The organism is Gordonia lacunae, assembly GCF_002149015.1.
Taxonomy (GTDB): domain Bacteria; phylum Actinomycetota; class Actinomycetes; order Mycobacteriales; family Mycobacteriaceae; genus Gordonia; species Gordonia lacunae.
In genome coordinates, this window is record NZ_NGFO01000001.1 from 56569 (window position 1) to 114239 (window position 57671).

At 68.7% G+C, this 57671-nt stretch carries 36 protein-coding genes (2 of these 36 only partly in view); 20 read left to right on the plus strand and 16 right to left on the minus strand.

The genetic code is table 11. From position 1 onward, the window contains the following. A protein-coding gene (locus tag CA982_RS00290) for a molybdopterin oxidoreductase family protein (protein ID WP_086533361.1) crosses the window boundary here: on the plus strand, positions 1 to 1393 show its 3' portion. 929 nt of this gene lie to the left of the window's left edge; only the last 1393 of its 2322 coding nucleotides appear in the window; its start codon lies beyond the left edge, outside the window; its stop codon occupies positions 1391 to 1393. Positions 1394 to 1421: 28 nt separating this feature from the next. Here CA982_RS00290 and CA982_RS00295 read toward each other — a convergent pair whose 3' ends face one another. From CA982_RS00295 to CA982_RS00305, 3 genes are all read right to left on the minus strand, one after another. After that, positions 1422 to 2903, minus strand: coding sequence for a lipase family protein (locus CA982_RS00295; RefSeq protein ID WP_086533362.1), 1482 nt, complete (start codon positions 2901 to 2903; stop codon positions 1422 to 1424). Positions 2904 to 3004: 101 nt separating this feature from the next. Next, complete coding sequence (locus CA982_RS00300) at positions 3005 to 3619, minus strand: TetR/AcrR family transcriptional regulator (protein WP_086533363.1); 615 nt, start codon at positions 3617 to 3619, stop codon at positions 3005 to 3007. Positions 3620 to 3635: 16 nt separating this feature from the next. Continuing rightward, the gene (locus CA982_RS00305; protein ID WP_086533603.1) at positions 3636 to 5240 is read right to left on the minus strand and encodes a Rieske 2Fe-2S domain-containing protein; all 1605 of its coding nucleotides are present in this window, start codon (positions 5238 to 5240) and stop codon (positions 3636 to 3638) included. 273 nt (positions 5241 to 5513) lie between these two features. Here CA982_RS00305 and CA982_RS00310 point away from each other — a divergent pair, with 273 nt between their 5' ends. The 4 genes from CA982_RS00310 to CA982_RS00325 all read left to right on the plus strand — a co-directional run bounded on the left by CA982_RS00310 (position 5514) and on the right by CA982_RS00325 (position 8667). Continuing rightward, the gene (locus CA982_RS00310) at positions 5514 to 6152 is read left to right on the plus strand and encodes a TetR/AcrR family transcriptional regulator (protein ID WP_086533364.1); all 639 of its coding nucleotides are present in this window, start codon (positions 5514 to 5516) and stop codon (positions 6150 to 6152) included. Positions 6153 to 6162: 10 nt separating this feature from the next. Then, on the plus strand, positions 6163 to 6933 hold the full coding sequence (locus CA982_RS00315; protein ID WP_086533365.1) for a lysophospholipid acyltransferase family protein: 771 nt from the start codon (positions 6163 to 6165) through the stop codon (positions 6931 to 6933). A gap of 82 nt (positions 6934 to 7015) precedes the next feature. After that, positions 7016 to 7828, plus strand: coding sequence for a lysophospholipid acyltransferase family protein (locus CA982_RS00320; RefSeq protein WP_167383309.1), 813 nt, complete (start codon positions 7016 to 7018; stop codon positions 7826 to 7828). Then, a complete protein-coding gene (locus CA982_RS00325; protein WP_086533367.1) occupies positions 7828 to 8667 on the plus strand; it encodes a Cof-type HAD-IIB family hydrolase in 840 nt (279 codons plus the stop codon). The genes CA982_RS00320 and CA982_RS00325 overlap by 1 nt, the downstream gene beginning before the upstream one ends. A gap of 10 nt (positions 8668 to 8677) precedes the next feature. Here the strand turns inward: CA982_RS00325 and CA982_RS00330 are convergent, their stop codons facing one another. After that, complete coding sequence (locus CA982_RS00330; RefSeq protein WP_086533368.1) at positions 8678 to 10423, minus strand: N-acetylmuramoyl-L-alanine amidase; 1746 nt, start codon at positions 10421 to 10423, stop codon at positions 8678 to 8680. Positions 10424 to 10920: 497 nt separating this feature from the next. Here CA982_RS00330 and CA982_RS00335 point away from each other — a divergent pair, with 497 nt between their 5' ends. After that, positions 10921 to 12504: a SpoIID/LytB domain-containing protein gene (locus CA982_RS00335; protein WP_244176070.1), complete on the plus strand. Its 1584-nt coding sequence runs from the start codon at positions 10921 to 10923 to the stop codon at positions 12502 to 12504. Positions 12505 to 12508: 4 nt separating this feature from the next. Here CA982_RS00335 and CA982_RS00340 read toward each other — a convergent pair whose 3' ends face one another. From CA982_RS00340 to CA982_RS00360, 5 genes are all read right to left on the minus strand, one after another. Next, positions 12509 to 13192 (minus strand): GAF and ANTAR domain-containing protein, encoded by a 684-nt coding sequence (locus CA982_RS00340; RefSeq protein WP_086533370.1) that lies wholly within the window; start codon positions 13190 to 13192, stop codon positions 12509 to 12511. Positions 13193 to 13283: 91 nt separating this feature from the next. Continuing rightward, positions 13284 to 13949 carry a class I SAM-dependent DNA methyltransferase gene (locus CA982_RS00345; RefSeq protein ID WP_086533604.1) on the minus strand — a complete coding sequence of 222 codons (666 nt, stop codon included), beginning with the start codon at positions 13947 to 13949 and terminating at the stop codon, positions 13284 to 13286. 83 nt (positions 13950 to 14032) lie between these two features. Then, the gene (locus tag CA982_RS00350; protein ID WP_086533371.1) at positions 14033 to 14812 is read right to left on the minus strand and encodes a PIG-L deacetylase family protein; all 780 of its coding nucleotides are present in this window, start codon (positions 14810 to 14812) and stop codon (positions 14033 to 14035) included. Beyond that, positions 14809 to 15759 (minus strand): acyl-CoA dehydrogenase family protein, encoded by a 951-nt coding sequence (locus CA982_RS00355; RefSeq protein WP_086533372.1) that lies wholly within the window; start codon positions 15757 to 15759, stop codon positions 14809 to 14811. Before CA982_RS00355 ends, CA982_RS00350 begins: the two co-directional genes overlap by 4 nt. Next, entirely contained in the window at positions 15756 to 16538 is a 783-nt protein-coding gene (locus tag CA982_RS00360; protein WP_086533373.1) for a glycosyltransferase family 2 protein, read from the minus strand. Before CA982_RS00360 ends, CA982_RS00355 begins: the two co-directional genes overlap by 4 nt. Before the next feature lie 135 nt (positions 16539 to 16673). Here CA982_RS00360 and glf point away from each other — a divergent pair, with 135 nt between their 5' ends. The 13 genes from glf (at position 16674) to CA982_RS00425 (ending at position 39066) form a co-directional block, all read left to right on the plus strand. Next, entirely contained in the window at positions 16674 to 17882 is a 1209-nt protein-coding gene (gene glf / locus CA982_RS00365; protein WP_086533374.1) for a UDP-galactopyranose mutase, read from the plus strand. Next, positions 17883 to 19823, plus strand: a complete 1941-nt coding sequence (locus tag CA982_RS00370; RefSeq protein WP_086533375.1) for a glycosyltransferase — start codon at positions 17883 to 17885, stop codon at positions 19821 to 19823. Beyond that, positions 19807 to 20592: a phosphatase PAP2 family protein gene (locus tag CA982_RS00375; protein WP_425269009.1), complete on the plus strand. Its 786-nt coding sequence runs from the start codon at positions 19807 to 19809 to the stop codon at positions 20590 to 20592. The genes CA982_RS00370 and CA982_RS00375 overlap by 17 nt, the downstream gene beginning before the upstream one ends. Continuing rightward, positions 20589 to 21509, plus strand: coding sequence for a decaprenyl-phosphate phosphoribosyltransferase (locus CA982_RS00380; protein ID WP_086533376.1), 921 nt, complete (start codon positions 20589 to 20591; stop codon positions 21507 to 21509). Before CA982_RS00375 ends, CA982_RS00380 begins: the two co-directional genes overlap by 4 nt. Continuing rightward, positions 21496 to 23583 (plus strand): arabinofuranosyltransferase AftB family protein, encoded by a 2088-nt coding sequence (locus CA982_RS00385; protein WP_086533377.1) that lies wholly within the window; start codon positions 21496 to 21498, stop codon positions 23581 to 23583. The genes CA982_RS00380 and CA982_RS00385 overlap by 14 nt, the downstream gene beginning before the upstream one ends. Positions 23584 to 23965: 382 nt before the next feature. Continuing rightward, on the plus strand, positions 23966 to 24955 hold the full coding sequence (locus CA982_RS00390; protein WP_086533378.1) for an alpha/beta hydrolase: 990 nt from the start codon (positions 23966 to 23968) through the stop codon (positions 24953 to 24955). A 292-nt stretch (positions 24956 to 25247) separates the two neighbouring features. Next, a complete protein-coding gene (locus CA982_RS00395; protein ID WP_086533379.1) occupies positions 25248 to 26780 on the plus strand; it encodes an alpha/beta hydrolase-fold protein in 1533 nt (510 codons plus the stop codon). Between the two features lie 293 nt (positions 26781 to 27073). Next, a complete protein-coding gene (locus CA982_RS00400; RefSeq protein WP_086533380.1) occupies positions 27074 to 27610 on the plus strand; it encodes a DUF732 domain-containing protein in 537 nt (178 codons plus the stop codon). Position 27611: 1 nt separating this feature from the next. Continuing rightward, positions 27612 to 28625 carry a cutinase family protein gene (locus CA982_RS00405; RefSeq protein WP_086533381.1) on the plus strand — a complete coding sequence of 338 codons (1014 nt, stop codon included), beginning with the start codon at positions 27612 to 27614 and terminating at the stop codon, positions 28623 to 28625. 227 nt (positions 28626 to 28852) lie between these two features. Continuing rightward, complete coding sequence (locus CA982_RS00410; RefSeq protein ID WP_086533382.1) at positions 28853 to 29863, plus strand: LLM class F420-dependent oxidoreductase; 1011 nt, start codon at positions 28853 to 28855, stop codon at positions 29861 to 29863. A gap of 259 nt (positions 29864 to 30122) precedes the next feature. Next, a complete protein-coding gene (gene fadD32 / locus CA982_RS00415; RefSeq protein ID WP_086533383.1) occupies positions 30123 to 32024 on the plus strand; it encodes a long-chain-fatty-acid--AMP ligase FadD32 in 1902 nt (633 codons plus the stop codon). A 116-nt stretch (positions 32025 to 32140) separates the two neighbouring features. After that, positions 32141 to 37465, plus strand: coding sequence for a polyketide synthase Pks13 (gene pks13, locus CA982_RS00420; protein ID WP_086533384.1), 5325 nt, complete (start codon positions 32141 to 32143; stop codon positions 37463 to 37465). Between the two features lie 50 nt (positions 37466 to 37515). Continuing rightward, a complete protein-coding gene (locus CA982_RS00425; RefSeq protein WP_086533385.1) occupies positions 37516 to 39066 on the plus strand; it encodes an acyl-CoA carboxylase subunit beta in 1551 nt (516 codons plus the stop codon). Positions 39067 to 39384: 318 nt separating this feature from the next. On the opposite strand, the gene CA982_RS00430 is transcribed toward CA982_RS00425, so the two are convergent. From CA982_RS00430 to CA982_RS00455, 6 genes are all read right to left on the minus strand, one after another. Further along, entirely contained in the window at positions 39385 to 42828 is a 3444-nt protein-coding gene (locus tag CA982_RS00430) for an arabinosyltransferase domain-containing protein (RefSeq protein WP_086533386.1), read from the minus strand. Then, positions 42821 to 46186, minus strand: a complete 3366-nt coding sequence (locus CA982_RS00435) for an arabinosyltransferase domain-containing protein (protein WP_086533387.1) — start codon at positions 46184 to 46186, stop codon at positions 42821 to 42823. Before CA982_RS00435 ends, CA982_RS00430 begins: the two co-directional genes overlap by 8 nt. Before the next feature lie 92 nt (positions 46187 to 46278). Continuing rightward, positions 46279 to 47487: a DICT sensory domain-containing protein gene (locus tag CA982_RS00440; RefSeq protein ID WP_086533388.1), complete on the minus strand. Its 1209-nt coding sequence runs from the start codon at positions 47485 to 47487 to the stop codon at positions 46279 to 46281. Between the two features lie 324 nt (positions 47488 to 47811). After that, the gene (locus tag CA982_RS00445; RefSeq protein WP_086533389.1) at positions 47812 to 48351 is read right to left on the minus strand and encodes a Dps family protein; all 540 of its coding nucleotides are present in this window, start codon (positions 48349 to 48351) and stop codon (positions 47812 to 47814) included. 165 nt (positions 48352 to 48516) lie between these two features. Next, on the minus strand, positions 48517 to 51816 hold the full coding sequence (locus tag CA982_RS00450) for an arabinosyltransferase domain-containing protein (protein ID WP_086533390.1): 3300 nt from the start codon (positions 51814 to 51816) through the stop codon (positions 48517 to 48519). Beyond that, entirely contained in the window at positions 51809 to 55174 is a 3366-nt protein-coding gene (locus CA982_RS00455) for an arabinosyltransferase domain-containing protein (RefSeq protein WP_208617842.1), read from the minus strand. Before CA982_RS00455 ends, CA982_RS00450 begins: the two co-directional genes overlap by 8 nt. A gap of 398 nt (positions 55175 to 55572) precedes the next feature. Between CA982_RS00455 and CA982_RS00460 the strand changes: the two genes are divergently transcribed. Further along, positions 55573 to 57234, plus strand: coding sequence for an HNH endonuclease signature motif containing protein (locus CA982_RS00460; protein WP_086533606.1), 1662 nt, complete (start codon positions 55573 to 55575; stop codon positions 57232 to 57234). Between the two features lie 83 nt (positions 57235 to 57317). Here the strand turns inward: CA982_RS00460 and CA982_RS00465 are convergent, their stop codons facing one another. Further along, a protein-coding gene (locus tag CA982_RS00465) for an arabinosyltransferase domain-containing protein (protein WP_086533392.1) crosses the window boundary here: on the minus strand, positions 57318 to 57671 show its final stretch. 3075 nt of this gene lie beyond the right edge of the window; 354 of the gene's 3429 nt are visible here — the last part of the coding sequence; its start codon lies beyond the right edge, outside the window — the gene reads right to left on this strand; the stop codon is at positions 57318 to 57320.

A 57671-nucleotide genomic window follows, 5' to 3' on the forward strand; every position in this document is an offset into this window, starting at 1 on the left:
GGACATCCGTCATGCGGCGCGACTGCTCGGGACCGCGGAGCGATTGATGTCGACGGTGCTCCAGGGGTTCTACCAGTCCAACCAGGCGACGGCCGCCGCCGTCGGAGTCAACAACATCCACCTGGTGCGCGGCATGTTGGGCCGGCCGGGATGCGGCCTGCTGCAGATGAATGGTCAGCCAACCGCCGAGAACACCCGAGAATGCGGTGCCGACGGCGACCTCGCCGGGTTCCGCAACTGGGAGAACGACGCACACGTGAGCGAGCTCGCGGAGCTGTGGAACATCGACAAGGACCGTCTCCCGCACGAGAATCCACCCACGCATGCCATGGAGATCTTTCGTCTGGCCGAGGAGGGGACGGTGCGGATGCTGTGGATCAGCGCCACGAATCCTGCTGTGTCCCTACCGGAACTGGCGCGGATCCGGGCGATCCTGGAGCGGGACGACCTGTTCGTGATCGCCCAGGACATGTTTCCCAACGAGACCACCGAACTCGCCGACGTCGTACTGCCTGCTGCCGGGTGGGGTGAGAAGACGGGCACCTTCACCAACGCCGACCGCACCGTCCACCTGTCCGAGAAGGCGGTCGAGCCACCCGGCGAAGCCAGGCCCGATCTCACCATCTTCCTCGACTACGCGCGGCGGATGAACTTCAGCGACCGAGACGGAAACCCGTTGCCGCCGTGGACCGATGCCGAGGGCGCCTTCGACGCCTGGCGGGACTGCAGCGCGGGTCGGCCGTGCGATTACAGCGGGATGTCCTACGAGCTGCTGCGGACGCGCGGTGGAGTCCAGTGGCCCTGCACCGCGGACTCTCCCGACGGAACCGAGCGTCTGTACGCCGATGGGCGATTCTGGAGTGCGGCGGACTACTGCGAGTCGTTCGGCAAGGACCTCGTCACCGGTGACCCGCTGGATGCCGAGGACTATCGGGCTCTTAATCCGGACTCGCGCGCCCTGATCAAGGCCGTACCCCACCTGCCGCCCCCCGAAGTCCCCAGTGCGGACTACCCGTTCGCGCTGATCACGGGCCGCACGGTCTACCACTTCCACACCCGGACCAAGACCGGACGAGCGCCCGAACTCGAGCAGGCGGCACCTGAGGCGTGGGTGGAGGTCAACGCGACGGATGCCGCCAGGCATGGTGTGCACACCGGCGATGTCGTCGAGATCGCCAGCCCGCGTAGCGCCATCACCGCCACGGTGCGCGTCGGTGGCATCCGTCCCGGCGTCCTGTTCGTGCCCTTCCATTACGGGTACTGGGACGCCGACGAGGATTCCGGGCACCACCGCGCGGCCAACGAGCTGACGATCACCGACTGGGACGCGGCGTCGAAGCAACCGATCTTCAAGATGGGAGCCGCGTCGCTGACGCTCCGCGCACCCGGGTGACCCGGCCGCGTGTGCGAAGCATCGCGAGTCACGGCACCCGCGGCGGATTACCCAACTGCTGGTTGATCGCCAGGGCGAGATTGTTGCCCACCAGGTTCACGAACGCGCGCCAGGTGGCCGGGTCGAGTGCCATCGAACCCTGATCGCTGGTGGTGCAACCGGTCTGCGTCGGCCTGCCGTCCAGGCGATCCCGCAGCCACACGATCGCCGGCGCGAACCCCTCGACGGCGAGGGTGATGTGCTCACTGAAGTGGTCGCGCACGTATCGCACACTCGCGCCGTCGGCGCAGTAGGTGCGGACCAGTTCGTTGACCGGGCCCACGGGGGCGATCCAGTCCGGGTTCGACTGGTAGACGAACATCGGGAACGTCGGAGTCGAGCCGGCCCCGGCGCCCGGATCATCGGGCCCGCTCGCTCCGCTCCCGGCGCCCATCTTGAGCTGTCCCAGCACCTTTCGCGGAGTCGGGTAGTCCAGCGGGTCGCCCGGGACGTTCACCAGGCCCTTGATGTCCACGAAGGGCGCGAGTGCCGCCTGATAGGTGAGGCACAGGGGATTCTTGCTCGCCAGGAGCGCCTTGCCGAGCGGATTCATGTGGCGCTGGAGAAAGCGATCGAGTTCCGGGTACTCGCGGCTCACCCCGATGATCCCGGCCAGGATCAGACCGGACGCGGCGTTCTTGTCGGCGAGGTCGACGAGGGCGCGGATGTTCGCGGGTACACCACCTTCGGCCGCTCCGACGATCGGGAGCTCCGGGGCGTACCGCGAGTGCAACTCCGCTGCCCAACCTGTCGCGATCGCTCCGCCGGAGTAACCCATCAGACCCACGCGCAGGTCGTCCTTGAGCCCCAGCGGCGCGAAGTTCCGGGCGCCCCGGATGCCGTCGAGGGTGATGCGGCCGGCGAGAGGGCCTGCCGCGAAGGCGGATTCAGGACCCTGATGATCGGGGATGACGACCGACCAGCCGGCGCCGACCAGCGAGGTGATCTGCAGAACTTCGAGGCTCGAGTCCGCCGAGCCGGTCAGCTGCCCCGGGATGGAGGCCTGCTGCAACGCATACGACGGTGCGCAGTACATCGCGGTGGAGTCCTCCGCGGACTGCCACGACACCAGTTTGGACGGTCCTGGCTTCGCCCGTCCCTTCGGTTTGAGCAGTGTCGCCACGGCCGGGATCGGCTCGCCCCGGGTGTTGGTCGATCGGTACGAGATCTGCCAGGCGTCGACGTTGATCGGAATCATCGACAGGGCCGCGACATGCACTCGTCGCGCGGCGATGAGTTCACCGGGCTTCTTGGCCGCGACCACCGCCTGCGGTGGCAGGTAGAAGCCCGTGTCGAACTCCGGGATCGCGGGCGGAACCGGAAACGGCAGGACCGGCGCCACCGGCACCGAGGCGGGGGCCGCGGTGGCCACAACCGGCCCGAACGGTCCGCCGGCAATCAGCGCCATCAACCCGACCCCGACCATCAACCGCACGAACACCAGCGACCCGTGGCGTTTCCATCCCCGCATGGCAACCCTTCCGAAAAGTGAGACGTAGGTGTCTCACACTTCGGCAGAACATACACCCGGTGTGTCCGAGGACACAACGTCCGGGGTGGGCGGCGAATGTCTCAGAGCGTGGTGAAGGCGAGCAGGATATCGGCGAGCGCCGCGACGATGTCGTCGAATGTGTCGGGATCGGGCGATTCGCTCCAGCGGTGCACCAAACCGGTGAGCGCCCCCACGAACGCGATCGCGAGGTGACGCTGTCGCGGGGTCGCGGGGCGGTCGGCGAACTCCGACATGGCGGCCACGAAGAACTCGACCCACTCCTCGCGCCCGTCGAGGCGGTGCTGCTCGACGCGCGGGCTCACCCCGACGATCTGGACGAACGACACCGCCGCCCGGCGGGGATCGGTGCCCACCGATTCCATGTAGGCGCGCATCGCCGCCGTGCTCAGGTCGCGGAGGTCGCGAGAACGGCTGGCGGCCAGTGCGTCCGCCACCGCCACGCGGGCGGCGCCCTGCACGGTGTCGTACAGCGCGACCAGCAATTCCTCGCGGTCGGTGAACTCCGCGTAGAACTGCCGGCGAGACAGCCCGGCCACCCGGCAGATCGACGTCACCGACGACTTCGCATAGCCGGTGTCGGTGAACTCGATGAGCGCGGCGTCGAGGAAACGCTGCCGCCGTTCGGCGGCGCGGTCGCTCACCGAACGGCCACCGTATGTGCGTTCGGAGGTCATCGGAGTGGTGATCCGGCTACGAGTCGAGTCTGGACGCGCGGAGGTCGTGTCCCTTCGACGTCAGGCAGCGTCCGGTGGGCAGGTCCCACTGCCATCCGTGCAGATTGCAGGTCAGTTTCTCGCCCTCGATGACCCCGAACTTGCCGAGATCGGCCTTGAGGTGCGGACACCGCCGCTGGATCTCCCAGCCGTCCTTGGTGATCGACGCCGAGTCGTCGTGAGCTTCGGCGAACCACCCGTCGGCGTACGCGATCCGCTCATCGGTCAGGCACTTGAAGAACGTGTACAGGAACTCGTTGTAACCGCCGATCCGCCAGGTGGTGAAGCGCGTCGACAGGAAGATGGTGTTGACCCAGTCGGGCTCGTCGTCGCGTAAAACGGTCCGCACGAGCTCGGTGGCGATGCGGAACCCGTAGCGGTACTTGCCCTCTCCCTCCTTCGGCTCACGCACGATGCGATTCGGGAAGTCGAGGACCACCGTCTCGGTGGCGTCGTTGGCCGCGCCCCCGCCCGGCGTCATGACCAGCCCGACGGGGTATCCGATGCCGTCGCAGATCAGATCCGACTGCGCCATGATCGGCTCGAACAGTTCGCGGAGCGCGCCGATCAGCGGCTCGCCCTCGGCCGGCGCCCAGGTCGCCTTGTCCGCCGCGATGACCGGCGCGAACTTCTCCTTCATGCGCTCGAGGTACGCGCGCTTGTTCTCGCCGAAGACGTCGGCGGGGGCGTACGGGTGCGTGACCTCGTCGAGGACCGGCCCGGAGAACTCGGCGACCGAACCCGACACCATCATCAGACCGCGGTGCTTCTCGCCGTCGTCGGTGCCGTGGATGCGCATCTGCTCCAGGAAGGTCTCCTGGTCGGGGAAGATCGACGTCTCGTCGGCGGTGTCCGCGGACCCGAAGTCGTTGAGATAGAACAGGTCCTCGTCGAGGAACATCGGCGGTCCGGCCGACGGGACCACCCAGGTCGCCCCCACCTGCTCGATGTACGAACGCGCCCGGTCCATTCCGCGCTGGCGCTTCTGAGAAGCGAAGTTGGCCTTGGACTTCCGCGGGATGTCGTAGACCATCGGGTACCAGATCGCGCCCGAGTACTGCAGCAGGTGGACGTCGACGTGTCCGAACGCCTCGTCGATGACGTCGAGGTCGATCGGCCGAGCGTCGTTCATGTTGAAGCACACCGTCTCACCGTCGGAGACGATGAGGCCGCTGTCGCCGATCGGGCCGTCGGCCGGCGCCCGCAGCGCGATGATCATGACGTCGAGCGAACCCTTGTCGTTCGTGACCGTCGTCTTGACCGAGTCGGTGGTCTCGACGAACTTGGTGAAGCCGAGCTTCTCCAGTTCGCGGCGCAGATCCGGCACCGGGTAGTCGGGCAGCAGGACCGTGGCGTCCTTGTTGACGTTCTCGCGCAGGTTGCGCTCGTCGAAGTGATCCCGGTGCAGGTGCGAGACGTAGAGGTAGTCGCAGTCGCCGAGCGACTTCCAGTCGAGTTCGGAGTTGTCCGGGAAGGGCACCCAGGAGGCGAAGTACGTCGGGTTGACCCAGGGGTCGCAGAGGATCGATCCGGCGGTGGTCTGGATGTGGAAACCGGCATGACCGATGCTGGTGATCTGCACGAAGGGGCCTTTCATCGTGTGCGCGGGGCTGCGCGGCAGGGCACTACAGACGTCCAGGGTATCGAGCCGTGCCGAGCGGATGCGTGGGCCATGAGTCCCGTCGGGCATTCGGCGTGAGGAGTCTCACGAGGCAGCCCGAGCGTGACCATGCGTCAGCGGGCCGGGAACCGCCGGCGGTGCTTTCGGGCGGTTTTCGGCGGGAACCGGGCTCCTGAGCGGCGGGATGCCACGATGAACAGGTGATCGGGGAGAACGGGTGAACAGGCGGACCGCATGACGTCGGGGAAACTGTGGCGCGGGCAGACCCTCGCCGACCGGTCCTCCGACCGTCGCGAGCAGATGCTCACCGTCGCCGAGCGGCTGCTGGGCGTCGGCGGCGCGAATGCGGTGACGATGCGTGCCGTGGTGCGCGAGGCCAACCTCAGCCCGCGCTACTTCTACGAGAGCTTCGCCTCGCGTGAGGACCTGGTGACAGCCGTGTACGACCGGGTCACCGAGCAGCTGCTGGCCCAGATCGCCGCCCTCCCGCGCCCGACGGACCGTCGGGAGAGCGTTCGGGAGGTCCTCGACGCGTGTCGGGACTTCTTCGAGGCCGATCCCGGACGGGCGCGGATCCTGCTGCGGGAACCACTCGCCGACGACGTCCTGCGCGCACGCCGGGCGGCCACGGTCCCCGGTTTCGTCGCAGCGGTCCTGGAGATGACCACCGGGGCGCACGCGAGCTCACCCGAGCGTCTCGGCGTCGTCTCGTCGGCGCTGTCGGGCGCGCTGGTCGCGCTGTACCTCGACTACATCGACGGTCGGCTGCTGCTCACCCCCGCGCAACTCGCCGACGCAGCCGTCGACCTCGTGTCGGCCGTGACCCGGATCGCCACCGCCGACGGCGGCGAGGGTTCCGGGGCTAGTGGCTAAGCTCTCTCGCATGGAACCCGTCTACGACACCGTGATCACCGCCGCCCGCCTGCTGTGGCTGGCCGAAGGTCTGAAGTTCAAGGTGTCGGGTGTCGAGCACGTGCCGGCCGACGGTCCCGGCGTCGTCGCGATCAATCACACCGGCTACCTCGACTTCACCTATGCCGGCATCCCGGCCTTCCTGCAGGGGCGTCGCAAGGTCCGCTTCATGGCGAAGAAGGAGGTCTTCGACAACAAGATCTCCGGCCCGATCATGCGCTCACTCAAGCACATTCCCGTCGACCGGGCGCAGGGGGCGGACAGCTACCGCAACGCGGTCGACTACCTCAAGCGGGGGGAACTCGTCGGGGTCTACCCCGAGGCGACGATCAGCCGGAGCTTCGAGCTGAAGGCCTTCAAATCGGGGGCCGCACGGATGGCCATCGAGTCCGGCGCGCCGATCGTCCCCACGGTCATCTGGGGCGCTCAACGTGTCTGGACCAAGGGTCACCCCAAGCAACTGGGCCGGACCGGGTACAAGATCTCGATCGGTGTCTGCGAGCCCCTCGAGGCCACGGGCAGCGCCGACGCCCTCACGGCGAAGCTGCACGAGGTCATGAGTGCGAAACTCCTCGAACTCCAGGACGCCTACGGTGAGCACCCGCAGGGGGAGTTCTGGGTCCCCGCCCGGCTGGGCGGCTCCGCGCCGACGCTCGAGGAGGCCAATCGCATGGATGCCCAGGAGCAGGCCGAACGCGCCGCCAAGCGCGAGCCGCGCGAGGACGACCCCGGAGTGGTCTGACCGGGCAACGCCCCGCCGGTCGGCCCGTCGGGCGTCGGCCTTCGTCGTCGAGGGTGTCGCCGCGCCCCGTTAACCTGGACGCATGAGCGCAGGGAGGCACGGACGCCACGAACCGGTGTATCGCGCCCTGGAACTCATCGCCAACGGGCTCGTCCGGGCCCAGCGCCTCGACCTGCATGTCACCGGCCTCGAGAACATCCCGGACACGGGCGGCGCCGTCCTGTGTGTCAACCACACCGGTTACGTCGACTTCCTCCCCCTCGCGCTCGGCGTCCAGCGCGCCGGCCGCCGCACCCGCTTCCTCATCAAGTCCGAGGTGATGGACATCGGGATCATGCGGTTCCTGGTCAACCACACCAGAACGGTCCCCGTCGACAGGTCGCGCGGCGCGGAGGCCTACCGCGCCGCGCTCGGGCGTCTCCGGGAGGGGTACATCGTCGCCGTCTACCCCGAGGCGACGATCAGCCGCAGCTTCGAGCTCAAGGAGTTCAAGAGCGGGGCGGTCCGGATGGCCGCCGAGGCCGGCGTCCCCATCATCCCGGCGATCGTGTGGGGTGCCCATCGTCAGTGGACGAAAGGGGGAGCGCGGAACATGGGACGCAGCCGGCTCCCCGTGCATGTCCGGTACGGTCTGCCGTTCACCCCCGGGCCGGACGAGTCCCCGGAGCGTGAGACCCTGAGGCTCCGCGAAACCATGAACTCGATGCTCCTCGAGGTGCAGGACTCCTACGGTCCGCACCCACCGGGTGAGTTCTGGGTTCCGTCGCGACTCGGCGGTGCGGCACCGACACCCCAGGAGGCCGCCGTGATCGAAGCCGACGAGGCGCTGCGCAAAGCCGAGGCGCGGGCGAAACGAGCCGCCGACAGAGCTCGGTCGAGAGGAAGCAGACGCTGATGACATTCGGTCCACCCACCCTCATCGCCAGCGACGTGGACGGAACCCTCATCGACGACGAGAACCGGGTCTCCCCGCGCACGTTGTCCGTGCTGGCCGCCGCCCGAGCCGCCGGAGTGGAGTTCGTGCTGGCCACCGGACGGCCTCCGCGATGGATCGCCGAGATCACCGATCAGTTCGCCGGCACCGAGGCGTTCGTCCGGTACGCGGTGTGCGCCAACGGCGCCATCATCTACGACGCCGAGCACGACCGCGTGCTGTGGTCGGCCAACCTCGAGCCCGACGCGCTCGTCAAGCTCGGAGAGATTGCCTACCAACAGATCCCGGGATGTGGCATCGCGGCCGAACGTGCGGGCCGGTCGGCGCACGACGCGGCGACGGCGCCCTTCGTGGCGAGTGCCGGTTACGAGCACGCGTGGCTCAACCCCGACCATGTCGAGGTCGGCGACGACGAGGTGTTCGGTGATCCGGCGGTGAAACTCCTTGTCCGCAAACCGGGTATGGCCTCCGACGAGATGGCCCGCCGGCTGCAACCCGCGGTCGGCGACCTCGCCCAGGTGACCTTCTCCACCGACAACGGACTCATCGAACTGTCCGTGCCGGGAACCCACAAGGCGTCGGGGCTCGCACGCCTCGCCGACCTCACCGGACTCCCGGCCGACGCGGTGATCGCCTTCGGCGACATGCCCAACGACGCCGAGATGCTCACCTGGGCGGGACACGGCGTCGCGATGGGCCACGGTCACCCGGCCGCGCTCGACGCCGCCGACGAGGTCACCGTCGGCAACAACGACGACGGCGTCGCGAAGGTGCTCGAGCGCTGGTTCGCCCAGCGCTGACCACCCGGCCTCAGGCCGCCGGCGGTACCGGGGCGGGTGCTCCCGGATCGGCCGGCGGCGCGCCGGGGTCGGCAGGGGGAGCCGGCGCGGCCGGATCGGCGGGCGGAGTCGGTTCGGGTGCCGGCGCGGCACCTCCGGCGAGCGCGCGGATCGCGGTGAGCGCGGCGTAGCCGTGCACTCCCGGACAGCTGGTGCTGTTGTAGTCGCGGTGCCCGGAGATCACGGGCAGATTCGACTGTGTTCCCGCGGCGAACTTGGTGCCGGCGAACCCTTCTGAGGTCAGTGTCGCCGTGCCGGCGGGGTTGAGTCCGGCCTTGCCGAGACGCCAGCGCAGGAACTTGCCGGTCGCCGACACCATCGCGGCTGTCGGCGGCACCTCTTCGAGATTGCCGATCATCGACACCCCGACGGTCTCCTTGTTGAAGCCGCCCGTGTGCGTGCCCTCGACGTTGCGGTCGAGTCCGCCGAACGCGCCCTCGAAGATCTGCCCGTACTTGTCGATGAGCACGTTGTAGCCGATGTCGCACCAGTTCAGGCTGCGTGCGTGGTAGGCGTAGATACCCCGGACGATCTCGGCGGACTGCTGCGGACTGTAGTCGTTGCTGCCGGCCGTGTGGTGCACGATCGCGCCGCGCATCTGCGGCGAGTACACCGGTTGCGAACAACGGATGGACTCGTCGGCGCCCCACGCCTGGCGGGCCACGACCTGCGGGCCGCCGGTCAGCGGTGTCAGCAGCGACGAGCCCAGACCCAAGAGGCTCTCCGGGCTGATGAGCGTCGCCTTCAGTGCGTTGAGGGCGGTCGTGGCCAGCTGTGTCACCACCTTGCTCGCGGTGCCGACGGCCAGTTGGGCGAGGTCGCCGCCCTGCGTCTCCGCGGCCGGGATCGCGAGTCCGTCCTTGCTCGCGGCGACCTGCACCTCACGCGCGTCGCCGACCCAGACCGGTTCGGTGCCGACCGGGTTCTTCGCGCTGGGCTTCTGTCCGCGCGATATCTGTTCCAAGACGGTCCACGGACCCCACTTGCCGTCGGGGTTCTTGGCGCGCAACTTCAGATCCACGTCGACGGGACGGTCCCAGGTGAACGCCACCATCTTGATGGGCGCCTCGCGCACGATGTGCGTGACCGCGGCCCCGACCTCGCGGCCGTCGCGCATCGTGGGGGTCGCGGGAGTCGTGCTCGACGGCGTTCCGGGTGTTCGCTCACCTCGCGGACCCGGCACCGCGGGGTCGTCCGAGGATTCCCGCGTCGTGGACGGGACCGCGGGCTCGTCGGCCGGCGACCCGGTGGCCGGTGCCTCGGTGGTCGGGTTCGCGGAGGACTCGGGGGTCCCCGACCCGGACGCCGGCGCCGAGGATTCCGACGCCGAACTCTCCGACGCCGGGGATTCCGACGCCGGGGATTCCGACGGCCGGCTTTCTGATGAGGCGGACGGGTCGGTGCTCGTCGATGACCCGCCGGCGGCCGGTACGAGACCCTTCGGCAGCGGGACCGTCAGATCCGGCAGCGGGAACGCGTCCGGATCGATCGGCGGCAGCTCGACGCCCGCCGCGGCGAGACCGGACGACGCGACGTCGATGATGGCGGCGGGCAGCTCCCGCAACGGGACCTGCTCGATCTCGGTGTTGGAGACCGTCTGCTTGTTGTCCACCAACTGCGGCTCGGACTCACTCGCGATCACCACGAAGGGAGTCGCGACGACCGCAGCGGCGATCGCCGCGAGTGCGATCGAGGGTTTCGGTCTGGGGTAACGCACTCAGGTCTCCTCGCAGGTTGGTCGGACCGCGGCACGGGTGGTCTGGGGGGGGGTGTGGTCGGGTCCGGTCAGCCGTCGACATCAGCGCAGCCGAAGGCGCCGAAGCGTCATCGACTGTGCTCGGTACGGCCGTCATCGTCGCCGTCGGCGCGCATCGGCGAGGCCGCCACACGCCGCCGTTCCGTAACTCGTGATGCTCTTGTTATCAATGTGACAGAAGTGATCGATGTGCCGTCGCGATGCGCCAGGGCTCGTTCTCCGTATGACGTCGAGCCCGGAACCCGGACTCGACGTCATACGCATCCGGACGGCTTGTGCAGTCCCGGTCAGAGGTCACGACGGCCCGGGCAACTCGTGATCCGGTTGTGATCCCCTCGGGTTGGAGATCGGCATCTATGTTCACTAGGGTCACTTAAGTCCCAATCGTCACATCAGTCACAGGCGTTACGGAGGTCGCAACGAGCGGCATCCGCGGCTGGTGTCGTCGCGACCGAAGGATGTGTTCTGCAGTGACCAAAGCCCGACCTACACGGCGTCTGCCGCGATGGACGGCGAGCGGCTCGCGGCCCGGACGGGCCCGCAACCGCGCGTTGACCTGGGCCGCGGCGGGGCTGGCGCCCGCACTGCTGGCCGGTGGACTCGCCGTCGCGAGTTCAACGGAATCGGCCGAACAGGTCGAACTCTCGGTCGGGTCGACGGTGACGCTGATCGGGCACGGTCATGGCCACGGCCGCGGAATGGGGCAATGGGGAGCGTACGGCTACGCCCGTAAGGGCTGGACGGCACAGCAGATCCTGCGCCACTACTACGGTGGCACCACCGCGGGGAAGGTGGACAGGCCCGAGATCCTGGTGGCCCTCACGGGTCAGGGCTCGGTGAATGTGCACGCGGACGCCGGCATGCGAGTCGGTGGTCAGACGGTGGCTCCCGGGCAGGCGGTCAGCCTGTCCGGGGGCACGGCCACCATCCTCAGCGGATGCGGTGGTGGGGCGGTGCGATCGGTACCCGCCACGTTCGTCGAACCGCTCAGCATGGCGCCCAGTCGGCCCGCGGGTGAGTTCCTCAAGTTCTGCGGTTCCAACAAGGCCTACCGCGGGGCCATGGGCCTCGAAGGTGGGCGAGTGGTCAACCGCATCCACGTCGACGACTACGTCAAGGGCGTCATCCCGCGCGAGAGTCTGCCCGCGTGGGGCGACTCCGGCGGCGCGGCGGCGTTGCAGGCGCAGGCCGTGGCGGCCCGCACCTACGCGCTCGCGGCGATCGCGGGCGGCAAGAAGATCGACGACACCCAGAATTCGCAGGTCTACGGCGGCGTCGTGGGTGAGGACCGGCGGACCAACGCGGCTGCCGACGCCACCGCAGGCCAGATCCTGTTGCAGAACGGACAGCCGGCCTTCACCGAGTTCTCCGCGTCGACGGGCGGATACACCGCGGGTGGCCGTTTCCCGGCGGTCGTCGACGACGGGGACACGGTCTCGCCCAACCACAACTGGACGGCAACCGTCAGTGCGGGCAGCATCGGATCGGCTTTCGGTGTCGGTGCCCTCCGGAGCTTCGAGGTCATCGAGGCCAACGGCCTGGGTGCCGAGCACGGTCGCGCGATCAAGGTGCGCGCGGTCGGCTCCGGCGGAACCGCGGAGGTGAGCGGGGAAGAAGCGCGTACCAAACTGCAGCTGAAGTCGTCGTGGTTCGCGGTGCAGGGCCAGCCCGCACCGCCCCGCATCGTCAAACCGCCCACCGGTCCCGCATCGCCCGGTGGCGGTGGGATCGACTTCGGCAGTCTCGATCAGCTCGCCGAGCAGATCCTGCCCGGGGCGTCGAAGTTCCTGGACATGGCGACGTCGGCGATGAACGGACGTTTCGCGGACCTCGGTGGGATCACCGGACCCCTGGGTCAGGCGCTCGGCGTGCCGACCCTGACGCCGGACGCCGCGGGCGTCACCCAGCTCTTCGAGAAGGGGATGATGTTCTTCACCCCGGCCACCGGACCGCGGGTTCTGGTCGGCAAGGGGCTCGAGCGTTACCAGGACCGCGGCGGCATCCCGGCGCTGGGCTTCCCCAAACGGGACGCCTTCCGCTGATCCCTCAGGACTCGGGCCCGGCCTCCACGATCTGGACGGCGACGTCGACGAGCTTGGTGTTGGTGTCCTGTGACAACCGCGCGAGCAGCGAGAACGCCTCGCCGGCGTCGAGCTTGTACCGCTCCATGATCATGCCCTTGGCCTGGCCGATGATGTCGCGCGAACCGAGTGCCGCGCGCAGTTGCTGCTTCTCCTGAACGGCCCCGAACGCGGTCGCGGCGTGCGCGGCGAACAGTTCGCCGAGCTGGCGTGCCTCCGGGGTGAACGCCCTCGGCTCGGTGCTGTGCAGATTGAGCGCGGCCGAGTCGTCGCCGTCGATGTAGAGGTAGAAGCAGGCCATCGACCGGATGCCGAGGTCGGCCGCGGCGGCGGCGAAGTTCGGCCAGCGTGTCTCGTCGCGCATGTCGTCGACCCAGACGGTCAGGTCGGCGACCGCGGCCCGAATGCAGGGGCCCTCGCCGAGTTCTCGCTGCAACCGGTCGGCTTCGCCGCCGAGGTCGCCCACCATCACCGGTGTCTCGATCGCGCCGTTGGCGACGAGGGTCACGGTCGCGTACTCGGCGCCCGGGATCGCATCGACCGCGAACTTGGTCATCGAACGAAGCGCCGCCTCGGTGTCGTCACTCTCCTTGCGCATCTCGCTTGCGATCCGCGTCATCCGAGCTCCGAAGTCCGTCAACCCGGTCACCCCTTGCCTCCTCGTGAGACGTCGTTGCGCGCGCCTCAGCTGGACCGACAGCAGAGCGCTGGCTTCGAAACACCCGTTGTCGAAAAGACCATTATGCCGTACCGTGTGCGGGCTCGGCGGAGACCAGTCCCTCTCGTTGCGCAACCGATCCGGTGGATGACGAACTCATCACGTCGATGCAGAAGTCGGTGTCCGAGTACGACGCCGACGGGTGCAGAGGCGAGGAGCGCAACGCGTCGTGCACCTCGTCGCCGGTCCGCGGGTACTCCTCGACTCGCCACCTCCAGTGCACCGCGAGCACCTCGCCGGTCGGTGTCAGCGAATCCGGTAGCCGCGCGATGACCGCGTCGAGGTCCGCGTCGTCGAGGTAGTAGAGGACCTCGCTGAGCACGATCAGGTCGAACCGACCGGACGGCCAGTCGGAGACGATGTCACCGACGCGCACGTCGACCGAGTCGTGGCCGTCGAGTCGCCGGCGGGCGAGCTCCACCGCGCGCGGACTGACATCCGTACACAGCAGATGATCGGTGCGCGTGGCCAACTCGGCGCTCAGCACGCCGATCGAACAACCGGGTTCGAACGCCGACCCGTACCGGGGAGAGCTCAGCGCCGCGAGGGTCAGAGCGTACTTCCGCCGCTCGTACCATCGCGTTGCGAAACCCCACGGGTCGTCGCTGCTGCGGTACATGTCGTGGAAGTAGCTGTCGGGGAGTGATTGTCGCCCGCCGCCGCCGGTGGTGCTGCTGTCGTCGGTCATGCCCTCATCCGTCCTGTCGTCGCCGATCGTGTCCTCGACCGGCCGCGCCACCCTGCTCCACGTCTGACTCGGGTGTCCGGCGTTCACACGAAGACGAACTCTCGGTCGCGGAGCAGCCGGTCGAGAATGTGCGGCCCGAGAACGGCGGCGTCCTCGGGTGCCGGTGACAACGGGCGGATCTGGGTCTCGAAGGCCTGGACCGCCGCACGCTTGGCGACCGCGACGTCGTCGGCGAGGGCGAGGTTGCGCAATCGATTCCACGGGATGTCGGGGTCGTCGGGTTTCGCCCAGTGCCACATCCAGATCGGGTACATCCAGACCGGGACACCGTGCCGATCGCCGACCCGCCGCGCGCACCGCCCGACGGCCTCGTGGTCGGGGTGACCGTCGCGGGCCCACACCGCCAGCAGGGCGGTGGGGAGGTCGGGCTTCTCGGCGATCACCGCGTCGACGATGGCCTCGATCTCGCTGTCGTGGGCCGACAGGGTGCCGTCGCCGAGTCCGCACCACCGGGTCGGTCCGAGGCCCAAGGTCGATGTCGCGGTGTCGACTTCGGCGTGGCGCCGGACGGCCAGCTCGGTCGGGGACAGCGTCGGTGAACCGGGATGGGACGCCGAGCCGTCGGACAGACAGAGCGGAACGACCTCGATCCCTCGTCGGTGGGCGGCCGCCATCGTGCCGCCGACGCCGAGGATCTCGTCATCGGGGTGGGCGGCGAGGACGACGAGACGCCGGACGTCCGGCTCGAAGTCGGGCCACGGCCCCCGCGCCGCGAACCACCGCTGCCACTCCGACTCCGGGGTTCCGTCCGCCGCGGTCGGGGTGGTGCCGAAGCGGTGCGTGGAGGAGCCTTCGCTCGTCACGCCGTCTCCGATCCGGGGCCGGGTATCCGACCCCCGGTCAGTCCGCCCAGCACCGCGAGGTCGCGTTCAGCGTGGGACTGCCGGATGTAGACGGTGAGGTCGGCGACGGCCCGAGCGTGATCGGGATCGGCGGCGAGCGGGCCGGGGCCCAGCGCTCGCCCCACCCGATCGATCACCGCGGTGGCGACCTGTTCGACGGACCAGCGCACCGCGAAGGCGAGTCGTTTCGACGACGCGGTGGGGTCGGCGTCGATCTCACGTGCCGCGGCCTGCAGATGCGCCCATCCGGCGGCGAGTTGGGCGTCGACGGCGCCGGCGTGCATCCGCAGCAGTGGGTCGTCGGAGCCCGCGGCCGCGCGGTAGAGCGGCGCCGCGACCTTGCGGGCCCCGCCGAACCAGCATGCCGCGACCCCGATCCCGCCCTGCCAGAAGCCCGGCCGGTCGAGATAGGCGCCGGGTTCGCCGACCGCGTCGGCCGGGACGGCGTCGAAGCCGACGGACCCTGTGTCGGAGTCCCGCATACCGGCGTTGACCCATCCCGAACTGTCCGCGGAGACCCCGGCGCGGCTCAGATCGACGGCGAAGAGCCGGCTGCCGGCGTCGGTGTGCGCGGTGACCAGCGCATGGGTGCATGACGTCGCCCCCGAGCACCATTCCTTGATGCCGCTCAGTTCCCAACCGTGCGCGACCGCGTGGGCCTGGACGCGGGTGTCGCGGCCCTGGGCGGCCCACACTCCCCAGAACTCGCCCGGGACGGTGCCCCCGCCGCAGATCTCCGCGAGGATGGCGTCGGCGTCGGCATGCGCCTCGACGAGACGGCCCGTGCTGATGTCGTCGGAACAGGCACGGACGAGAGCGGCGAACCGGTCGAGGGTGCGTCCGCCGCCGGGGCGGGGGAGCGCCCACGACGGATCGTCGACGATGGCCCGTGCCCGCGCGGGCGTCACCCGGCCGCCTCCCCGGGCCGGTCGCCGGCGAGGTCGCGCAGGTAGCTCGCGAACCCGTGCCGGGTTCGCCCCGCCCGCCGGGTCGACGTGCGAACCGGGACCTGGGCGCCCCGTTCGATCGCCGCACCCGCGGCGCGCAGCCGATCGACGAGATCGACGTCCTCGTCCGCGTCGAGTTCGGCGAACCCGCCGACGGCGCGATACGTCGAGGCCCGGACACCGAGGTTGGCGCCGTGGACGTGGCCGTGCCCGGGACTCGCGTCGTACTCCCGCCGATATCTCTCGTCGGTCCCCGCCGGCCATCCGTCGAAGCCGTCCGGGGTGACGGTGCCCACATAGGCGTCCGCGCCGGCATCCGCGGCGGCCACATGTCCGACGAGCCAGTCACGCGGGACCGTCGAGTCGGCGTCGGTGGTCGCGAACCACGTGGTGTCGAGCTCCGCGGCGGCCGTGCCGGCGGACGCGAAGCCGGCCCGACGTGCGGCGCCGACGCAGCGGACGTCCACGGCAAGGGCCGACAGGTGAGGTCGGACCAGCAGCGCGGAGTCGTCGTCGCACGCGTCGAGGACCACGATCGTCTCCACGGGTATCGGCACCGCCGTCGCCGCGGCGGCGAGAGCGTCGAGGCAGGCGGGGAGGCGTTCGGCCTCGTTGTGGACCGGGATCACGACGACGACGCGCTCGACCGGCGGGTGCGGTGGTCGTGTCTGCTCCCCGGGGGGCCGTGAGAGGGCTGCCGGCGCCCGGTCGTCGGGCGGTCGAACGAACAGCGGCGTCACGCAAACCCCGAACTACTCACAGGAGAAGGTACGGGCCCGAGGGCTACAGGCCGACGATCGAAACATTACCCGGCTTCCGTGCCAGGCCCCGTGGCTCGGAGATTCCTCAGGGAGGGTCCGTTACCCTGAGGACCCGTGGCAACCAGTAGCGCTTATGACCTGATCGTCGTCGGCTCCGGATTCTTCGGCCTCACCGTCGCCGAACGGGCCGCGACGCAGCTGGGCAAACGGGTCCTCGTGCTCGACCGACGCGACCACCTCGGCGGCAACGCGTACTCCGAACCCGAGCCGACGACCGGTATCGAGATCCACAAGTACGGGGCTCACCTGTTCCACACCTCCAACGAGCGGGTGTGGGAGTACGTCAACCAGTTCACCGATTTCACGAACTACCAGCACCGCGTGTTCGCGCTGCACAACGGGCAGGCCTACCAGTTCCCGATGGGCCTGGGGCTCGTCAGCCAGTTCTTCGGCCGGTACTTCAGCCCCGACGAGGCGCGGAAGCTCATCGCCGAGCAGGCCAGCGAGATCGAGACCGCCGAGGCGCGCAACCTCGAGGAGAAGGCGATCAGCCTGATCGGCCGCCCGCTCTACGAGGCGTTCATCAAGCACTACACCGCCAAGCAGTGGCAGACCGATCCCACGGAGTTGCCCGCGGGCAACATCACCCGGCTGCCGGTCCGCTACACCTTCGACAACCGGTACTTCAACGACACCCACGAGGGTCTGCCGGTCGACGGCTACACCGCATGGCTCCAGAGCATGGCGGCCGACGATCGCATCGAGGTGCGCCTGTCCACCGACTGGTTCGATGTGCGTGAGCAACTGCGCGCCGACAGTCCCGACGCCCCGATCGTGTACACCGGCCCCGTGGACCGCTACTTCGAGTACTCGGCGGGCCGACTCGGCTGGCGCACACTGGATTTCGAGACCGAAGTACTCGACACCGGCGACTTCCAGGGCACCCCGGTGATGAACTACAACGACGCCGACGTCCCGTTCACCCGCATCCACGAGTTCCGGCATTTCCATCCCGAGCGGGACTCCTACCCCGACGACAAGACGGTCATCATGCGGGAGTTCAGCCGCTTCGCCGAGAACGACGACGAGCCGTACTACCCGATCAACACCCCGGAGGACCGGGCGATGCTGACCGCCTACCGCGAGCTCGCTCGTACCGAGACCGCCAGCGCCGGTGTGCTGTTCGGCGGCCGCCTCGGCACCTACCAGTACCTCGACATGCACATGGCGATCGCGAGCGCGCTCACCATGTTCGACAACACCCTGGCACCGCATCTGCGTGATGGTGCGCCGCTGGTGGCCGACCCCGCAGGAGCCGAATAGATGACGGTGACTCCCGTGAACCAATCCGACATCCCCGACGCCGGCGTAGGTCCGTCGAAGGCGACATCCCTTCTGCAGCGCGTGATCTTCCCGCGCGCCGGGGAGCCGCTCGACGTTCGGTCGCTGTATGTCGTGGAGTCCGAGAGCAACAATCGCCGGGCGCACGCCCCGAGCCGGACCTCGGTGCTTCTCGGCGCCGAATCCGAGGTGAGCTTCGAGACCTACTTCAACGCGTTCGCCGCGGCCTACTGGCGGCGCTGGAGCATCCTCGACTCGGTGGTGCTGCGTGTCGAGGTGATCGGCACCTGCCGCGTCGACCTGTACCGCTCCAAGATCGACGGGTCGCGCATCGGCATCGGCGGTGACCTCGTCGACACCGACGAAACCGGACGCGGCGTCGTCGAATTCGAGCTCGACCTGGGCCCGTTCGAGGACGGCGGCTGGATCTGGTTCGACGTCACCACCGACACCGACACCGAGATCGTCTCCGCCGGTTGGTACGCGCCCATCGAGGCACCCACCCCGGACGCGGAGACCAAGCGCGTCACGGTCGGCATCCCGACGTTCAATCGCCCCACCGACGCGGTGAACGCGTTGGCCGCGTTGACCTCCGACCCGATGGTCGACGAGGTGATCGACGCGGTGCTGATGCCCGACCAGGGCACCAAGAAGGTCGTCGACGAACCCGGTTACACCGAGGCCGCCGCGGCTCTCGGCGACCGCCTGCACATCTTCGACCAGGGCAACCTCGGCGGTTCGGGCGGATACGCGCGGATCATGTACGAGGCGCTGCGGCTCACCGACTCGCCCTACGTGCTCTACATGGACGACGACATCGCCATCGAGCCCGACTCGATCCTGCGGGCGCTGGCCATGTCGCGATTCGCCAAGACGCCCATGCTCGTCGGCGGTCAGATGCTCAATCTGCAGGACCGCAGCCACCTGCACTGCATGGGTGAGGTGATCCGCCGCGACACCTTCATGTGGACCGCGGCGCCGTTCGTCGACTACGACCACAACTTCTCGAAGTACCCGCTGCGGGACCGCGAGAACTCGAAGAACCTGCACCGGCGGATCGACGTCGAGGGCAACGGCTGGTGGATGTGCATGATCCCGCGCGAGTGCGCGGAGCAGATCGGTCTGCCGATGCCGCTGTTCATCAAGTGGGACGACTGGGAGTTCGCGCTCCGCGCAGCCAAGGCGGGCTACCCCACGGCCACCGTGCCGGGAATCGCCATCTGGCACATGGCCTGGAGTGACAAGGACGACGCCATCGACTGGCAGGCGTACTTCCACCTGCGCAACCGGCTCGTCGTCGCATCGATCCACCATGACGGTCCGATCAAGGGCATTGTCCGGTCGATGACCAAGGCGACCGCGAAACACCTTCTCTGCCTTGAATACTCCACCGTCGCGATCCAGAACGAGGCAATCCGGGACTTCCTGGCCGGACCCGATCACATCCGCAGCCTGCTGCCGACCGCGCTGCCGAAGGTCGCGCAGATGCGCAAGCAGTACCCGGATGCGGTCGTCCTTCCGTCGGCGACCGAGTTGCCCCGGACCTCCGGCGAGGCAACGCATCTGGGTACCTCGATCCCGCTGAACCCGGTCAGCAAGATCAAGGCGCTGACCGCTGCCGTGGTGAACAACGTCCGCCCGGCCGACCCGCGGCATCACGAGGTGCCGCAGGCCAACTTCCCGCCGATCGAGGCGCGGTGGTTCTCCCTCGGCCGGGTCGACGGTGTCACCGTCACCACCGCCGACGGCCGCGGCGTCGTCTATCGGCAGCGCGACCGCGAGAAGATGATCGAGCTCGCACGTGAACACTTCGCCCTCGTGAAGGAACTGCAGGACAAGTTCCCGGAGATGAAGCAGCAGTACAGGTCTGCGCACCGCGACCTGACGTCGAAGGAGAGCTGGGCGGGTGTCTTCGGAATCTGATGGTCCGGTGGTCGGCAGTGGGGACGACAAGGTGCTGGAGGACCGTGCGGAGACGGGCCGGGTCCCGGCCGACGACATCCCGCGTCCCCTGAACGGCGAGGAGAAGGCCCTCGTGGCCATCCAGGCCGGGATCGGTGGCCGCCCCGGTGTCCGGCCGGCCGCGCGCGGACTGTCGCACGTGGGCGAGCACGCGCTGGGCTGGCTCGCGATCTCGGGGACCGGCTGGGCCCTGGCCCGCCGCCGCGGTGACGTGCGCGCGCAGCAGCTCTGGTTCGAGGCCGGAGTGGGTGCCTTCGGTGCGCACGCCGCGTCGGTGATCATCAAGCGGATCGTCCGGCGGCCTCGACCGGCCCACCCCGCGATCGCGATCGGGGTGTCGACGCCCAGCAAGCTGAGCTTCCCGTCCTCGCACGCCACCTCCACGACCGCGGCGGCGATCCTCATCGGCCGCGCCGCCGGCTGGGACCCGAAGGTGCTGCCCGCCGTCCTGGTGCCGCCGATGCTCGTGTCCCGCCTGGTGCTGGGAGTCCACTACCCGAGCGATGTCACGGCGGGCGCCGCGATCGGTGCCGCGAGCGCAGCGGCGGTCGTCGTGGGCGATAAGGTGCTGCTCGAACCCACCCGGAACAACCCGGACCCCGGGCGCGCCCGCCGTGCGGCGCGCGTCCTGGCCCGGCTCGGCCTCACGGCCGCAGTACCCGGCGGGCCGCTGCGTCTTGCCGCGTCCCCCGTCATCGCGCGGGTGACACGACACAGGGAGAGTGCATGAGCGAGGAGCCGATCGAGCACGGGAAGGTCCTCGGACCGCCGAAGAACCTGACGTCCGGGCTGATCAAGGCCGTCCGGCCGCGGCAGTGGGTCAAGAACGTCCTGGTGCTCGCCGCTCCGCTCGCCGCGGGCAACATCACCGACGCCTCTGTACTGGCCTCCGCCGGGATCGCCTTCGTCGCGTTCTGCCTCGCCGCGTCGAGCATCTACCTGGTCAACGACGCGATGGACGTCGAGTCCGACCGCAACCACCCGACCAAGCGGTTCCGGCCGATCGCCGCCGGCGTCGTGCCGGTGACGCTGGCCTACGTCTTGGCCGTCGTCCTGCTCGTCGGCTCGATCGGGATCGCCTTCCTGGCGAACTGGCAGACGGCCGTGGTCATCGCCATCTACCTGGTCATCCAGCTCGGCTACTGCTTCGGCCTGAAGAACCAGGCCGTCATCGACATCTGCATCGTGTCCTCGGGCTTCCTGCTGCGCGCTATCGCCGGTGGCGTCGCCGCCGAGATCGTGCTGTCGCAGTGGTTCCTGCTCGTGATGGCCTTCGGCTCGCTGTTCATGGCGGCGGGCAAGCGTTACGCCGAGCTCCAGCTCGCCGAGCGCACCGGCGCCAAGATCCGCAAGGCGCTCGAGTACTACACGACCACCTACCTGCGGTTCGTCTGGACGCTGTCGGCGACCGCGGTCGTGATCTTCTACGGCCTGTGGGCCTTCGACAAGGGCTCCGACCACGACACCAACGTCGCGTACGCCATCTCGATGGTGCCGTTCACGGTCGCGATCCTGCGCTACGCGGTCGACGTCGACGGCGGTGCCGCGGGCGAGCCCGAGGAGATCGCGCTCGGCGATCGTGTCCTGCAGCTGCTCGCCGTGGCGTGGCTGGTGTGTGTGGGTGTCGCGGTCTATGCAGTCAATTGATGAGTCGCCAACCGGATTCCGGGCGCTGACGACCGGCCGCACCAAGGTTGCGGCCGTCAGTTTCGTCGTCGGGGCCGTCGTCGTCACCACCTTCTTCGCGATCGGTGCGTGGCAGCGCCGGTGGATCGCCGACGACGGACTGATCGTCCTGCGTACGCTGCGCAACCTCTTCGCCGGCAACGGTCCGGTCTTCAACGCCGGGGAGCGGGTCGAGGCCAACACCTCGACCGCCTGGACCTACCTGTTGTGGTTCTGGGCGTGGATCACCGACGGCCAGCTCGAGTACGTCGCACTCTGGGTGGCGCTGGTGTGCTCGGTGGCCGCGATCCCGATCGCGATGTACGGCAGCGCACGCCTGTTCGGCACCCGGATCGGCGGGATCACCGGCGACGGCTGGACCCTGCTGCTCCCGTTCGGTGCCCTCATCTACATCGCCATCCCGCCCGCCCGCGACTTCGCGACCAGCGGCCTGGAGAACGGCCTCTGCATCTTCTGGGCGGCCGTCCTGTGGTGCCAGCTCGTCGCCTGGGCGCGCCGCGGCCCGCACACGGGCCGCGGGAGCGCGGCGGCCACGCTCGTACTCGCCTTCACCGCCGGTCTGGCGCCGCTGGTCCGGCCCGAGCTGGCCATTCTGGGCGGCCTGGTCCTGTTGCTGGTCTTCTTCGCGCCCCTCGGCTGGAAGATGCGGGTGGGCGTCGTCGTGGTCGCGGGCGCGCTGCCGGTCGGCTATCAGATCTTCCGCATGGGCTACTACGCGCTCCTGGTCCCGAATCCCGCGGTCGCGAAGGACGCCAGCGGTGCGAAGTGGGACCAGGGCTTCGCGTACCTGACCAATCTTTTCGGCCCCTACGTGCTGGTGCTGCCGGTCGTCCTGGCGGCCGTCGCGGGTGTGCTGCTGATCGTCGGCGGCCGGATGCGGGCCGCGGGAGCGGACGCCCCGGGCACCGCCCCGGCCGACACCGGTGAAGCCACCCCGGCGCCGACGTGGTCGTCGCGGCTCGCCGGCTGGTCGCGCCGATTGCAGTCCTCGACCGCGGTCGTGACCGTCGTGGTCCTCGCCGGCATCGTCCTGATCGTCTACTGGATGCGCCAGGGCGGCGACTTCATGCACGGACGGGTGCTGCTGGTGCCGGTGTTCGTCACCCTGCTCCCGCTGATGATCGTGCCGGTGACGATTCCCGGGCACGTCGGCGCGGCGTTCCGTCGCCGGTCGTCGAAGGACTCCGAGTCGGTGATCTCCGACCCCGTGGCCGGCCCGGCCGGCGATCCCGAGCCCGTGGCGGCCGCACCGGCGCCGGGAGATCGTCGCCGCGCGCGGGCTCAACTCGTCGGCGCGGTGGCGATGAGCGGCATGTGGATCACCGTCGTCGTGTGGGCGGTCGCCACGCACGCCAACGTGCTGCCGAACGCCGGTATCGACATCGGTCGCAGCGGCATCGTCGACGAGCGCCGCTTCTACGTCACCAACATGGGCAACGAGAACCCGGTGACGGCCGAGGACTATCTCGATTACCCGCGCATGGCCGCGATGGTCGAGAAGATCGACGAGTATCGCAAGGACGGCGGCGTCATCCTGCCGTCGTTCAACTACGACGAGTGGTACGTGGCGCAGCTGCCGGCCGTCATGCCCAAGGGTGCCGAGCGCCAGGTGACCGTCTATTTCCTCAATCTGGGAATGACGAGCATGAACGCCCCGCTGGATGTGCGCGTCATCGATCAGATGGGTCTGGCGTACCCGCTCGCCGCGCACACCGAACGCCTCGAGGACGGTCGCATCGGGCACGACAAGATCCTGCCGAGCGAGTGGGTCGTCGCCGAGGCGGGCGCGTTCCCGCGCCGTCCCGTGCTGCCCGGGTACCTCGACGAGGATCTGGTCCGCCAGGCCCAGGTCGCCCTGCAGTGCCCGGAGACCAAGGACCGCTTCGCCTCGTTCGAGGCCCCCTGGTCCTTCGATCGCTTCAAGCACAATCTGCGGCAGGCGTTCACCTTCAACAGCTATCGAATCCAGCGCGAGCCGGAGTACGAGATCCAGCGCTGCGGGCTGGAGATGCCGCCGCCGGTCCACCCGCGCTAGCGACGCGCCTCCGAGCGTCGTACCCGAGCACACGACACCAAGAGAACGCATAGAAAACGCGGGGCCGAACCTGTGGAGTTGCCGTCGAACATCTCGGATCGGTAACGTCCCCGTGGGCGCGGCCGATAGAAAGGTCGTGATGGAGGTGTTCTGAACTGCTGGGACGCCGAAGTGACGGGGGTTGTGATCGCGATCACATGGTTTGTCACGTCCGGGGGCATCGAATAGGCTCGCCGACGGTGAATCGCATGCGAGAACGACTCGTGAACGACGTCGCGCCGCGCAATGAGCCGGGGGACGAAAAATGTGTGACGCACAAGGACCGGTTGGCCGCTAGGGACTACGAGTTCCGGCCGATCGGCTGAAGAGGGAGATTCTGTACATGCGTGAAGCTGCCACTGAGGCGCCGAGGCCTGCGCGCAACCGGATGAGCAACCGGTTGATCGCCGCATTCGTCGCCATCCTGACAGTTGTCGGGCTGACCGGCGTCGTCGCCGGCCAGGCCAACGCCCGGATCGGCGGAACGCAGGTCGGCAAGCAGGAGTTCTGGGTCAACGGCTGCGGGATGCCGAACGTCAAGGTCCGCGCCTGGAAGAAGCCCGGCAACTACAAGACCGTCATCCTTCTCGACGGCATGCGCGCCCAGTACGACTACAGCGGCTGGGAGATCAACACCAACGTCCAGGAGATGGTGAAGTCCGGCGTCAACGTCGTCGAGCCCATCGGTGGACCCGCAAGCTTCTACACCGACTGGGATGCGCCCAGCAACTTCAACCGGCAGCCCTACCGGTACCGCTGGAACTGCGTCATCAGCCGGACCCTGATCAGCGCACTCGACGCCCGCGGCTTCCGCGTCGGACCGTCGAAGCGCTACGCGATCATGGGTCTGTCCATGGGTGGTAACGCCGCACTCGTCCTCGGCGCCCAGAACCGTCAGCACTTCGACCGCGCCGGCTCGCTCTCGGGCTACAACTTCCTGAGCGCGCCCGGTATGCGTACCGCGCTGCGTCTGGCGATGCTCGACGTCGACCCGAAGCCGTGGAACATCGACGCGATGTGGGGCCCGCCGTGGAGCATCCGCTGGTTCCAGAACGATCCCTTCTGGAACATCGGCCTGATGCGCGGAATGAAGGTCTTCGTCGGTTCCGGTAACGGTCTCTTCGGCCGCTACAACGCACTGCCCAACGTCTTCGACGACCTGTTCAAGGGCTCGACCCTCGAGCTGCTCGCGTTCACGCAGTCCAAGGCCTTCGAGGCCGCGGCCTTCGTGCAGGGTGTGCCGCTCATGACCTACTACGCCAACGGCACCCACGCCTGGGGCTACTGGCAGGACATGGTCTGGAACGCCAAGAACCGCGGGTTCTTCCGCTGATCTGACAGCGCCGGTCCGCCGGCCACACGACGCCCCGCCCGGGTCACCGGGCGGGGCGTCGTCGTGTTGTCGGCCCTGCCCTGCTCCGGCCCGCGCGCCCCTGGGAATAGCGCGAGATATCAACTGTCACACAAATCCCACGTGTCACAGCGTGGCGTGCGGACAGGGCGCGCTACGGCGTGTAAGAAACTCCTGAGGCGTTTGATACTCATGAGGCACGTGTGACTGACGGGGAATCGGTCACGACGCTGCTGGGCGCCGGCGTACAGGGGCGAAGGAGTTCTGGAGAGTGATGCGGCGAAACAGCGGTACAGGCAGGGTCGACGCGGGACCGGTCGATGCAGGGCTGGATGGCACGCGCCCGGCCGGCCGTCGGGCGACCCTTCGTCCGGTGAAGGCCGCCGTGGTCGCGCTGGCGACGGTCGCGGTCCTCGTGATCGGGAACGGACTCGCAGGCGCCGAACCCGCGCCGGCCCCGCCCGCCCCCGCGGCACCGCCGGCAGCTCCCGCGCCGCCGGCCTCACCCAGCGCGCCGGCACCCGCACCGCCGAGCTCTCGTGCCCCGGTCGCGCCGGCCTCGGTGCCCGCCGCCCAGCCGGCGAAGGTGACCAACACCTACTGGTACACCGACCGACGCGTGGCCCTGTGGGTGTACTCCCCGGCGATGAACACCAACATCCAGGTGCAGATCCTGCTGGCCCGCGACTGGCACGCGAAGCCGAAGGAGAAGTTCCCGCAGCTGACCATGCTCGACGGTCTGCGCGCGCAGGACGATCAGAGCGGTTGGATCATCAACACCAAGATCGTCGACTTCTACAAGGACAAGAACGTCAACGTCATCCTGCCGATCGGTGGTGAGTCGAGTTTCTACACCGACTGGAAGGAACCCGATCGCGGCAAGAACTACAAGTGGGAGACGTTCCTCATGCGGGAACTGCCGCCCATCCTGGAGAACGACTGGCGGTCCACCGACGTCCGCGGCATCGAGGGGCTGTCGATGGGTGGCTCCGCGGCGATGATGCTCGCCGCCCGCAATCCCGGGTTCTACAAGTTCGCGGCGTCGTTCTCGGGAATCCTGCAGCTGAGTTCGTTCGGCATGCCGCAGGCGATCCAGTTCGCGGTGCGCGACGGTGGCGGCTACGACTCGATGAAGATGTTCGGCCCGCCCTCGGACCCGGCCTGGAAGGAACACGATCCGTACCTGCTGGTCGACAAGCTGCAGGGGACGAGTCTGTACGTCTCGTCGGGCAACGGCATGGTGGGACCCCACGACAAACCGTCCGACATCCCGATGCTCGCGACCAACTACTCGGGTGTCGGACTCGAGATGCTGAGTCGCGTCACCTCACAGCAGTTCGCGATCCAGCTCAACCGCAAGGGGATTCCCGGCCAGGCCAACTACCGGCCGTCGGGTACGCACACCTGGCCCTACTGGGAGTTCGAGATGATGCAGGCCTGGCCGCAGGCCGCGGCCGCGCTCGGACTGTCGCGTGATGCGGTCGCATGCCGCGTCGACGGCGCCTTCCGCAAGGTCTGGGACGCCAACAAGGCGGACCTCGGTGGCTGCCTCACCCCGTCGTACCCGGTGGCCGGCGGCAAGGCCCAGGACTTCGCCGGCGGACGCATGTTCACCGGACCGAAGGGTCCGAAGATCGTCACCGGTGCGATCGGCGGCGCCTACGTGGCCGCCGGCGGTCCGGCCGGCCGCCTCGGCAAGCCGACGAGCGACGAACTCCCGACCCGCGACGGCAAGGGCCGCCTGAACTACTTCGAGCACGGCCGGATCACCTGGACCGCGAAGGACGGCACCAAAGTCCTGAAGTGAGGGGGCCGATGACGAGCCGACTCCGAAAGAGGAGGACGGGGGCACCCGTCGGTGCCCCTAACCTCGACCGCACGTGTGTACGGCCTGAAACTTCGCTGAGGAATCAGACCGTTTGTGCAGGTGGTGCGAGTGCGGCGGCCGGAATGTCCCCGCGCGGACGGTAGCCTGACGTGGTGTGCGATGCAGGGTGCCCCTGCGTCGCGATCGGCCGCAGGCCGGACGCGTGAGGTGTCGCCGGACAGATTGTCCGGTGGTGCGCGATCTGACGGAGAAAGGTTCGGCAGGAAGTGGCGATGACAACGAAGTGTGTGCGGCTGGTGCTGGCCGTGACGGGCCTCGCTCTCGCGCTCGGGTCCGTATCGGCCTGCGCCGACGACTCGACGGCCAGTGCGCCGATCACCAACAACCCGGTCACGACGACCTCGCTCTACTCGGCGGCGGAGTCCTCCTCGAGTACGCCGGGCTCGCCGTCCGCGGAGACGACCACCTCCACGCCCGGCGGCACGTCGGAGTTGCCCGCGACCGCGCCGAACCCCAGCACGAAGGTCCCGGCCAGTTTCCCCGGCCCCAGCGGGCAGCCGCTCGATGACAAGGCCCGCGCCTACCTCGCCGCGCTGAAGCAGCAAGACGTCACCTTCATGGGCGACAACGACAACTCGGTGGCCCTGACCATGGCGAAGTACGTCTGCGGCGCCAAGCAGAAGGGCACCGACCCGAGCATGGTGAAGGCCTTCGTCACCGCCTCGGTCGGTCCCGGCGCGGACAATGTCGAAGAAGCCAACGTGAAGGCCGACAAGGTCATTCGCGCAGCAGAACAGCACTACTGCTGACGTGGCCGCCCGTCGCAACGCCGCGGGCCGCACCCGGAAGGGTCCGGTCCGGCGGCTCGGCAAGTTCGCCCTGCTGCTCCTCGCGCTCGCGGTCATCGCGATCGTGCTCATCGTCGTGCTGGTCCTGGTGTGGCTGGCGCCCGGCCCCGCGCCGATCGGCCCCGGCGGGCCGTCGAGCACCCCGCCGTCCGGCGAACGACCCGACGCCCAGCCCGCGGACTGCCCCGACGTCCTGACGGTCGTCATCCCCGGGACCTGGGAGTCGAGCGCCGACGACGATCCGTACAAGCCGTCGGCGAACCCGAACTCGCTGATGCTGCGCGTCTCACGCGCGCTGTCGAACGACTTCGACACCTCGCGCAGCGAGATCTACACCGTCCCCTACACGGCCCAGTTCCGGAATCCGACCAACTTGGGCGACCGGCAGGTCGACTACAACGTCTCGCGCACCCAGGGCTACAAGCGGGCGGCGGGCAAGATCATCTCCACCAACGAGCGCTGCCCGCTCACCGGCTACGTGATCATGGGCTTCAGCCAGGGTGCGGTCATCGCGGGAGATCTCGCGAGCAACATCGGCAACGGCCGGGGCGTGCTCGACAAGGGCGACCAGGATCTGGTGCTCGGTGTCGGACTCATCGCCGACGGCCGGCGCCAGCCGGGTGAACAGAACGACATCGCGCCGAGCCCGAACGGCGTGGGCGCGGAGATCGCGCTCGGCGGGATGGGCAATCTGGTACCCGGCATCTCGATGACCGGCCCGCGCAACGGCGGATTCGGCGAACTCCGCGACCGGGTCCAATCCATCTGCGCGCCGGGCGATCTCATCTGCGATTCGCCGACGATCGTCAACCCGCTGGCGGCGGTGTCGAAGCTGGCGAACGCGGCGTCGAACCCCATCCATGCGATGTACGCGACGACGCGCTACTGGGAGAACGACGGCCAGACCGCGACCCAGTGGATGTACGACTGGTCCAAGGGCCTCATCCAGGACGCGCCCACCCCCGAGCACAACTGACCGTTGTCCTCCCGGCGGGACCGCACCGGCCGGGGCGTCACCGATGTGCCACCGGGCCCGTCGTCGAACTAACCGGCCGGTAACCTCCGTCTGGCGGCGTCCGCCGATTCGTTTGGCGGTGCCGTCACGCTGCATTAACGTGTTGGGCTGGCCCGAGGAACACCGCGGATGCCGGCGGATGCCGCACGCGACCTCACCCAGCCGGCGACCACGACGAGAGGACAGCGATGACGCAACCCCCGAGCGATGCCGGTGGAGCCTCCTCCGGTCTGCGGAAGTTCCGCTTCGGCGCGGGTGGTGAGGGCAACAAGGACGAGGGCGGTGCCCGCAAGTTCGTCAAGCTCGCGCAGACCGCCGAGGAATACGGCTACGACACCTTCGCGGTGCCCGACCATCTCGGCAACCAGGTCGGACCGCTCGCGGCGCTGGGCGCGCTGACCCAGGCGACGAGCACGATCCGCCTGGCGACCTCGGTGCTCGCCAACGGCTGGCGCCACCCGGCACTGCTCGCCAAGGAGGCCAACACGATCGACGTCCTGAGCAAGGGACGTCTCGAGTTGGGCATCGGCGCCGGTTGGATGAAAGAGGAATTCGACAAGGCCGGCATCGAGTTCGAGTCGCCCGGTGTGCGCATCCGCCGCCTCGACGAGGCGCTGACGGTCCTCGACGGCCTGATGCGTGGCGAGACGGTGAACTTCGACGGCGAGTTCTACCAGATCAACGGCCTCGAGGGCAGTCCTCGGCCGAGGCAGGGACCGCGTCCGCCGATCGCCGTGGGCGGCGGCGGACCCAAGATGCTGGCGCTGGCCGCCAAGCACGCCGACATCATCTCGGTCGCTCCCGGCACCACCACCGACGGCAAGATGAAACTGTCGGACATGACCATCGCGAAGACCGCCGAGCGTGTCGACCGGATCCGGGAAGCCGCCGGCGACCGGTTCGACGATCTCGAGCTGAACTGGACGATCGCCGTCATCGTCATCACCGACGACCGGGTCGCCACCGCCGAGATGGCGCTGAAGGCTCTCGAACAGGGCTATCCGCCGAACATCGCGCACGACACGGAGTTCACCGTCGACGACGTGCTGACCTCGCCGTACATCGCGATCGGCAGCTTCGACGAGATCGCCGACCAGATCCGGGAAGTGCGCCGCCGCACCACCATGTCCTACGTCGGGGTCTTCCCGACGCAGATGGATGCTTTTGCGCCCGTGCTGGCGCAATTGAAGGGGGAGTAGGATGGCCGACGGTCTCGCGACTCAACAGCGAGGTGACGGGTCGGTGAACCCGGGGGGTGCGCGTCGAGGGGCGACGCGCACTCATGCGAAACCGAGCATGACGAACGCGAGTTTTTTCGTTGGGTAACTGGACGTGCGCTACCGTATCCCGCGGTCGGCACAGGACGTGGACGGCAGGACTGCGTGGTGGTGTCGCCAAGACCTCGCCGGAGATCTGCGCCCGCGTGGGGGAGTCCACGAGGGGGCACAGGAGTAATGAATGCTGAGTACTGAACTCGAAGATTTTCTCGATGAGACCGGGAACATCTCTTTCAGCGAGGAAGCGACCCTGGTCGACTACGTCGAGCAGAACGTCCGCGAGCAGGCCGACACACTGGCCTACCGGTTCATCGACTACAGCCGCGAGCGCGACGGCGAGCCGCAGGATCTGACCTGGGCGCAGTTCGGCAAGCGCCTGCGCGCGGTGGCGGCTCGTCTGCAGCAGGTGACGAAGCCGGGCGACCGCGTGGCGATTCTCGCGCCGCAGTCGCTCGAGTACGTGATCGGTTTCTTCGCGGCCCTCTACGCCAGCAACGTCGCCGTGCCGCTGTTCTCCCCGGACGAGCCCGGCCACACCGACCGCCTGCACGCGGTCCTCGACGACTGCAAGCCGACCGCGATCCTGACCTCGACGAAGTCCGCCGAGGCGGTCCGCGACTTCTTCGCGCCGCTGCCGGCCAAGGAGCGCCCGCGCGTCATCGCCGTCGATGCGGTCCCGGATTCGGTGGGGTCGAGCTGGGTGGCACCGGTCGCCGGTCAGGACCACAACAAGGACACGGTGGCCTACCTGCAGTACACCTCGGGTTCGACGCGTGTCCCCGCCGGCGTGGAGATCACCTATCAGGCGGTCGCCGCCAACGTGCTGCAGATCTCCGACACCATCGGCATCGACCGGAAGGCGCGTGGCGTCACCTGGCTGCCGATGTTCCACGACATGGGTCTGCTCACCGTGATCCTGCCCGCGCTCGGGGGTCGGTACATCACGATCATGAGCCCGCAGGCGTTCGTGCGTCGTCCCGGTCGCTGGATCAAGGAGCTCGCCGCGGCCGCCGACGGCGCCGAGACCTTCGCCGCCGCGCCGAACTTCGCCTTCGAGCACGCCGCCGCGCGCGGTCTGCCTAAGGACGGCGAAGAGCTGGACCTCTCGAACGTCATCGGCCTGATCAACGGCTCGGAGCCGGTGACCGTCAGTTCGATGAAGAAGTTCAACGAGGCCTTCGCGCCCTACGGGCTGCCGAAGACGGCCATCAAGCCCTGTTATGGCATGGCCGAGGCCACGTTGTTCGTCTCCGCGACGCAGCGCGAGAACGAGGCCAAGATCGTCTACGTCGACCGCGACGATCTCAACGCCGGTAGCTTCACCCTCGTCGACGCCGACGCGCCCAACGCGGTCGCGCAGGTGTCCTGCGGCCAGGTCGCGGTGAGCCAGTGGGCCACGATCGTCGACGCGGAGACCGCGACCGAACAACCCGACGGTCATGTCGGCGAGATCTGGCTGCACGGTCTGAACATCGGCGCCGGGTACTGGAACAAGCCCGAGGAGACCGAGGAGACCTTCCACAACAAGCTGGTCACCCCGCTCCCGGAGAACAGCCACGCCGAGGGTGCGCCCGCGGACGCGATCTGGATGCGGACCGGCGACTTCGGTGTCTGGCTCGACGGCGAGCTGTACATCACCGGGCGCGTCAAGGACCTGGTGATCGTCGACGGCCGCAACCACTACCCGCAAGACCTCGAGTACAGCGCGCAGGAAGCGAGCGACGCACTGCGCCCCGGCTTCGTCGCGGCGTTCTCGGTGCCGGCCAACCAGTTGCCCGGCGAGGTGTTCGAGTTCGCGGGCAGCGGCCTGAAGCCCGACGCCGATGACGCGTCCGAGCAGCTGGTCATCGTCGCCGAGCGTGGACCCGGCCGTAAGGCCGACCCGCAGGAGGTCGCCGACACCGTGCGTGCCGCGGTCGCCCAGCGTCATGGCGTGATGGTCCGCGACGTCCTCCTGGTGCCGGCCGGCTCGATCCCGCGCACGTCGTCGGGCAAGATCGCCCGTCGCGCGACGCGTGCGGCCTACATCGACGGCAGCCTCCGGGGCGGCTACAAGCAGACGGCGTTCCCGGACGCCGAGTAGCGATCCCGCGGGCCCGGGCGGGGTGAGTGCGTCGAGTTGCCGCGCCCGGACATCCCGCGGGCTCATAAAGCACCCGGCACCAGTTCAGGTGCCCCGAGATCAGTAGTCTGGAAGCGATGTCTGAACTGAATACCGACGAGGCCCGCACCATCGATTCCGCCGCGTCCGGCACCGACGGTGAGACCGCCGGTGACCTCACGGTCGACCAGCTTCGTGACTGGCTGCGCGAGTGGGTGTCACAGGCCACCGGGCTCCCCGTCGAACAGATCGCCGTCGACCGTCCCATGGAGGAGCTCGGTCTCTCGTCCCGTGACGCGGTGGCGCTCGCCGCCGACGTCGAGGACAAGACCGGGGTCATCCTCACCGCGACGGTGGTCTACAACCACCCCACGATCGCGACGCTCGCGCAGCGGATCATCGAGGGTGATCCGGATGAGGGTCTCGACGGCGACGCGGACACCTTCTGGCAGCGTGAGCGCACCGCCGACGACGACATCGCGATCGTCGGACTCTCGACGCGGTTCCCGAAGTCGGGCACCACGCCCGAGTCCACCTGGGAGGCGCTGCTCGGCGGTGTCGACGGCATCTCCGAGTTGCCCGAGGACCGCTGGACCGAGTTCAAGGCCGATCCGCGCCTGGCCGAGGTCCTGGAGAGCGCCAACACCCACGGCGGTTACCTCGACGACGTCCGGACTTTTGACGCCGACTTCTTCCAGATGAGTCCGCGCGAGGCCGAGATGGTCGATCCGCAGCAGCGCCTGGCGCTCGAACTGACCTGGGAGGCGCTCGAACACGCGCACATCCCGCCCAGCGACCTGAAGGGCGCGCCGGTCGGTGTGTTCATCGGGACGTCGACCAACGACTACCAGCTGCTGGCGACCCTCGGACTCGGCGAAGGTGCCCAGGACACCGCGGCGTACGCGCTCACCGGCACGTCGACCGCGATCGTCGCCAACCGCGTCTCCTACTTCTACGACTTCCGCGGCCCGTCGGTGGCGCTGGACACCGCGTGCTCGTCGTCCCTGGTCGCGGTCCATCAGGCCGTCCGCAGCCTGCGTACCGGCGAATCGGAGGTCGCCCTCGCGGGCGGCGTCAACATGATCATCAACCCGGCCGCCAGCCTCGGTTTCGACAGCATCGGAGCGCAGGCGAAAGACGGTCACATCAAGGCCTTCTCGGCCGACGCCGACGGGATGATCCGCGCCGAGGGCGGCGGTCTGCTCGTTCTCAAGCGGATGTCCGACGCCCGGCGCGACGGCGACCGGGTCCTGGCGGTCATCGCCGGCTCCGCGGTCAACTCCGACGGCCGGTCGAACGGTCTGCCCGCCCCCAACCCGGAGGCGCAGGTCGACGTGCTCCGCAGTGCGTACACCGACGCCGCGATCGACCCGCGCTCGGTGGACTACGTCGAGGCGCACGGCACCGGCACCATCCTCGGTGACCCCATCGAGGCCGATGCGCTGGGCCGCGTCGTCGGCAAGGGCCGGGCCCCCGAGCAGCCGATGCTGCTGGGATCGGTCAAGACGAACTACGGCCACATGGAGTCGGCCGCCGGTGCCGGCGCCCTCGCCAAGGTCGTCCTGGCGATGCAGCACGGCGTCATCCCGGCCTCGCGGAACTACAGCGGACCCAACCCGTACATCCAGTTCGACGCGAACAACCTGCGGGTCATCCCGGAGAACACCGAATGGCCGCGCTACTCCGGCCACGCCGTCGCCGGTGTCTCCGGGTTCGGCTTCGGCGGGACCAACGCGCACGTCGTCGTGCGCGAGGTGCTGCCCGGGGATCTGGCTCCCGGGTCCGCCCCGGCGGAATCGGCCGCGGCCGCCGAACTCCCGGCGTCGTCGGCGCTCCCCGGTGAACCCGACCGTTCCTCGCTGGTCGAGCCTGTCGAAACCGACGAGGACGAGTTCCTGACCGAGGCCGAGCGGGCCGTGCTCGCCGCCCAGGCCAGGAACTCCGACCCGGTGGTCGAGGAGACCGCCCCCGACCCCGCTGCCGGCTTCGCGCCGTGTGCCGTCGAGGGTTCGGTTGTGCCGCTGGTCATCTCGGGATTCCTGCCGTCGCGTCGACGCAAGGCCGCCGCAGACCTGCTCGAGTGGCTCGAGTCCGACGCCGGCCGGTCGACACCGCTCGCCGACATCGGACGCGCACTGGCTCACCGCAACCACGGGCGCTCGCGCGCGGTCGTGATGGCGCGCACCCACGACGACGCGCTCACCGGCGTTCGCGCGATCGCCGACGGGAAGAGCAACCCAATCGTCTACTCGTCGGATTCGCCCGACGCGGCATCGGCAGTCTGGCTGCTGTCGGGCTTCGGTTCGCAGCACCGCAAGATGGCCAAGCAGCTCTACACCGAGAACCCGATCTTCGCGAAGTACGTCGACCGTGTCGACGAGCACGTGCAGAACGAACTGGGCTACTCGATCGCGGAGATGTTCGTCGACGACGAGCAGACCTACGGGATCGAGACGAGCCAGGTCGGCATCTACACCATCCAGGTCGCACTGGCCGACACGCTCCGTCACCACGGTGCGGAACCCGGTGTGCTGGTACCGCATTCGATGGGTGAGGCCTCCGCGGCCTACATCAGCGGCGGACTCTCGCTGGCCGACGCGACGCGCGTCATCTGCCAGCGCTCGCGCCTCATGGGTGAGGGCGAGTCGATGCTGCAGGGCGACGACATCCGACTGATGGCCCTGGTCGAGTACAGCGCGGAGGACATCAGCGACGTTCTCGCCGACTACCCCGACCTCGAGATCTGCGTCTACGCCGCGCCGACCCACACCGTCATCGGCGGACCGGAGTCGCAGGTCGACGCCATCGTCGAGCGGGCCGAGAAAGAAGGCAAGCTCGGCCGGAAGCTGGCGACCAAGGGCGCCAGCCACACCTCGCAGATGGACCCGCTGCTGGGCGAACTCGCCTACGAACTCACCGGAATCGAGCCGCTGCGCCCCACCACCGGCTTCTACAGTTCGGTCGACCGCGAGGTCTTCTACCGTGCCGGTCACGAGCCCGTCCACACCATCGACTACTTCACCAAGGGATTGCGCCACAGCGTGTGGTTCAGCCAGGCGATCGCGAAGTCGGTGGAGAACGGGCACCGCACCTTCCTGGAGCTCTCGCCGAATCCGGCAGTGCTGATCTCCGTTGCGGCGGTCACCTTCTCGGCCGGGTTGCACGATGCGGAGCTCATCGAGACACTGCGGCGCAAGGAGGACGAGAGCTTCGGTCTCGTCAACGCGCTGCTGAAGCTCTACGTCCACGGTCACCCGGTCGACGTCGGATCGTTGTTCGGGACCGGCGAGCATGCCGCGATCCCGCGTACCCGCTTCGAGCGCAAGGAGTTCTGGCTCACCGCCAACATCTCCTCGGGCGGCTCGGCCGGCAAGATCCCCGGTTCGCACGTGGCGCTGCCCGACGGCCGGCACGCGTGGGAGGTGAATGCCGCGGCGGTCACCGACCCGCGCGCGCTCGTCCACGCGGCGGCCGGACAGGTGCTCGCCAATGCGACCGTCGGCGCGGCCGTGACCCATGGCGAGGTCCCGACGACGGGCACCGTCACCACGACGCTCAGCCCGCACCCCGGTGGCGGCTCGGTCACCGTGCACGCCCGCCCGGACACCACCAAGGCGGACAAGAACTTCCGGCTGCTGTTCGAGGCGGTCGTCACGGGCGATCCCGACGCATCGGCCGAGAGCGCGCCGGCCGACGCGGTGCAGACCGGTGCCGGCGCCGCGGTTTTCGCCGACGACAAGGTGGTCGTCGAAGACGAGGTCGTCGACGACATCGGCAACAAGTGGAGTCCGGAATCCGGTGAGTCCGTGGGTGATCGTCTCGCGATCATCGTCGGTGAGTCCATGGGGTACGACCCGGAGGACCTGCCGCGCGAGATCCCGCTCATCGAACTCGGTCTCGACTCGCTGATGGCGGTGCGCATCAAGAACCGCGTCGAGTACGAGTTCGACATCCCGCAGCTCCAGCTGCAGGCGATGCGCCAGGCGAATCTGGCCGATGTGCAGAAGTTCGTCGAATTCGCGGTCACGCACCGCGATCAGCTCGACGACCTCGCGCAGGCGGGTGACGGGGGCGAACTCGACACCGCGGCCCTCAACGCCTACATCGACGAGCAGAACGCCAAGGACGAGCCTGTCGAGGAGTCGCCGGAGCGCAAGCTCGAGGTCGCCGAGGACGCGGCCGACGTCGAGGCGGCGGTGGCCGACTCGCCGGCGCCGACGCCGCCGGCACCGGAGGCCCCGGCGAAGCCGACACCGAATCAGGCAGCACCGCAGGCGACCACGGACATCACGTCGCAACGGGCCGTCGCCGAGGCCGCCGGTTCGGACGTGCCGCCGCGAGATGCCGCCGAGCGCTTGACCTTCGGCACGTACGCGGTGGTCACCAAGGCTTCGGCCGGTGGCATCTTCAACAAGCTGCCGGTCCTGTCGGAGGACGTCGCCCAGCAGCTCACCGACCGGCTGAACGAGCGCACCGGAGGCGACATCGACGTCGAGGACATCCTCGACTCGGAGACGATCGAGGAGATGTCGAACTACGTTCGGGAGCACCTCGACGCGGGCGCGTCGACCGACGGTTTCCTGCGTTACCTGCGTCTGGTCCCGGACGGCAAGAAGGTCTACGATCCGTCCGCCGGCGATCCGACCCCGATCCTGCTGTTCCACCCTGCGGGCGGCAACACATCGGCATATGAGGCACTCCTCAAGCGTCTGCCCGCGGACCGGCCGGTCATCGGGTTCGATCGTGGGATCGAGGGGACGATCGAAGAGCGTGTGCGCGAATACCTTCCGCGCCTGCGCGAGCTGCAGCCGCACGGGCCGTACGTGCTGGTCGGCTGGTCGTTCGGTGGAGCCCTGGCCTATGGCGTCGCGCAACTCCTGCGCGAGGCAGGTGAAGAGGTCGCCTTCGTCGGTCTGATCGACGTGGTGCGTCCCCGCGAGGACATGACCGAGACCCCGGACAGCAAGCGGGCACGGCTCGAGCGCTGGAAGGAGTTCGCGATCCGCAACTACGATCTCGACCCCGACGTGCCGATCCCGATGGATCGCCTCGTCGAGGCCGACGACGAGGGGCAGTTCGCGATCATCATGGAGATGATGTCGATGTCGGGTACCAAGATCCCCGGCGGCATCATCGAGCACCAGCGGACCTCGTTCATCGAGAACCGGGTGCTGAGCAGCATCGCCCCCGAGCCCTACGACGGCAAGGTCGTCCTCTACCGGGCCGACAAGATGCACGCCGGGGCCATCGAACTCGAGCCGCAGTGGGCCGAGATCGACGAGGACGGCCGCTGGGGCGAGGTCGTCGACGACCTGGAGATCATCCACGTCGGCGGTGACCACCTGTCGATCGTCGACGAGCCGTACATCGCCAGGATCGGGGCCGATCTGGGCGCGCGGCTCGGACGGATCGACGAGAAGTAGCGTCACTTGTTGCTCATCGGAAACAGCGGTTGCGTAGAAAGTGGGACACCGTGACTGACACCACCGCAGGCAAGCTCGCCGACCTCCGCCAGAAGCTGGAGGCCGCCCGGGAACCGGGAGGTGAGAAGGCGCTGGCCAAACGCGCAGCGAAGGGGATCTGCTCTCCCCGTGAGCGTCTGAACATGCTCTTCGATCCCGGCACCTTCGTCGAGATCGGTGCGCTGGCGAAGATGCCGGGTGCGGCCGAGAGTGGCTACGGCGACGGTGTGGTCACCGGGCACGGCCTGGTGCACGGGCGCCCGGTCGCCGCCTTCTCGCACGACCAGTCGGTCTTCGGCGGAACCGTCGGTGAGATGTTCGGCCGCAAGGTCGCCTCGCTGATGGAGTGGGCGGGCAAGATCGGTTGCCCGATGGTCGGTATCAACGACTCCGCCGGGGCGCGTATCCAGGACGCGGTCACCTCGCTCGCGTGGTACGCCGAGATGGGCCGTCGCAACGACCTGCTCTCCGGTCTCGCGCCGCAGATCTCGGTGATCCTCGGCAAGTGCGCCGGCGGCGCGGTGTACACCCCGGCGAACACCGACATCCTGGTGGCCGTCGAGGACAAGTCGTACATGTTCGTCACCGGCCCCGACGTGCTGAAACAGGTGAACGGCGAGGAGATCTCGGCCGAAGACCTCGGCAGCGCCCACAACCAGGCGCGCTGGGGCAACATCCATCACGTCGCCGTCGACGAGAAGTCCGCGTTCGACTGGGTTCGCGAGTACCTGCAGTACATGCCGTCGAGCGCCTACGAGCGGCCGCCGGTGGTCAACCCGGGTCTCGAACCGGAGATCACCGAATCGGACCTGTCGCTCAACGACTTCATGCCCGACAACGACAACGCCGGGTACGACATGCACGACATCATCATCAAGCTGTTCGACGACGGCGCTTTCCACGAGGTCGGAGAGTTGTTCGCGCCCAACATCATCACCGGGTACGCCCGGGTGGACGGGCGTTCGGTGGGTGTGGTCGCCAACCAGCCGAGCGTGATGTCGGGAGTGCTGGACACCGATTCGTCGGAGAAGGCGACGCGATTCGTGCGCATCTGCAACGCCTTCAACATCCCGCTCGTGTTCCTGGTGGACACACCGGGCATCCTCCCCGGCCTCGCGGAGGAGCAGAAGGGCACCATCCGACGTTCCGGACGCTTCCTCTACGCCTATGTCGAGGCCGACGTCCCGAAGGTGACCGTGGTGCTGCGCAAGGCATATGGCGGCGCCTACGCGGTGATGGGCAGCAAGCATCTCGGTGCCGACATCAACTTCGCCTGGCCCACGGCGAAGATCGCGGTCATGGGCGCCGAATCGGCGGCCGCGGTGCTGACCCGGCGTCAGACCGAAGGACTCTCGGCCGCCGAGGCCGACAAGATCCGCCGGGAGTTCATCGACTTCTACAACACGATGATGGCCACCCCGTACCTCGCCGCCGAGCGCGGGTACGTCGATGCCGTCATCGAGCCGGCCGAGACCCGGCTGCAGCTCCGGAAGGCGTTGGCGCAGTTGCGCGACAAGGAGGTCCTCAAGACCCCGCGCAAGCACTTCCTGATGCCGATCTAGCGTTACGGCGCCCCGCAGAACCCCCGTTCCTCAGGGATCGGGGGTTCTCTCGTGGTCCACGCCGGCCCCCGCTCCCCGAGGTGCGAGGAGTGCCAGCGGCGGCCCCTTTGCTCCCTGTGGTGCGGGGAGTGCCAGCGGCGGCCCCTTTGCTCCCTGTGGTGCGGGGAGTGCCAGCGGCGGCCCCCTTTGCTCCCTGAGGAGCGCCCGGAGCTTGCGGAGGGCGCGTCACGAAGGGTCCGGGCAACCGGGTCAGCAGACCCTTCGTGACCCTTCGTGACGCTCGCACGCTCGCTCCTCAGGGAGCGGGACGCACAACCCCTAGTTCTTCACCGCTCGCATGGGTCCGGGTGTCCAGAGTCCGTTGTGGGTGTCGGTGGTGATGGTCAGCTCCGCGTCGGTCTGCGGGAGGATCGGGGTCAGGCTCTGGAGCATGCCCCAGTCCTTGGCCCAGTCGTTGCGCAGATAGGACGGGTACACGCGTGGGCGCAACTCGTTCTCGATGATGCCCAGCGGGCCGCCGGAGTCGCCGGCCATCCAGCGCTGTGAGTTGACGCGCTCGCCTTCGCGGTCCGGCGAGATCCGCCACTCCGGCGTCTCCAGCACCCCGTTCTTCACCCGAGCCGGGCGCTGGCACGGGAAGGCGAGTCCGGCCTCCCAGTCGATGAGCACCGGATCTTCGCTGCCCACGAGCGAATTGAGCGTCACCATCGAGGACACGCGCGGCGGGGTCACGGCCAGCCACTGATCGCGGAGTGTCGACGTGTCCTCGGCGAGGACGCGGACCACCGTCGCGCCCGGGGGCGCCTGATCCATCGGGAAGCGGAGGTTGCGCCATTCGGGTGCTCCGCCGATGTCGAGCGGGACCATCTGTCCGGCCGGTGCCACCGTGCCGTCGGGTGCGACGCGACCGAACTGCAGGCGCACCCGCTGTCCGGGCCGGGTGACGGCCAGGTCGTCGACGTACTCGACCTGTCCGGCCACCGACATCGTGACGAGTGGCTGCTCGCCGGAGGAGTTCGCCGGCAGCTGGTACCAGTCGGACGTGAGACGTCCGGTACCGCTGGGCGAGTTGTATGTTCCGAGCACCGGGGTCTCGCTCGGCGACAGGCCGAACGGCAGCTTCACCGTCGACCCGTTGACACCGGCCTGCGCGGTTCGTCCGCCGCTGGTGTCGCTGGACCCGGTGGTGGTGTCGGTTGCGCCGCTGCCGTCGTCGGTCGGATCGGACTGGGTGCGATCGACCTCGGCGGTCGAGGTGCCCGACGAGGACTCCCCGCCTTCTTCCTCGGTCTCCTCGGACAGGTCCGAGGCCACCCCGTTGGGGTCGAAACCCTCCATCCCGGTGCCGGCGAGAGCCGCGCCCGGTGACCGGTCGCGCTGCCCGGCCACTCGGGCGGGCGCCAGTAGGCCCGCGTTCGGATCGTCTTCCACCAGAACGGCATCGGCCAGTGCGCAGGGCTGACCCTGGAGGGCGTTGACGTTCGAGCTCAACCACGACCACGAGTTGCGTTGTGTCCAGTCCGCTTTGGCGAACGACACGAGCGTGAACAACAGCATGATGGTCGACACGACGATGATCGACGGGCTCCGCAGTCGGGCGAACACCGATCGCGACCGTCCGGCCCGGGCGGCGTCGTCGACGTAATCGTCCCTGAAGTGCTGCCACAGACCGAGCGCGGTGAGCGCGATCGCGACCGCCAGGATGCCCGTCCACAGCGGGATGCCGCGCACATCGGGAACCGCGTCCCGCCAGGGGATCCCGTAACTGCCGACGTACCACCACTGGTTGCGTCCGGAGAACGCGAGCGCCAGGACGTACGCGCAGGCGGCGGCGAACAGCGTCCGGTTACGCCGGCGCCGCATGATGGTGCGGTCGGCACAGGCGGTCGCGACCGCGGCGAGGGCGCCACCGATCGCGGCGTACACCCCGAGCTGGTGGGTCCACTTGGTCGGCAGGAACGCCATCAGCACGGCCGACCCGGCGACCATCGCGACCAGACGCCATGTGGGAGCGGTCGCGATGCCGGGCAGGCGTCGCCGGTTGAGCAGCATCACCACGACCAGGATGAAGCAGGTGAACACGATGAGGATGCCGAAGCGCCGGGCGATGCCGCCGTCGGCCGTCGGGTTCATCAGCATGTAGTAGCGCATCGGCTCTTCCCACCACTTGTTGGTGGGACCGACCTGGCCGTTGACCGAGACGGCTTCCAGAATGGGCGCGAGCGACTGGTCGGCGAAGATCTCGAACATCACCGCGAGCCCGGCGGCGAGGATCGGCAACAGCAGCGGCCACAGCCCGTCACGCTTGCGGCGCACCGCGAAACGCTTGATGAGCGGGCGGATACCGGCGATGAGAGCGATCGAGGCGATCACGCCGGTGGGGTGGATCGTGAGAGTGAACGCGGCCGCGATGATGCCGATCGTCAGCGGGAAGAACCGGCCCGTTGCGATCGCGCGCTCGACGCACACCCAGGTGAAGAGGGTGCCCAGCGCGATGAGCGGCTCCACGCGCAGACCGTTGTTGTACGGCATCCACACGGCCAGGAAGACCAGTGCCGCAGCCCAGATCGCCGGCGTCGACTCTCGGACCGCACGTCCGAGACGGGGGATCGCGGCACGGCTGATCAGCCACCACGAGGCCATCGCGAACAGGAACGGCAGCAGACGCAGCCACGGCGTCGCGGTGCTGATCTCCATCCACGCGGACAGATAGTGGTAGTGCCAGCCGAACGGGTCCTGCGGGACCCCGAAATAGCGGTAGTAGTTGTCGAGATAGCCGGCCTCGCCGGCGATCCGGCCGACGGTCACCTGATAACCGTCGTCGGCCGTGTTCCCGCCGACGAACAGCCAGATCAGCAGCACGAGTGTGACGACTCCGTCGACCGGGCGAACCCGCCACCAGCCCGCCGGGAACAGCTTGTGATGACCGCGCGCATCCCGGGCGTCGAGGACGGCCAGTGCGCCGAGGGACAGGATCGTCGAGGCGATGCCGAGAACCAGCAGCCAGAACTTGAGAGTCGTGGGGGTGGAGACGAATCGGGTGTCGATGGTGGACCGGAAGGACAGTCCGTCGGTGCTGACATCGGCCGGCAGGCTCGAGTACACGCCGATGATCTGCGGGCGGGCGTTGGGATCTCGGAGATCGAAGGACCGGATCGCGTCGGTCTCGTTGTCGTTCGGCAGGCCCTGGATGGAGCCCCGGGTCCCCTCGGTGTCGGCCTCGACGACGATGCGACAGTCCGGTGCGTTCTGCGCGGCCGCCCGGGGGGTGCTGAGCAGCACGACATTTCGTTGCACCACCTGGAGCGAGTCGGCGGTGGCGCGGACGAAGAGCCCGACCTTGCCCGCCTCCGCACCGCCTTCGGGCACCGTGGACAACAGCACGCCGCCGGACGCGGGCAGCGACGCCCCGAGTGCGCATGGCACCCCGACGTCCATCGAGACCGGGACGAACGACACGTTCGGGGCCGCGACGTTGGCCACCGAACCCTGCTGCGGCCAGGTCAGTTCGGCCTTCGTGTAGTCGACCGGCAGGAACGGGCTGAGGAGCGCGAGCAGGATGCCGACGACACCCGCGGCCATCGCGACGATGCGTGCGGCGCCGGCGTGCCGTTCCGCGAAGCCCGTGCGGCCGGTCTTCTCGGAGGGCACGGTCGGGGACGGACTCGGGCCGGGGGAAGTGTCGGTGCTTGCCACGTCTGCCTGGTTCTCTCCGGGGTGAGGGTTCGCCGGGTCGGCGTGCGAGTCGCTGCGGTCAGTCATCTTCGGGCACCACCCTGATCGGACCCGGGCGCGACCATCTCCACGTGGTCGTCGTCCCGGTCTCCACCTCCGCGGGTCGTGCCTGCGGCGCCAGCGGGGTCAGCCGTTGGAGGTTGCCCCACTCGCGATACCAGTCGTTGTCGAGGTAGGTGGCGAGGGTCGACGGCCGCGTGAGCGCCTCGACCGGCGCAAGCAGTCCGCCGTCCTCGGCGGCCATCCAGGTCTTCGACTGTGAGTTGGCGATCCACGACTCAGGCAGGATGCGCCACTGCGGGACGTCGAAGACCCCGTGGTGGGCGGTCATCGGTCGCTGGCACGGGAACACCGCGCCGGCGGCGAAGTCGATGAGGACGGGATCGGTGGAGCCGACGACATCCTGCAGGGTCTGTAGGACCGGCGCACGCGGGGGTGTGACGGCGAGCCACTGATCCGGGTCGAGGTTGTTGTCCCGGGCGACGATCCGCATCACGGTCGCGTCGGCGGGCACGCGGTCCATCGGGATCCGTAGGTTGCGCCATGGGCGGTTGGTCCGTTCGGGATCGATCGGGACCGCGGGGGCACCGACCTCTTCGAACTGACCGTTGGTTTCTGTACCGAACTGGACCTCCAGGGCCTGCCCGAAGTTCGGGACACCGTCCCGGTCGAGCGTGAAGACCGCGCCGGCGGCGGTGATGACGATCAGCGGCGAGGAGTCGCGCGCGGGTAGGCGGTACCAACCGGTGGTGAGAGTGGCCTGACCACTGGTGGTCTCGTGGCTCCCCAGCACCGGGGTGGTCGCCGGGTCGAGACCGAACGGGAGCGCGGCGGTACTGCCGTTGACGCCACGCGGGCCCACGCCGCCGGTGGTGCCCGGATTGCTGCCGTAGACGATGAAGGTCTTCGACAGGTCCGCCGAGGTGTTCATCGCACCGGGCTTCTGGGCCCCGGCCTGCGGTGTCAGATCCGCCTTCACGCCGTCGGGACGGAAGCCCTCGGACCGGCCCTGCAGGGTGGACGACGCCGTGCCGCCGTCCGCCGGAGCCAGCATGCCCCGGTTCGGATCGGGTTCGACGAGCACGGAATCTGCCATCGCGCAGGTGTTTCCGCGCGCGGAGTCGAGATTTGCCGACAGCATCGTGAAGGTGTCCGCGCGGCCGGCTGCGGCTTTGGCGAACACGGCGAGCTCGCTCACGACGATGAGGACGGCGATCACCGCGATGGGCGCGGAAGCGATACCGATCCGCCAGCCGGACGGCGCCGCCCCGCGATCATGGGCGAGGCCGGTCTCGTCGACGAAGTCCATCCGGAGGTGCTGCCAGATCGCGAACAGCAGCGCCACCACCGCCAGGGCGAGTAGCACGGTCGACACCTGGATGCCGGCGACGACCGGTGCCTTGTCGAACCAGGCGATACCGAAGTCGGCCGGCCACGGCCACGCGTTCTTGCCCGCCGAGGCGGCCGCGCACGCCACCAGGAGTCCGGCGACCAGGATGGACAGGTTGCGCAGCGTGCGACGTGCTGCCTGGCCGATCGCCACGCAGGCGACGGCGGCCAATGCGGCGCCGAGACCGGCGAAGATGCCGAACTGGATGGTCCACTTGGTCGGGGTGAACGACAGGAACAGGACCGTGAGCAGGGAGGCACCCAGGACCCGCCACACCGCCCCCGGGTCGATTCCGTCGATCCGCTTGCGCCGCAGCATGATCGCCAGCACGACGAACATGGACACCGCGAACAGCAGGACCGGGATGCGTCGGGCCAGGGCGCCGTCGGTGGTGTTCACCGCGAGGAAGTAGTAGCGGAGCAGTTCCTGGTACCAGGCCAGCGTCGGACCGACCGAGTACCGGATACGCAGGGCTTCGAAGACGGTCGCGAGTGTCTGGTCCCGGAAGACGATGATGACGACCAGCGCCACACCGGCGAGCAGCGGGGCGAGCAGCGGCAGGAGCCCGTCTTCGGCACGGCGTCGGACCAGGATGCGGAGCATGGGCCGGGCGCTCGCGATGAGCAGGGCGAGCGCGACGAGACCGTGCGGGGCCAGGGCGAGCGTCAGTGCGGCGGTGAACGCGGCGATGACGGCCGGCAGCATCCGCCGCGTCGAGACCGTGACCTCGACCGCCCACCAGGTCGCCAGGGTGCCGAGGACGATGATGCCCTCGCTGCGCAGACCCGAGCACATCGGCAGCCAGAACGCGAGGAAGACCGCCGCGCCGGTGAGCATCGCCCACTGTGACCGGCGAACGGCGCCCCCCAGGCGGGGTAGGAGGACCCGGCTGAGGATGAACCAGGCGGCCAGACCCGCGAACAGCGACGGGAGCCGCATCCACAGGCCGGTCGTCGAGATGGTCGACCAGTACGCGAGGAAGTTGTAGTACCAGTCGAACGGTGCTTCGGGGATGCCGTAGAAGCGGTAGTAGTTCGCCAGATATCCGGCGTCCGCGGCGTTGCGCCCCATGTTGAGGATGTAACCGTCGTCGGGCGATCCGGCGCCGAGGAAGTGCCACAGCACGAGCGTCAGCGTGACGCCGATGTCGGTGGGGCCGGGCTTGAGGACAGTGCGCCACCGGAGTCGACGCCCGACGCGGCGGTGGTAGCCGTGGATCCGGTCGAGACGTCCGACGGCGACGAGGGCGGCGACCGCGGCACCGACGCCGACGACCATCACGACCCATTTGAGGATCGACGGTGAGGAATCGAAGCGGTCGTCGACGTCGAGTCGGACGGCGAAGCCCGGCGCCGACCGGACCTGCTCGGGTGTGAGATCGGTGAAGACACCGGCGATCTGCGGGTTCGACGACGGCTCGGCGAGGCCGACGTCGCCGCCGCCCGCGGTGGCCGGGCCCGGGGGCAGGCCGACGAACTGGGCGCCGGTCGTCGTGGCATCGGAAAAGACCCTGAGCTGGGAGCAGCCGGCGAGGACCTCGCGCGGCGCCGACGCCAGGGTCTTGTTGCGGTTGGAGACCGTGACACCGGCGGCGTCGGCCACGACGAACAATCCGTTGTCGCGGGCCTTGGACGCGGCCGCGGGCATCGTCGACAGCACCACGGTGGAGGTATCGCCGGGGGTCGACTCCAGCACGCGGCACGGGATCGTGATCGCCACGTCGCGAGCGGTCTGCGCGACCAGCGGAGCCGTGATGGACGCCGAGGCACCCGTCTGCTGTGGCCATGTGATCGACGCGGCGGACGTGCTGACCGGCAGGAACGGCGTCAGGACCCCCGCGACGACGGCGACGAGACCGGCGACTGCGGCGACGAGGGCGACGGTGCGGGAGCGGGGTCCGCCGGACGTGCGCTGCGCAGGGTCTTCGGCGGTGGTGTCGGCGTTGCCAGCGGACACTTCAGGCGACTTCGGCACAGGCGCATCGTAGTCAGCCATGCTGTGACAAACCCAAATCCCCTGACCGATTCTCGTACCGGCAATGCCGCTGTCAGCCCGTTGACGCTACAGATCGCGGCGCGCGATACGGATCAGGAGAACCGCATGAGGATCGAGTGCACCGCCTGGGTCACGGTCATACGGTCATAGGTCTGCACGAACTCGAAGGTCCGCTCGAGATCGGGCCCGGCGTCGTGCTGGTCACGCGCCGAGAGCAGCGCCGCGAAGTGCGGTCCGAGAACCGCGACGTTCCACTCGTTGATGAGGTCGTCGTCCGCGTCGAGGGGCGCGCGGTGCACGTTCCCGTCTCGGATGTCGGGGAGTCCGACGCCGTAGACCCCGGCGAGACCCGTCTTCTCCGACATCTCTCGCCACCGCTTCGCGGTCCGCGAGGTGAAGTGCTCGGCGAACTGGAAGGTGCCCAGGACGATCGCGGCACCGCCGATCGCGGCCTGCTCCTCCAGTGCCTTGCTCATCTCGATGAGGAGGCGCTTGTTGCCCATGCGTGGGGAGATGGAGGTCGATGCGATGCGGTACGGCGTGGACTTCTCCGGACCCGGGGTGGTCCAGACCGGCATCTCGGGAAGTGGCACGACGGTGCGGCTGGCGAGAACCGAGGGGTCGGTCACGGCTGGGTAGAGGTCGCCGATACCGAAGGCGGCACCCATGGTCTGCGCGGTGATGCGGCTGTCCTCGTCGTCGACGCCCTCGGCGATGACGACGGCGTGGCTGCGCTCGGTGTGCGCGGCGAGCGCGTGGGCGAGATGGGCGGCGTCGGAGCTGGTCCGCGAGGTGAGCAACTCGGCACCGGTGACGATGATGTCGGGCTCGACGAGCGAGAGCAGGGTGGCCGCGTGCTCGCTGCGGACGAGACCGTCGACACAGATGATCTTGCCGGCCGCGCGGGCGCGGGCCACCCGGGCGAGTGTCCGCTGCGGACTGCGCTCAACGGCGTCGGGCAGGATGACCATGACGTGGCGTTCGAGACTGCGCGCGGTGTCGGCGTCGAGGTTGTCGATGAGATCGAGGTCGAGGGAGACCAGCAGCGGCAGGATCTTGGCGAGCGACTGTGCACGCTGGGACGCGGCCATCTTGCGCTTGCGTTCGTCGAGGACGGGATGTTCTTCGACGAGGCGGGCCGCGCGCTTGAGCGCGGCGGCGGTGGCCAGACGGGTTCCGGCCGGACCTCGGAGCTGCAGTTCGACGGCGGCCAGAGCACCGTCGGACAGCCGGCAGACCGGCGCGAACTGCATATGGAGCTCCAGATCATCGAACAGGGTGAATGATCGCGTTTCGGACACACGTGCCTCCCCGTCGAAGCGAGAAGCGCCCCGATCGATCTGGTGGACGCGGTTGCTTCACATCCTGTTCGCGGCCTGAGCCTGTGGCCAGCGTAACAAACCGCGCGCTCCGGACATGCTCGAGAAGCCCTTGGGGCTCATGGTCCCAAGCGGCGCAACGTATTCGGCTGTGAGTCCTGGTGCGAGTAGCAGTGCCTGTTCGGGGTAGTCGGTACAGGAAAGGTGTCACCGCGGTCGCGACCAACGGGGCGGAAGGTCGCGACCGCGGCTCCGGGGGCGGGTCCGGGGGTGTGGTGACCCGCTACTCGGTCTTGTCCGGCGAGGTCAGCGGGCTGCGTCGGCCGCTTCCTTCTCACCACTGGCGCCGGCGTGGGTGAGTTCGCCGGTGTAGCTCTCGAGATGCGCGCGCACGAACCACTGGAACTTCTCGAGTTCGGCGGTCTGGCCGATGAGGATGTCCTCGGTGATCGGGTCGATGTCGCCGATCTTGCTGATGCCGTCGCGGTGCGACGTGATGAACCCGTCGTAGACGAGGTCGAGGGCGCCCAGATGTGCCTGCGCCGTGTCGCGCCCGATCGAGTAGTCGCTCCACGAGCGGTCGTCCTCGATGGCCTTGGCGGTTCCCCTGGGGGCAGCTCCGAGGGTGGCGATCCGCTCGGCGATGGTGTCGGCATAGCCGCGGACGAGCTCGACCTGGGGGTCGATCATCTCGTGCACACCGATGAAGTTGGCGCCGACCACATTCCAGTGGATGTGCTTGAGGGTGAGGTGCAGGTCGTTCAGCGCGCTGAGGCGTTCCTGCAGAATGCCCACGACCTCGTTGGCGGCGTCGTTGCTGAGTCCAGGTGCGGTGAATGAAGGCATGACTCGAAATTAGGCCGGTGGGCCCGACCTGACGAGGTCTCGCAGCCATGAGTGACGGAACCGAGACGGCACATCACAGTGGGGTAACGAAGCGTGCTGCCCGCGTTTGCCGCGTCGACGATGGGGAAGAAGAAACCCCAGGTCGACGCGGCATTCAGGGATCGGTCAGTAGCCGCTCGAACGCATCGGCGCGGGGTCGTACAGACCCGAACGACGGGCGGTGCCGAGGTCGAGTTCGGCGGCCGGAGCCGGGATGATCTCGGTGAACCGCTGCAGCCCGCCCCAGTCGCGTCCCCAGTTGTTCCGGAGGTACGTCGGCAGCAGGGTGGGTCGCAGCATCGCCTCGGTGATCCCGAGCGGGCCGCCGGCGGTTCCCGACATCCAGGTCTGGCTGTTCTTCCGGGTGGCCTCGGCGTCGGGCATGATCCGCCACTGCGGTACCTCGAGGACGCCGTTGCGCACCTTCATCGGCTGCTGACAGGGGAAGACCATGCCGGGCAGCCAGTCGATGAAGACCGGGTCGGTCTGCCCCACGACGTCGTCGAGCGTGGCCAGCGTGCTGACCCGCGGTGGTGTGACCGCCACCCACTCCGACGGTGCGGCCGCGGTGTCGGCGACCTCGACCCGCACGACGGTCGCCCTCGGCGGTGCGTCGGCGAGCGGGAACCGCAGGTTGCGCCACGTCGGGGTCTCGCCGATGTCGATCGGGAACATCCGGCCCAGGGTGCTCACCCGGCCGTCGGCCTCCACGCGGCCGAACTGCACCGTCACCTTCTGGCCGGCGTGGACCACCCCGATCCCGTCGACCGCCTCGACCGAACCGGCGACCGCCATCGTCAGCAGCGGGGCGTCGGCGGAGCGCTCGGGCAATGCGTACCAGTCCGAGGTCAGCGAGCCGGTCCCCGACGGTGAGCCGTAGCTGCCGAGCACGGGTGTCTCGGCAGGATTCAATCCGAACGGCAGACGCACGGTCGACCCGTTGACGCCGCGGGCGCCCTGGCCTCCTTCGGTACCGCCCTGAGCGGACGAACTGTCGCCGGATTCGTCCGACCCTGCGCCGGTCTGGGCGCTGTTCTGCGCACCCGACGTGCTCGACGACTCGGTGCTCTCGGTCGCGTCGACCGACAACTTGCCGGGTACGCCGTTGGGTGTGAAGCCGGTGGCGTCCGGGCCGGCCAGCGCAGCGGCGACACCGGGAGCGGGCCGGCCGGCCACGGCCGCGGGCCGTAGGAGACCGGCGGTGGGATCGGCCTCCACCAGGACGTCGTTGGCCAGACCGCACGAGTCGCCGGTGAGAGCGCGCGCGTTGGACTTCATCCACGACCACGAATCACGCTGCTCGTAGGCACCTTTCGCGAACGAGGCGACCATGAACAGCACCATCACACCGGCGATGACCGGCAGCGGGGAGAACTTCAGCCTGGAATACCACTTGTCGCCGCCCCGGGTTCGGGTCAGCTCGTCGACGAAGTCGTCGCGGAAGTGGAACCACAGGCCCGCCAGTGCGGTCGCGACCGCGGCGATCAGGATGAACCAGGCGATGTTGATGCCGCCCACCGTCGGCGGGCGATCCCACCAGGGGACGCCGTAGCTGCCGACGAACCACCAGCCGTTGGTGCCGGCGAAGGAGATCCCGGTGATGGCCAGCACCGCGGCGGCGAAGAAGCTGCGATTGCGTCGCGACCGCAGTACCGCCGGCGCCATCATGGCGCCGGCCGCGGCGGCGAGGCCCGCGGCGATACCCGCGTACACACCGAAGTGATGGGTCCACTTGGTCGGTGTGAAGGCGATGAAGAACATGGTGCCGAGGGTCACCGCGACGAGACGCCAGATCGGCGCGCGCGCAACGCCGTTCGGATGTTCCCGGCGGAGCAGGCGAAGCAGCACGACGAAGAGACACAGGATCATCGCCAGTACGCCGAAGCGTCGGGCGAGCGTGCCGTCGGCGGTCGGGAGGATCAGGTAGTAATAGCGGATCGGTTCTTGCCACCACTCGAGCGTCGGGCCGACGTCGGACGCGACCTTGTTGCCCGCGATCAACGGCGCGAGCGGCTGATCGGCGAAGATCTGGAACAGCACGGCGGTGCCGGCGGCCAGGATGGGTGCGAGCATCGGCAGCAGGCCGTCCCGGGAACGGCGCGACACCAGCGTCTTCACGATCGGCCGGATTCCGGCGAGCAGTGCGGCGACCGCCATCAGTCCGCCGGGAGCAAGCGCGAGCGTGAAGGCGGCGGTGACCACCGCGATGGCATAGGGGAGCAGTCGGCGGGTCGCGATCGCGCGCTCCACACAGCACCAGGTGAGCAGTGCACCCACGGCCTCGGCCGGTTCCGGACGCAGACCGTTGTTGAACGGCAACCAGATCGCGAGGAAGACGAATGCCGCCGACCACACGGCCGGCGTGCTGTGCCGGACTGCGCGGCCCAGACGCGGGATCACCTCTCGGCTGATCAACCACCAGCCGAGCAGACCGAGAAGGAATGCGGGCAGACGCATGAACGGTGCCGCGACGCTCACGTCCGTCATGGCCGAGATGACCTGGAAGTGCCAGCCGAACGGATCCTGCGGCACACCGAAGTAGCGGAAGTAGTTGTCGGCGTATCCGGCGTCGCCGGTGATCCGGCCGACGATGAAGTTGTACCCGTCGTCGGAGGTGTTGGCGCCCGCGAACCACCAGAAGGCGAGGATCGCGAACACCGCGACGTCGGGTGGCCGGATGGTGAACCATCCCGACGGGAGGAACCGCTTGTGGCTGCGGCCATCCCGCCGATCCAGAATCCCGAGTGCGATCAGCGAGACGATCGTCAGGAGGATGCCGAGCACGATCGCGGTGAACTTCAGCGGGGTGGGGGTGCTGACATAGCGGGTGTCGATGGTGGCGCGCATCGACAACCCGTCGCGCGGCGCGTCGGCGGGCAGATCGCTGTAGATGCCGACGATCTGGGGGCGCATCTCGTGGTCGGCCAGCGTGAAGCCGTGCGAGGCGCCCGAGTCCGCAGCGGGTTCGGGTAGGCCCTCGAACCGCCCGCTCACCCCTTCGCCGTCGGCGCGCATCACGATTCGACAGTTCGGATTCGACTGTGCGGCAGCGCGATCGGTGTTAAGCAGTGCGACGTTGCGATCGGTGAGGGTCAGCGCGTCGGCCGTTGCCCGGACGAACAACCCGCGGGCGCCGGCGTCCTGGCCGCCCTCGGGGATCGTCGACAGCAGCACCCCGCCCTGCTCGGGCAATCGGGTGGCCAGCGAACACGGCACCGACATGTCCATGTCGATCGGGACGAAGGACACCAGCGGCGCGGCGACATCCGAGACCCCACCACCCTGTGGCCACTTCAGTTCGGCGGTCGACTGATTCACCGGTAGCAGCGGGGTGAGCACCGCCAGCAGGAACCCGAGCAGACCGGTGACGGTCGCGACGACCTTCGGATTCACGGTCGCCATGCGGGAGATACGGGACTCACTCATCGGATTGGGGCTCCACCCTGATCGAGCCGGTGCGCGACCAGCCCCATTGCGTCGTCTGTGCCGTGTCGATGCGCGCGTCGGGCGCGTCGGACACGAGCGGTGTCAGCTTCTCCAGTGCGCCCCAGTCGCGCACCCAGTCATCCTGCAGGTAGGTCGAGACCGCCGAGGCCGAGGTGGTGGCCTCGGAGATGCCCAGCAGGCCCCCGTCCACGCCGGCCTGCCAGGTCTTGGACTGGGAGTTGGTCAACGGGTAGTCGCCCAGGATGCGCCACTGCGGCACCTGGGCGACACCGTGGGAGACACCCATCGGTCGCTGGCACGGGAAGTGCGAGGCCACCCCGAAGTCGATGAGTGTGGGCGCCGCCGATCCGACGACGTCCTGCAACGTCTGCAACCGCGGGGCGCGCGGCGGCGTGATCCCGATGAACTGCTTCTCGCCGAGATTGTTGTCCTGCAAGGACAACCGCATCACGGTCGCCCGCGGCGGGGCCGCCGACATCGGCACCCGCATGTTGCGCCACGGCATGTTGAGGATCACGGGCCCGGGGTCGATCGGCAGGATGTCGGGGCCGACCTGCTCGAAGTTCCCGTCGGCGCCGGGGCGTCCGAACTGCACCACCATCTTCTGCCCGAAGTTCCGTACGCCGAAGGTGTCGACGGTCGAGACGGCGCCCGCGGTGCTGAACACCAGCAGCGGCGACGCGGCGCGGTCGGCGGGTAGGTCGTACCACCCGGTGGTCAGGCGGGCCTCGCCCGGATATCCGTAGCTGCCCAGGACCGGTGTGGTCGCGGGATCGAGGCCGTAGGGCAGTTTGGCGGTGGAACCGTTCACGGTCTCCGGCCCGCGTCCGCCGGTGGTACCGGCGCCCAGTCCGCCGGTGATCGCGAACGGGCGGGCCATGCTCGCCGACACGTTCATCTGCCCGGGGCGCTGGCTCCCCGGCTCGGGCTGGAGGTCGTCGGGAATCCCGCTGGGGGAGAAACCTACCGGGTTCTCGCCGCGCAGCGCCTGGGTCGTCGTCGCGCCGCCCGCCGGGGTCAGCATGCCGACATTGGGATCGAGTTCGACGAGGACATCGTCGGCGAGGCCGCAGCTGTTGCCGCGGAGGGTGTCCAGATTCTCGGCCAGTGCCGTCGACGCCGGATACCGGGTCACCGCGGCCTTGGCGAACAACAGCAATTCGACGATCACGAGCAGGCCGGCGATCACCGCCAGTGGCGAGGAGGCGAGGAAGAGGCGTCGGCGATCCGCCCGTGTCTCGCCGGGCCCGGTGTCGGCGTGGGCGAGACCGCGATTGGTGACGTAGTCCAGGCGCAGGTGCTGCCACACCGCTACCGCGGCCGCGATCACGGCGAGGATCAGGAACAGGGTCGACGCCTGGTAACCGGCGATGACCGGCGCCCGGTCGAACCAGGAGATGCCGTATTCGTAGAGGAACGGCCACGAGTTGTAACCCGCCATCGCCGCCGCCATCGCGAACAGCAGCCCCGAGACGAACACGGTCAGGTTTCGGGCCGACCGGGCCGCCGACTGGGCCACGGCCACGGTGGCCACCGCCACGATCGCCGACGCGAGCCCGGCGAGCACGCCGAACTGGATGGTCCATTTGGTGGGCGTGAACGCGAACAGCAGGAGGGTGACACCCACGGCGCCGATCAGTCGCCACGCCGGACCCGGGTCGACGCCGCGAATCCTGGTGCGGCGCAGCATGACGGCGACCGTCACGAACAGGCCGGCGAGCAGGAGCAGCAGTGGCACCCGACGGGTGAGCGCGCCGTCGTCGGTCACGACCGAGATGAAGTAGTACCTCAGGAACTCCTGGTGCCAGGAGATGACCGGCCCGACCGTGTAGCGCAGCTTGATCGCCTCGAGGACGGTCGCCAGGGTCTGATCCCGGAACACCACGATGAGCACGAGCATCCCGGCCGCGGCGATCGGCGCGACGAGGGTCAGCGTCGACGTCCAGACCGAGCCGCCGAGACTCTTACGCCGATCGATGAGGATGTGCAGCAGCGAGCGGGCGGCCACCAGCAGGATGGCCACACCGATGAGGCCGTGCGGTGCGAGAGCGAGGGTGAACCCCGCGATGAGAGCGGCGAGTGCCGCCGGCAGGAGTCGTCGTGTCGCGATGGCGTGTTCGGCGGCCCACCAGGTGAGCAGCGAACCCAGGACGATGATCCCTTCACTGCGCAGGCCGCTGCAGAACGGCAACCAGAATGCGGTGAACGTGAGGGCGGCGGCCCAGATCGCCCAGGAACTCCGCCGTACGGCCGGACCGAGGCGAGGCAGGAGCACACGGCTGAGGACGAACCACGACACGAGCCCGGCGATGAGTTGCGGAATGTGCATCCACAGCACCGACGGCGAGACCGACGACCACGCGGCGAGGAAGCTGTAGTACCAGTCGAAGGGAGCTTCGGGGATGCCGTAGAAGCGGTAGTAGTTGGCGAGGTATCCGAAGCCGTCCGCGGTGCGGCCCATGTTGAGGATGTAGCCGTCGTCGGGCGAACCGGCCCCCAGGACGCTCCAGACCAGCAGGATCGCGGTGACGACCAGGTCGGTGGCTCGGGGTTTCAGCGACTGCCACCAGGAGCGGGTTCGCGCGCCGATCCGGCGATGGTAGCCGCCGATGCGATCGAGCAGCCCCAGCGCGACGACGGCGACGAGGACCGACAGGGCGGCGAGCACCATCACCACGATCTTCAGGATCGATGGCGACGACTCGTAGCGGTTGTCGATGCTCACCTGCACACGCAGGCCGTCGTCTGCGGCTGCGCGTGCCTGCGCCGGGGTCAGATTGCTGAAGATGCCGTCGACCTGCGGTCGGCGGTCCGGCGGCAGGGTCGTCGACTCGCCGAGTCCGACGAACTCCGCGCCGGGGCCGGTGGGCGCGGAGAAGATGCGCAGTTCCCGGCATCGGTCCAGGTCGGCTCGGGCGGCGGTCGCGGCGAGGGTGTTCCGGAAGGTCACCGTGATCGCGGCGTCGGTGGCGGTGACCCACAGCGACGACGACTTCGACTTCGGCGCGTTGGTCGGCATCGTCGCCAGGACCACCCCGTCCTCGGCAGACGCGAGCGTCGCGCACGGGATTCGGGCGTCGAGGGTCTGCGGGGTCTGCGCGATGAGCGGAGCCATCACCGACGAGGTGTCGGCGCTCAGGTCCTGTCCGGCCGGCCAGGCGAAACCGGCGTCGACGGCCTTGACCGGTAGGAGCGGGGTGAGGGCACACAGCACGATGCCCGCGACCCCGGCCACGATCGCCACCCACCGGGCGGTGCCCGCGGAGATCCTGGTCGATGGCCCCGGCGACGACGGTTCTGCGGAATCCTCTGGCGAGGTCGGGGCTGTCACGGGCACGGTGCCTCATCGTAAGCGACGTGCCCCGGCCCACCTAGGGGCCACCCCGCAGCCCTGATCGATGAGGCGCGAGAGCCGCACGATCTCTGGCTCCCTGAGGTGCGAGGAGTGTGGGCGGTGGCCCTCTGGTCGCTGGGGTGTGTGGAGTGATAGGCGGTGGCCCTCTGGTCCCTGAGGTGCGAGGAGCGATAGCGACGAGCCACGAAGGGTCGCGCACTGCAAGACCGCTCAGATCTTGCCCGTAGGCGGAGGCTACCAGCAACCACCGACAATCGAGAGGGGCGATGCTACGGCGGAAAATTCTGTCGGACAACACTTTTCGCCTGTCCTGCTCCGCCGATGTCGTGTACACTCGAACGTACATTCGCAGCTGCGGTTTCGGGGGGGGGGTGACCGTCATGTCCGACACCACACATGTCGACGACGATTCGACGGCGCCGCGACCGCGTGCGGTCGAGTTGGTGGCCGAGCTGCACGCGATCCTCGACGAACTGCAGACCGTCGATCTGTCTCCGTGTACCGATGCCGAACTCACCGAGGTCGCAGCCGCCACCGAACGCGCCATCACGCGACTGACCGTTGCCGGCGACCGGCAGATCGACCACGCCGAGGCCCGCGACCTGCCCCGCACAACCGGCTGCCGAACCCTCACGCAATTCATGACCCACCGCCTGCGGATCTCCAACCCGATGCGTCGCCGCAAGCAGATGGACGCCACCGCCACCCGCACCAGCCTCGGCGGCGAAAAGCTCCCACCCGAGCACCCCTGCCTCGCCGAGGCTTTCGCCCAAGGAACGGTGGGCACCGCGCACGTCCAGGCCACACTCGATGTCCTCGACCGCATCCCGAACGCTGTCGACCACGACATCAAGGTCGCTGCCGAACGTCAGATGGCCGAGATCGCCGAAGCCCACACCCCCGCCGACATCACCCAACTCGGTGCGCGGCTCCTCGCTTATCTCGACCCCGACGGCACCCTGGCTGACGACACCGAGCGAAAGCGTCGCCGGAACCTGTGGATCAACCGGCAACGTGCCGACGGCACCGCGAAGATGACGGCCAACCTCACCCCCGAACTCGCTGCCCGCGTCACGATGCTGCTGGCCGTCTGGGCCACACCCGGCATGAACAACCCCAACGATCCTGATTCGCCCACCGGGTCTGTTGAAGACGCTGACCCGGAGGCCCTCGTCGCCGCGGCGGAACGCGACGACCGCACACCGGCCCAGATCAACCACGACGCACTCAACGCCCTACTCAAGGCAGTCCTCGACGACGGGCTGCTCGGGAAATCCCATCGCGGCCTACCCGTGCAACTGATCATCAAAGCCGACCTCGACGACCTGATCCGTGAAGCCGGCTTGGCCACCACCGCCACCGGCACCCTGCTGCCCATCCCCGACCTGATCGAGATGGCCGGTGAGGTCCAGCCGTGGCTGGCGATCTTCAAAGACGCGACCGCCGTTCCGCTGCACTTCGGGCGGGGCAAGCGTCTCGCCACCCGCGAACAGCGCCTCGTCTCCTTCGCCCGCCCCGACGGCGAAGTCTGTTCCGCTCCTGGCTGCGGCCAACCCGCCACCCACGTCGACATGCATCACGCACAAAGAGATTGGGCCAAGGGTGGACTCACCGACATCGACGACCTCGCCCCCGCCTGCCCCCGACACAACCGCATGGTCGGTGAGAAACCCGGCCAATACACCACCCACATCGAACGGTCCGGACCCGACGAAGGCCGCTGCGTCTGGCGACTCAACGCCGAACCCGGCGCACCACCCAACCCCGAACACCTCAACCGCCGACCCGACCTACCCCGACGGTTCGCACACCATCTGAACACCGTGCGCGACGAGATCCACGGACCGACCTCCCGGTCCGGCGACCAGTCACGCCCAGACCGGTCACGCCCCGACGCCGTCGGCGATGGCGACAGTGGCCGACGCCTCGAACTCGCCTACCGACAACTCGTCCACCCGCCGGCACCGCCGAAGCACTTCACCACCCAACCACTGCGCCCGGTCGAAGCGGCCCTCGCACGCATCCTCGCCGACCATCGGTGACTGCCGAGCAGCTCGCCGGGTCGACTGCTATCACGGCGACCGGACCGTCAGCGTCGCCATTGGTCAGCGCGCCGCCTCATTTGTCAGTGCCGGAGCGGAGCGGGACTCCACAATCCGCTTCGGGTGGCGGTGCCGGTCTCGATCTCGGCGAGCGTGTCGACGTCGCCGTAGGGCTCGTAGCGTTCGAGGGCGCCCCAGTCGCGTCCGATGTCGGACATCAGATAGGTCGGCAGCGCCGTCGCCTGCTGGGAGACCTCGATCCATCCGAGCGGGCCACCGCCGAAGCTGTTCTGCCAGGCCGACACCGCGGCCGCGAGGTCCGATCCGGGCTTGATGCGCCACTTCGGGATCTCCGCGACCCCGACGTCGTGGGTGAACGGACGCTGGCACGGGAAGGCCAGCCCCGATGTCCAGTCGATGTGGACCGGATCGGTGTC

What these genes read in the sequence shown, in the direction of transcription:
- CA982_RS00325 (WP_086533367.1), top strand. Translation starts at nt 7,828, where the DNA reads ATGACATTCGGTCCACCCACCCTCATCGCCAGCGACGTGGACGGAACC.
- fadD32 (WP_086533383.1), top strand. Translation starts at nt 30,123, where the DNA reads ATGCTGAGTACTGAACTCGAAGATTTTCTCGATGAGACCGGGAACATC.
- CA982_RS00320 (WP_167383309.1), top strand. Translation starts at nt 7,016, where the DNA reads ATGAGCGCAGGGAGGCACGGACGCCACGAACCGGTGTATCGCGCCCTG.
- CA982_RS00380 (WP_086533376.1), top strand. Translation starts at nt 20,589, where the DNA reads ATGAGCGAGGAGCCGATCGAGCACGGGAAGGTCCTCGGACCGCCGAAG.
- CA982_RS00450 (WP_086533390.1), bottom strand. Translation starts at nt 51,816, where the DNA reads ATGAGTGAGTCCCGTATCTCCCGCATGGCGACCGTGAATCCGAAGGTC.
- CA982_RS00335 (WP_244176070.1), top strand. Translation starts at nt 10,921, where the DNA reads ATGTGTTCTGCAGTGACCAAAGCCCGACCTACACGGCGTCTGCCGCGA.
- CA982_RS00390 (WP_086533378.1), top strand. Translation starts at nt 23,966, where the DNA reads ATGCGTGAAGCTGCCACTGAGGCGCCGAGGCCTGCGCGCAACCGGATG.
- CA982_RS00410 (WP_086533382.1), top strand. Translation starts at nt 28,853, where the DNA reads ATGACGCAACCCCCGAGCGATGCCGGTGGAGCCTCCTCCGGTCTGCGG.
- CA982_RS00345 (WP_086533604.1), bottom strand. Translation starts at nt 13,949, where the DNA reads ATGACCGACGACAGCAGCACCACCGGCGGCGGCGGGCGACAATCACTC.
- CA982_RS00400 (WP_086533380.1), top strand. Translation starts at nt 27,074, where the DNA reads ATGACAACGAAGTGTGTGCGGCTGGTGCTGGCCGTGACGGGCCTCGCT.
- CA982_RS00395 (WP_086533379.1), top strand. Translation starts at nt 25,248, where the DNA reads ATGCGGCGAAACAGCGGTACAGGCAGGGTCGACGCGGGACCGGTCGAT.
- CA982_RS00310 (WP_086533364.1), top strand. Translation starts at nt 5,514, where the DNA reads ATGACGTCGGGGAAACTGTGGCGCGGGCAGACCCTCGCCGACCGGTCC.
- pks13 (WP_086533384.1), top strand. Translation starts at nt 32,141, where the DNA reads ATGTCTGAACTGAATACCGACGAGGCCCGCACCATCGATTCCGCCGCG.
- CA982_RS00295 (WP_086533362.1), bottom strand. Translation starts at nt 2,903, where the DNA reads ATGCGGGGATGGAAACGCCACGGGTCGCTGGTGTTCGTGCGGTTGATG.
- CA982_RS00430 (WP_086533386.1), bottom strand. Translation starts at nt 42,828, where the DNA reads ATGACTGACCGCAGCGACTCGCACGCCGACCCGGCGAACCCTCACCCC.
- CA982_RS00370 (WP_086533375.1), top strand. Translation starts at nt 17,883, where the DNA reads ATGACGGTGACTCCCGTGAACCAATCCGACATCCCCGACGCCGGCGTA.
- CA982_RS00435 (WP_086533387.1), bottom strand. Translation starts at nt 46,186, where the DNA reads ATGGCTGACTACGATGCGCCTGTGCCGAAGTCGCCTGAAGTGTCCGCT.
- CA982_RS00460 (WP_086533606.1), top strand. Translation starts at nt 55,573, where the DNA reads ATGTCCGACACCACACATGTCGACGACGATTCGACGGCGCCGCGACCG.
- CA982_RS00385 (WP_086533377.1), top strand. Translation starts at nt 21,496, where the DNA reads ATGCAGTCAATTGATGAGTCGCCAACCGGATTCCGGGCGCTGACGACC.
- CA982_RS00445 (WP_086533389.1), bottom strand. Translation starts at nt 48,351, where the DNA reads ATGCCTTCATTCACCGCACCTGGACTCAGCAACGACGCCGCCAACGAG.
- CA982_RS00315 (WP_086533365.1), top strand. Translation starts at nt 6,163, where the DNA reads ATGGAACCCGTCTACGACACCGTGATCACCGCCGCCCGCCTGCTGTGG.
- CA982_RS00300 (WP_086533363.1), bottom strand. Translation starts at nt 3,619, where the DNA reads ATGACCTCCGAACGCACATACGGTGGCCGTTCGGTGAGCGACCGCGCC.